At 64.4% G+C, this 55,771-nt stretch carries 55 protein-coding genes and 1 pseudogene (1 of these 56 cut by a window edge); 24 read left to right on the forward strand and 32 right to left on the reverse strand.

The window, feature by feature from the left end; genetic code table 11:
* Positions 1-125: 125 nt before the first annotated feature.
* The 10 genes and pseudogenes from HK439_RS16880 to HK439_RS16925 form a co-directional block, all read right to left on the reverse strand.
* Positions 126-1,205: pseudogene (locus tag HK439_RS16880) on the reverse strand (recombinase family protein); the annotation flags it as partial.
* 326 nt (positions 1,206-1,531) lie between these two features.
* Positions 1,532-2,233, reverse strand: coding sequence for a VIT1/CCC1 transporter family protein (locus HK439_RS16885; protein WP_038148821.1), 702 nt, complete (start codon positions 2,231-2,233; stop codon positions 1,532-1,534).
* A complete protein-coding gene (locus HK439_RS16890; RefSeq protein WP_190292712.1) occupies positions 2,230-4,110 on the reverse strand; it encodes a heavy metal translocating P-type ATPase in 1,881 nt (626 codons plus the stop codon). Before HK439_RS16890 ends, HK439_RS16885 begins: the two co-directional genes overlap by 4 nt.
* A 5-nt stretch (positions 4,111-4,115) precedes the next feature.
* The gene (locus tag HK439_RS16895) at positions 4,116-5,096 is read right to left on the reverse strand and encodes an FAD:protein FMN transferase (protein ID WP_190292713.1); all 981 of its coding nucleotides are present in this window, start codon (positions 5,094-5,096) and stop codon (positions 4,116-4,118) included.
* Positions 5,077-7,278: a PepSY domain-containing protein gene (locus HK439_RS16900; RefSeq protein ID WP_190292714.1), complete on the reverse strand. Its 2,202-nt coding sequence runs from the start codon at positions 7,276-7,278 to the stop codon at positions 5,077-5,079. The genes HK439_RS16895 and HK439_RS16900 overlap by 20 nt, the downstream gene beginning before the upstream one ends.
* Before the next feature lie 12 nt (positions 7,279-7,290).
* Positions 7,291-7,758, reverse strand: coding sequence for a DUF2271 domain-containing protein (locus tag HK439_RS16905; RefSeq protein WP_035714375.1), 468 nt, complete (start codon positions 7,756-7,758; stop codon positions 7,291-7,293).
* 59 nt (positions 7,759-7,817) lie between these two features.
* The gene (locus tag HK439_RS16910; protein WP_190292715.1) at positions 7,818-8,192 is read right to left on the reverse strand and encodes a hypothetical protein; all 375 of its coding nucleotides are present in this window, start codon (positions 8,190-8,192) and stop codon (positions 7,818-7,820) included.
* Positions 8,193-8,413: 221 nt separating this feature from the next.
* On the reverse strand, positions 8,414-8,623 hold the full coding sequence (locus HK439_RS16915; protein WP_038148811.1) for a hypothetical protein: 210 nt from the start codon (positions 8,621-8,623) through the stop codon (positions 8,414-8,416).
* Positions 8,624-8,790: 167 nt separating this feature from the next.
* On the reverse strand, positions 8,791-10,203 hold the full coding sequence (locus HK439_RS16920) for a ferric reductase-like transmembrane domain-containing protein (protein ID WP_081875072.1): 1,413 nt from the start codon (positions 10,201-10,203) through the stop codon (positions 8,791-8,793).
* Positions 10,196-10,504 (reverse strand): PepSY domain-containing protein, encoded by a 309-nt coding sequence (locus HK439_RS16925; protein WP_038148808.1) that lies wholly within the window; start codon positions 10,502-10,504, stop codon positions 10,196-10,198. The genes HK439_RS16920 and HK439_RS16925 overlap by 8 nt, the downstream gene beginning before the upstream one ends.
* Before the next feature lie 152 nt (positions 10,505-10,656).
* Between HK439_RS16925 and HK439_RS16930 the strand changes: the two genes are divergently transcribed.
* Positions 10,657-11,316, forward strand: coding sequence for a response regulator transcription factor (locus tag HK439_RS16930; RefSeq protein WP_106754621.1), 660 nt, complete (start codon positions 10,657-10,659; stop codon positions 11,314-11,316).
* Positions 11,313-12,656 (forward strand): ATP-binding protein, encoded by a 1,344-nt coding sequence (locus HK439_RS16935; protein WP_190292716.1) that lies wholly within the window; start codon positions 11,313-11,315, stop codon positions 12,654-12,656. The genes HK439_RS16930 and HK439_RS16935 overlap by 4 nt, the downstream gene beginning before the upstream one ends.
* A 101-nt stretch (positions 12,657-12,757) precedes the next feature.
* On the opposite strand, the gene HK439_RS16940 is transcribed toward HK439_RS16935, so the two are convergent.
* Entirely contained in the window at positions 12,758-13,078 is a 321-nt protein-coding gene (locus HK439_RS16940; RefSeq protein WP_038148804.1) for an H-NS family nucleoid-associated regulatory protein, read from the reverse strand.
* 443 nt (positions 13,079-13,521) lie between these two features.
* Between HK439_RS16940 and HK439_RS16945 the strand changes: the two genes are divergently transcribed.
* From HK439_RS16945 to HK439_RS26950, 4 genes are all read left to right on the forward strand, one after another.
* Positions 13,522-13,926, forward strand: a complete 405-nt coding sequence (locus HK439_RS16945) for a single-stranded DNA-binding protein (protein WP_038148802.1) — start codon at positions 13,522-13,524, stop codon at positions 13,924-13,926.
* A gap of 145 nt (positions 13,927-14,071) precedes the next feature.
* On the forward strand, positions 14,072-14,326 hold the full coding sequence (locus tag HK439_RS16950; RefSeq protein ID WP_038148800.1) for a type II toxin-antitoxin system ParD family antitoxin: 255 nt from the start codon (positions 14,072-14,074) through the stop codon (positions 14,324-14,326).
* Positions 14,304-14,615 (forward strand): type II toxin-antitoxin system RelE/ParE family toxin, encoded by a 312-nt coding sequence (locus tag HK439_RS16955; RefSeq protein ID WP_038148799.1) that lies wholly within the window; start codon positions 14,304-14,306, stop codon positions 14,613-14,615. The genes HK439_RS16950 and HK439_RS16955 overlap by 23 nt, the downstream gene beginning before the upstream one ends.
* A gap of 56 nt (positions 14,616-14,671) precedes the next feature.
* The gene (locus HK439_RS26950) at positions 14,672-15,643 is read left to right on the forward strand and encodes a hypothetical protein (protein ID WP_235987980.1); all 972 of its coding nucleotides are present in this window, start codon (positions 14,672-14,674) and stop codon (positions 15,641-15,643) included.
* A 33-nt stretch (positions 15,644-15,676) separates the two neighbouring features.
* Here HK439_RS26950 and HK439_RS16965 read toward each other — a convergent pair whose 3' ends face one another.
* Positions 15,677-16,618 (reverse strand): LysR family transcriptional regulator, encoded by a 942-nt coding sequence (locus HK439_RS16965; RefSeq protein ID WP_328804188.1) that lies wholly within the window; start codon positions 16,616-16,618, stop codon positions 15,677-15,679.
* An 81-nt stretch (positions 16,619-16,699) separates the two neighbouring features.
* Between HK439_RS16965 and HK439_RS16970 the strand changes: the two genes are divergently transcribed.
* From HK439_RS16970 to HK439_RS16980, 3 genes are all read left to right on the forward strand, one after another.
* Positions 16,700-16,918 carry a heavy-metal-associated domain-containing protein gene (locus tag HK439_RS16970; RefSeq protein WP_028714023.1) on the forward strand — a complete coding sequence of 73 codons (219 nt, stop codon included), beginning with the start codon at positions 16,700-16,702 and terminating at the stop codon, positions 16,916-16,918.
* A gap of 64 nt (positions 16,919-16,982) precedes the next feature.
* Positions 16,983-18,902 (forward strand): heavy metal translocating P-type ATPase, encoded by a 1,920-nt coding sequence (locus tag HK439_RS16975; RefSeq protein ID WP_038145501.1) that lies wholly within the window; start codon positions 16,983-16,985, stop codon positions 18,900-18,902.
* 68 nt (positions 18,903-18,970) lie between these two features.
* Entirely contained in the window at positions 18,971-19,621 is a 651-nt protein-coding gene (locus HK439_RS16980; RefSeq protein ID WP_038145502.1) for a DUF924 family protein, read from the forward strand.
* 11 nt (positions 19,622-19,632) lie between these two features.
* Here HK439_RS16980 and HK439_RS16985 read toward each other — a convergent pair whose 3' ends face one another.
* The 7 genes from HK439_RS16985 to HK439_RS17015 all read right to left on the reverse strand — a co-directional run bounded on the left by HK439_RS16985 (position 19,633) and on the right by HK439_RS17015 (position 26,248).
* A complete protein-coding gene (locus tag HK439_RS16985) occupies positions 19,633-21,573 on the reverse strand; it encodes a heavy metal translocating P-type ATPase (protein ID WP_038145504.1) in 1,941 nt (646 codons plus the stop codon).
* Between the two features lie 70 nt (positions 21,574-21,643).
* On the reverse strand, positions 21,644-22,021 hold the full coding sequence (locus HK439_RS16990) for a hypothetical protein (RefSeq protein WP_038145505.1): 378 nt from the start codon (positions 22,019-22,021) through the stop codon (positions 21,644-21,646).
* An 89-nt stretch (positions 22,022-22,110) separates the two neighbouring features.
* Positions 22,111-22,593, reverse strand: a complete 483-nt coding sequence (locus HK439_RS16995) for a cytochrome b (protein WP_038145508.1) — start codon at positions 22,591-22,593, stop codon at positions 22,111-22,113.
* Between the two features lie 85 nt (positions 22,594-22,678).
* The gene (locus HK439_RS17000; protein ID WP_038145510.1) at positions 22,679-23,371 is read right to left on the reverse strand and encodes an ABC transporter ATP-binding protein; all 693 of its coding nucleotides are present in this window, start codon (positions 23,369-23,371) and stop codon (positions 22,679-22,681) included.
* 1 nt (position 23,372) lies between these two features.
* Entirely contained in the window at positions 23,373-24,506 is a 1,134-nt protein-coding gene (locus tag HK439_RS17005) for an ABC transporter permease (protein WP_038145513.1), read from the reverse strand.
* A complete protein-coding gene (locus HK439_RS17010) occupies positions 24,503-25,648 on the reverse strand; it encodes an efflux RND transporter periplasmic adaptor subunit (RefSeq protein WP_038145515.1) in 1,146 nt (381 codons plus the stop codon). Before HK439_RS17010 ends, HK439_RS17005 begins: the two co-directional genes overlap by 4 nt.
* A gap of 3 nt (positions 25,649-25,651) precedes the next feature.
* On the reverse strand, positions 25,652-26,248 hold the full coding sequence (locus tag HK439_RS17015; protein ID WP_051855734.1) for a TetR/AcrR family transcriptional regulator: 597 nt from the start codon (positions 26,246-26,248) through the stop codon (positions 25,652-25,654).
* Between the two features lie 374 nt (positions 26,249-26,622).
* On the opposite strand from HK439_RS17015, the gene HK439_RS17020 reads away from it, so the two are divergent.
* From HK439_RS17020 to HK439_RS17030, 3 genes are all read left to right on the forward strand, one after another.
* Positions 26,623-26,853, forward strand: a complete 231-nt coding sequence (locus tag HK439_RS17020) for a helix-turn-helix transcriptional regulator (RefSeq protein WP_038145517.1) — start codon at positions 26,623-26,625, stop codon at positions 26,851-26,853.
* Positions 26,854-26,929: 76 nt separating this feature from the next.
* A complete protein-coding gene (locus tag HK439_RS17025) occupies positions 26,930-27,121 on the forward strand; it encodes a JAB domain-containing protein (protein WP_419247596.1) in 192 nt (63 codons plus the stop codon).
* Positions 27,122-27,296: 175 nt separating this feature from the next.
* The gene (locus tag HK439_RS17030; RefSeq protein ID WP_190292717.1) at positions 27,297-29,576 is read left to right on the forward strand and encodes a putative bifunctional diguanylate cyclase/phosphodiesterase; all 2,280 of its coding nucleotides are present in this window, start codon (positions 27,297-27,299) and stop codon (positions 29,574-29,576) included.
* On the opposite strand, the gene meaB is transcribed toward HK439_RS17030, so the two are convergent.
* A complete protein-coding gene (gene meaB, locus HK439_RS17035; protein ID WP_190292718.1) occupies positions 29,573-30,538 on the reverse strand; it encodes a methylmalonyl Co-A mutase-associated GTPase MeaB in 966 nt (321 codons plus the stop codon). The two genes, HK439_RS17030 and meaB, sit on opposite strands and share 4 nt — an antisense overlap.
* A gap of 11 nt (positions 30,539-30,549) precedes the next feature.
* Positions 30,550-33,216, reverse strand: a complete 2,667-nt coding sequence (gene ppdK / locus HK439_RS17040) for a pyruvate, phosphate dikinase (RefSeq protein WP_190292719.1) — start codon at positions 33,214-33,216, stop codon at positions 30,550-30,552.
* A gap of 276 nt (positions 33,217-33,492) precedes the next feature.
* Here ppdK and HK439_RS17045 point away from each other — a divergent pair, with 276 nt between their 5' ends.
* The 3 genes from HK439_RS17045 (at position 33,493) to pcp (ending at position 36,933) form a co-directional block, all read left to right on the forward strand.
* A complete protein-coding gene (locus tag HK439_RS17045) occupies positions 33,493-35,295 on the forward strand; it encodes a tetratricopeptide repeat protein (protein WP_190292720.1) in 1,803 nt (600 codons plus the stop codon).
* A gap of 23 nt (positions 35,296-35,318) precedes the next feature.
* The gene (locus HK439_RS17050) at positions 35,319-36,194 is read left to right on the forward strand and encodes a 4-(cytidine 5'-diphospho)-2-C-methyl-D-erythritol kinase (RefSeq protein WP_190292721.1); all 876 of its coding nucleotides are present in this window, start codon (positions 35,319-35,321) and stop codon (positions 36,192-36,194) included.
* Positions 36,195-36,264: 70 nt separating this feature from the next.
* Positions 36,265-36,933, forward strand: a complete 669-nt coding sequence (gene pcp, locus HK439_RS17055; RefSeq protein ID WP_190292722.1) for a pyroglutamyl-peptidase I — start codon at positions 36,265-36,267, stop codon at positions 36,931-36,933.
* Between the two features lie 39 nt (positions 36,934-36,972).
* Here the strand turns inward: pcp and HK439_RS17060 are convergent, their stop codons facing one another.
* A complete protein-coding gene (locus HK439_RS17060; RefSeq protein WP_190292723.1) occupies positions 36,973-37,989 on the reverse strand; it encodes a polyprenyl synthetase family protein in 1,017 nt (338 codons plus the stop codon).
* 163 nt (positions 37,990-38,152) lie between these two features.
* On the opposite strand from HK439_RS17060, the gene HK439_RS17065 reads away from it, so the two are divergent.
* Positions 38,153-38,392 carry a DUF2007 domain-containing protein gene (locus HK439_RS17065; RefSeq protein ID WP_190292724.1) on the forward strand — a complete coding sequence of 80 codons (240 nt, stop codon included), beginning with the start codon at positions 38,153-38,155 and terminating at the stop codon, positions 38,390-38,392.
* On the forward strand, positions 38,392-39,210 hold the full coding sequence (locus HK439_RS17070) for a tRNA1(Val) (adenine(37)-N6)-methyltransferase (RefSeq protein WP_190292725.1): 819 nt from the start codon (positions 38,392-38,394) through the stop codon (positions 39,208-39,210). Before HK439_RS17065 ends, HK439_RS17070 begins: the two co-directional genes overlap by 1 nt.
* Positions 39,211-39,218: 8 nt before the next feature.
* Here the strand turns inward: HK439_RS17070 and HK439_RS17075 are convergent, their stop codons facing one another.
* The 3 genes from HK439_RS17075 to HK439_RS17085 form a co-directional block, all read right to left on the reverse strand.
* On the reverse strand, positions 39,219-39,491 hold the full coding sequence (locus HK439_RS17075; RefSeq protein WP_190292726.1) for an usg protein: 273 nt from the start codon (positions 39,489-39,491) through the stop codon (positions 39,219-39,221).
* 128 nt (positions 39,492-39,619) lie between these two features.
* Entirely contained in the window at positions 39,620-39,964 is a 345-nt protein-coding gene (locus HK439_RS17080; RefSeq protein WP_190292727.1) for a c-type cytochrome, read from the reverse strand.
* An 89-nt stretch (positions 39,965-40,053) separates the two neighbouring features.
* Entirely contained in the window at positions 40,054-40,473 is a 420-nt protein-coding gene (locus tag HK439_RS17085; RefSeq protein WP_190292728.1) for a rhodanese-like domain-containing protein, read from the reverse strand.
* A gap of 80 nt (positions 40,474-40,553) precedes the next feature.
* On the opposite strand from HK439_RS17085, the gene ftrA reads away from it, so the two are divergent.
* The 4 genes from ftrA (at position 40,554) to HK439_RS17105 (ending at position 45,170) form a co-directional block, all read left to right on the forward strand.
* Positions 40,554-41,567: a transcriptional regulator FtrA gene (gene ftrA / locus HK439_RS17090; protein WP_209011895.1), complete on the forward strand. Its 1,014-nt coding sequence runs from the start codon at positions 40,554-40,556 to the stop codon at positions 41,565-41,567.
* A 122-nt stretch (positions 41,568-41,689) separates the two neighbouring features.
* Complete coding sequence (locus tag HK439_RS17095) at positions 41,690-42,628, forward strand: AAA family ATPase (RefSeq protein WP_190292730.1); 939 nt, start codon at positions 41,690-41,692, stop codon at positions 42,626-42,628.
* Between the two features lie 335 nt (positions 42,629-42,963).
* A complete protein-coding gene (locus HK439_RS17100; protein ID WP_190292731.1) occupies positions 42,964-44,184 on the forward strand; it encodes a vWA domain-containing protein in 1,221 nt (406 codons plus the stop codon).
* A gap of 203 nt (positions 44,185-44,387) precedes the next feature.
* Entirely contained in the window at positions 44,388-45,170 is a 783-nt protein-coding gene (locus HK439_RS17105) for a hypothetical protein (RefSeq protein ID WP_190292732.1), read from the forward strand.
* 6 nt (positions 45,171-45,176) lie between these two features.
* On the opposite strand, the gene HK439_RS17110 is transcribed toward HK439_RS17105, so the two are convergent.
* From HK439_RS17110 to HK439_RS17130, 5 genes are all read right to left on the reverse strand, one after another.
* Positions 45,177-45,896, reverse strand: coding sequence for an LrgB family protein (locus HK439_RS17110; RefSeq protein ID WP_190292733.1), 720 nt, complete (start codon positions 45,894-45,896; stop codon positions 45,177-45,179).
* Positions 45,889-46,254, reverse strand: a complete 366-nt coding sequence (locus tag HK439_RS17115; protein ID WP_190292734.1) for a CidA/LrgA family protein — start codon at positions 46,252-46,254, stop codon at positions 45,889-45,891. The genes HK439_RS17110 and HK439_RS17115 overlap by 8 nt, the downstream gene beginning before the upstream one ends.
* Positions 46,255-46,710: 456 nt before the next feature.
* On the reverse strand, positions 46,711-46,998 hold the full coding sequence (locus HK439_RS17120) for a GIY-YIG nuclease family protein (RefSeq protein WP_190292735.1): 288 nt from the start codon (positions 46,996-46,998) through the stop codon (positions 46,711-46,713).
* Positions 46,999-47,041: 43 nt separating this feature from the next.
* The gene (locus HK439_RS17125; RefSeq protein ID WP_190292736.1) at positions 47,042-47,551 is read right to left on the reverse strand and encodes a L,D-transpeptidase; all 510 of its coding nucleotides are present in this window, start codon (positions 47,549-47,551) and stop codon (positions 47,042-47,044) included.
* A 150-nt stretch (positions 47,552-47,701) separates the two neighbouring features.
* A complete protein-coding gene (locus tag HK439_RS17130; protein WP_328804189.1) occupies positions 47,702-48,805 on the reverse strand; it encodes a branched-chain amino acid ABC transporter substrate-binding protein in 1,104 nt (367 codons plus the stop codon).
* A 290-nt stretch (positions 48,806-49,095) separates the two neighbouring features.
* Here HK439_RS17130 and HK439_RS17135 point away from each other — a divergent pair, with 290 nt between their 5' ends.
* Together HK439_RS17135 and HK439_RS17140 are read left to right on the forward strand one after the other, a co-directional pair.
* Positions 49,096-49,674 (forward strand): flavin reductase, encoded by a 579-nt coding sequence (locus HK439_RS17135; protein ID WP_235987982.1) that lies wholly within the window; start codon positions 49,096-49,098, stop codon positions 49,672-49,674.
* A gap of 67 nt (positions 49,675-49,741) precedes the next feature.
* A complete protein-coding gene (locus HK439_RS17140) occupies positions 49,742-50,746 on the forward strand; it encodes a P1 family peptidase (protein ID WP_190292737.1) in 1,005 nt (334 codons plus the stop codon).
* Positions 50,747-50,812: 66 nt separating this feature from the next.
* Here HK439_RS17140 and HK439_RS17145 read toward each other — a convergent pair whose 3' ends face one another.
* The gene (locus HK439_RS17145; protein ID WP_190292738.1) at positions 50,813-54,325 is read right to left on the reverse strand and encodes an indolepyruvate ferredoxin oxidoreductase family protein; all 3,513 of its coding nucleotides are present in this window, start codon (positions 54,323-54,325) and stop codon (positions 50,813-50,815) included.
* 149 nt (positions 54,326-54,474) lie between these two features.
* Between HK439_RS17145 and HK439_RS17150 the strand changes: the two genes are divergently transcribed.
* Positions 54,475-54,954: an Lrp/AsnC family transcriptional regulator gene (locus tag HK439_RS17150; RefSeq protein WP_190292739.1), complete on the forward strand. Its 480-nt coding sequence runs from the start codon at positions 54,475-54,477 to the stop codon at positions 54,952-54,954.
* A 24-nt stretch (positions 54,955-54,978) separates the two neighbouring features.
* Here the strand turns inward: HK439_RS17150 and HK439_RS17155 are convergent, their stop codons facing one another.
* Positions 54,979-55,771, reverse strand: the 3' portion of a protein-coding gene (locus HK439_RS17155; RefSeq protein ID WP_190292740.1) for an AEC family transporter. 125 nt of this gene lie beyond the right edge of the window; 793 of the gene's 918 nt are visible here — the last part of the coding sequence; its start codon lies beyond the right edge, outside the window; its stop codon occupies positions 54,979-54,981.

Below are 55,771 nucleotides of genomic sequence, written 5' to 3' on the forward strand. Positions count from 1 at the left end.
CCGGATGTTTGCGAGCACATTGGCAAAGAGCGTGAGCACGACGCCCGCTCCATTGTCAGATAATTCGAGCAGAAAATGCCGATGTTTGCGAGCAGAGGCGCTTATGTTGGCAAGCCGCTACAGCTATAGGCGCTGCTCGATGGGAGGCCGTCGCATTCGTCGATCACGATGCCCGATAGCAGGCCCTTCTGCTGGTAGAGCTTGTGCAGGGATCGCAGCATCTCCTCGTCGCTCAAACGAAACGAGCGCGCGTTGATGATGGTTCTCGCCGCCTCGAACAGCTCGCGCTCGACGACGGCCTGAAACACATCCTGCGCCCTGATCCACATCTCGGGCTCATTGGCGACGCGCTTCTTCTTGAGCTTGAAGGAGCGACGATTCCAGACGTTGTCGCCGACATATTTCTCGTTGATCAGAATCTGATGGACCGTGCCCCGGGTCCAAGGACGCCCAAGATCGGTCGGAACGCCGCGTTGATTGAGATCGTCCGCAATTTCCCGCTCGCTGTATCCTCGATGGACGAAAGCCCGGTAGATGCTGCGAACCAGATCGACCTCTTCGGCAGGGCCAAGCGTCAGGATCACCCGATCTGTCTGAATGCTCTTGTGCTCGCCCCGTTCGAGAAGCCCCTTGATGACGCCATGCTCGTCAATCAACGTCCGGCGCAGGCCGAAGCCGGCGGGCCCGCCCTGGCGGTAGCCCTTCTCGATCAGCCGGCCCTGGCCGGCGAACACCTTGGTTGAAAGCTCGCGGCTGTATTCGCCAGCCATCGCTCGTTTGACGCCCTTGACGATAGTCGAAATCGGGCTGCCGTCATTGTCGAATTGCTCGGCGCAATATTCGACGGCGATGCCGGCGCGCCGACAAATATACTCGTAGTAGGCGCTTTCGTCGGCGTCCTGGAAGCGCCCCCAGCGGCTGACATCATAAACGAGCACCAAAGTGAAATCGGTGCTGCCCGATTGCACGTCCTCGATGAGTTGCCTGAGCGCGTCGCGCCCCTCGATCTTTAGCCCGCTTTTTCCAGCGTCTTCATAGGTTCGCACGATCTCGATTCCACGCGCCTCAGCATATTGCTTGATCGCGTCGGATTGGTTTTCGGTCGAATACTTCTGATGATCCGTCGACATGCGGACGTATTCGGCAGCCCGAAGTGGACGTTCAGGGTGCCCTGACCGGTCATCATCGTAAACTCTCCGGCTCATCACATGACGCCCTCCTGAAATCGGCTGCGGCGGTCCGGGCGACCTACCGCCGCAGCGCATGACGGGCCTGTGCCGCGACTCCGCAATGAAACCAGTCTAACTGCGGAGAAAACGGAAGATGTTGCCGAAAACGGGCAGGAAATTACCCCAATGGAGAGAGCACAATCCCTTTGGGTGAGGCTTCGGCCTCACTTCCCGGCGGCTCGGGCGCGGCGCAGTCGCGCCGCCAGGTCTACCTTTGGCCGCGTAATCGGCGATGCCGATCCGAGGAACGCAGCGCTGCGAGCTGCCTTTGCCTGTAGTGTCATCACTCCAGGCGGTTCTTCTTATCCGACTGTGACCCCAAAGATTGATCCGACCAGCGCGGTCGCGGCCATGGCAAGGGCACCCCAGAACGTCACTCGGACAGCGCCTCGCAGGATGCCGGCGCCGCCAGCGGTCGCGCCAAGACCGCCCAGGATGGCGAGCGACAGGAGTGTCGCGATGGCTACGAACGGCACAATTTGCGCTGGCGGAGCAAGCATGGCCACCAGAAGCGGGACCACAGCACCCACGGCAAAGGTCATGGCGGAGACAAGGGCCGCTTGGATCGGATGAGCGGTCACCGTCTCGGATATGCCCAGCTCGTCGCGGGCGTGGCTGCCAAGGGCATCGCGGTCGGTGAGCTGGACGGCCACCTGTTCGGCCAAATCGCGGGTCAGCCCGCGCGCCTCGTAGATTCGGGTCAGTTCCTCGAGTTCGGCATCAGGCGTCTCTGCAAGCTCCTTCTTCTCGCGGGCAAGGTCGGCCTGCTCGGCATCGGTCTGCGAACTGACCGAGACGTATTCGCCCGCCGCCATCGACATCGCTCCAGCGACCAGCCCGGCGAGGCCCGCGATCAGCACCTCCGTCCGCCCTGTGCCGGCTGCGGCGACGCCCACGACGAGGCTGGAGGTTGAGACAAGGCCATCATTCGCGCCGAGCACCGCCGCGCGCAACCAGCCGATGCGGTGCACCATGTGGATTTCGGAATGGGACAGGCGGCTCATGCGGGAATTCCTTCAAAACGGGTTTGCGGTGCTGTGAGGCCCGCGGGTGAAATGCGCAGGGCGCGCAGCGCGTTCAGGATAACGGCGACGTCGATGGCTTCCTGCAGCAGCGCGCCCTGAACGGGGGTCAGGTAGCCGAAGGCCGCAGCGATCATGCCCAGAACCGACAGGCCGATGCCTGCGACCACGCTTTCAAGCGCGATCCGGCGCGACCGGCGGGCGATCTCGATCCCCGGCGCGATGCGGTCCACCCGGTCCACCAGCAAGACCACATCGGCCGCCTCGGCACTTGCCGCCGCCCCGCGTGCGCCCATGGCGACGCCCACATCGGCGGCAGCCAGTGCGGGCGCGTCGTTGACGCCGTCGCCCACCATCATCACCGGACCGTTCTTGTGCTCGGTCAGGACCAAGAGCACCTTTTCATCTGGCGTCAGCCCCGCGCGGATGCCGTCAAGGCCAAGCCCTTCCGTTACCCGCGCCGCAACCTCGGCCCGGTCTCCGGTGGCCAAGAGGATGCGCGCAACCCCTTGCCGCCTCAGGCTGGCCAGCATCTCGGCTGCCCCTTCGCGGAGGGGGTCGGACATGACCAGATGCCCCGCCAAACGACCATCGAAGGCCACGGCCACCATGACCGACCCTGCCGCCAGTTCCGGGTGATCACCCGACAAACGGCCCACACGCTCCGCGACGAAACCATCGCCCCCGACGATGACCTGCCGTCCGTCGATGAAACCGATGACGCCTTCGCCCGGGATTTCAGCCACATCTTCGGGGATGGGTAGGGTGAGCCCCCGGTCCCTTGCTGCAGCCACGATGGCCTGCGCGACGGGGTGTTTTGATGCCTGATCCAGCGCCGCAGCATAGCGCAGGATGTCGTCAGCCCCCATCCCGTCATGGCTGTCGATACTGACGATCTGCGGGCGCCCGTCGGTCAGCGTGCCGGTCTTGTCGAGGATCAGGGTGCGGATGCGGGCCATCGCCTCGAGGGGTTTGGCCCCCTTCACCAGCACCCCGAAATGCGCCGCCCGGCTCAGCCCGGCCACCAGCGCCACCGGCACGGCCAGGATCAGGGGGCAGGGCGTCGCCACGACCAGCACCGCCACCGCGCGGATCGGATCGCCGGTAAACCACCATGCGGCAAAGGCGATGGCAACGGTGACGGCCAAAAACCCCAGCGACCAGCGATCAGCCAGCCGCGCCATGGGTGCTTTCGACGCCTGCGCCGCCTCGACCAGCCGGACGATCCCGGCATAGGTGCTGTCCTTCGCCTCGCGCGTCGCCTCCAGATCAAAAGCATCACCGGCATTGGTCGATCCGCTCATCGCCTCAGACCCGCGGTCGAGCCGCACCGGCAAGGATTCACCCGTCAGCGCCGATGTGTCGACGAAAGCCGCGGCGGATGCGATGCGCCCGTCCACCGGCACGACATCGCCTTGCCGGATCAGCAGCCGGTCGCCAGGCGCGATGTCTTCCAGTGCCACCTCCTCCAGCCCGCCATTGCGGTGGCGCGTGGCGGTGCGGGGCACGCGCGACAGAAGATCGCGCATCTCGCGCCGCGCGCGACCCTCGGCAAAGCTTTCGAGGAAGGTGCCGCCCGAATACATCACGGCCACGACCGCCGCCGCCAGCGTCTCGCCAAAGGTCAGGGCGGCCGACATCGACAGGGCGGCGACGATATCGAGGCCTACTTCTCCGCGCGCGAGGCTGCGGAGGATCTCAATGACCAGCGCGGCCAACACCGGCACGACGCCCGCGAACCAGACGGTCTGCGCCAGGTCGGAGCGCCCGCTGAAATGCAGCCCGAGCCCTGTCACCAGACCGGCCAAGGCGATGACGAGGAGCAGGGTCTTGAGCCTGTCTGTCTGAGCACGATCCAAAGGTTTCAAACTCCGATGGCCGTGGCCGTCGCCGCGGTCTTGTTCAAAAATAGTTTTCCGACGCCAATGCCCTGCACGCCACCCGCATCATCGCGCTTGAGGAACAGCGCGTCGAGCCCTGCCTGCCGTGCCAGGTTTGCGCCTGCCTCGACCCCCGTCACCATCAGGGCCGTCGCCCAGGCGTCGGCCTCGGCGCAGGTCGGCGCGATCACGGTGACGGATGCGGGCGGGGCAAGAAGCGGTGCGCCGCGCCTTGGGTCCATTGTATGGGACAGATCACGCCCTTGCACCGTGACCCAATGGCGGTAGTCGCCCGAAGTGGCCACCGCGGCATCCTGAAGCGTCAGGATGGACTGGGGCGCGCGGCGGGCGCGCTCGGGCGCCTCGACCGCGATGGTCCAGGCCCTCCCGTCCGGGCGCAGGCCTAGGGCACGCATCTCGCCGTCGATGCCGACCAGTGCATCGCGGATGCTGTGGGCCGACAGGACCTGCGTCAGACGATCCACCCCGTAGCCCTTGGCGATGCCGTTCAGGTCCAGCGAGATGGGGGCACTCTTGCGCACCCGGTTGCCGTCCAGTTCCAGCGCCTCATGGGCCGGGCGGCGGGGGGCCTGCATTGCGTCGTGAATGGCTTGCGGATCGGCTGCTGCCGGGCCATAGCCCCAGGCGCGCACGGCATCGCCCATGCCGATGTCGAAGGCCCCGCCCGACACGCGACCGATGGCAAGCCCAAGCTCCAGCACGCGCGCCAGATCGGCGGGGATGTCCTGCCATTCCCCCACCGGCGCGGCGTTCAGGCGCATCAGGTCGCTGTCGGGCTTCCATGTGGACATTTGGCCATCGACCGCATCCACCGCCGCCTGCAGGTCTGCCTGCACCATGCCGGGGTCGAACTCCGGCGGGGCAAAGAACAGCGCGCTCCACCGTGTGCCCATGGTCGGGCCGTTCAGGGCGTGGCGGATCAGGTTAGTAGACATCTTCGACATAACGCCCCTCGGCCTTGAGCATCGCGGGCGTCAGGCCCATCGGTGCAAGGATATCTTCCAGCGCGCGACCCACGCCTTGCGCCATGCCACGCCCGCCGCAGACCATGACCCTTGCGCCGTTGCGGATCGCCTCGGCCACCTGCGCGGCCTCGGCCCACAGGGCATCCTGCACATAGTGTGGCCGCGCCCCGCGCGAGACGGCGGTGGAGAGCCGCGTCAGCCGCCCCTCTGTCTGCCATTCCGTCAGATCGTCGCCATAAAGGAAGTCGCTGTCCGGGTGTCGCATCCCGAAGAACAGATGCACCGGACGACGACGGGCGTTGGCGCGAATGATCCCGGCCAAGGGTCCGATCCCGGTGCCCGCACCGATCAGGATCAGGGGCACCCGACCCCGCCCGGCATGGAAACCTGGGTTGCGACGCAGGAAGGCCTGCACGGCGTCACCCGGTTCCAGCGTCAGCAGCTGGCCAGAACAAAGGCCGCCCGGATGCTTCTTCACTACGATCTCGACAAACCCGTCCCCGCTGCCCGATGCCAGGGAGTAGAAGCGCGGGAGGGACGAGCCTTCGGGCAGGATGCCCAGAAGGTCGCCCGCCTGAAACCGTGCGAAACCCCGGCTCGTCAGCCGCGCCCAGTGGGTCGCTTTTGGCAAGGCAAAGCGCATGATCGCGGTCGGGGCCTGCACGGCCTCGCCATAGTCACGGCGGGAGATGAGGGTCAGGCCTTGCGCCTCGGGGCGGGCGGGCTGGTGATCAAGGTCGAGCGTCAGCCCGATGGCCTGCCCCAGCGCCCGGCCCCAGCGGGCGAAGTCCTGCGGCGACTGGCGGTCCACTGTGTCCATGGGCAGGAGGGTGGCCCAGCCGTTGGCGCGTGCGGTGGCCTCAACCTCTGCCGCATAGGCACAGAAGGCCGGGAAACTGCGGTCACCGAAGCCTAGCACGGCGAGGGCCGCGGTCGGGGGCATGCGCGCCAGCCGGTCGAGGAAGCCTTGCGCGGACGCGGGCGCGTTGCCTTCGCCATAGGTGGCGGCCAGGATCAGGAACCGCTCCGCCCGTGGGTGGCGCGCGGGGTCAAAGGCCGACATCGGCGCGATGTGGACCGCCTGACCTGCATCCCGCAGGGCACGCGCCAGCGTCGCGGCGAAGCCCCAGGTGCTGCCGCCTTCGGAGCCGACAAGGATCACCGTCTGCGCCCGGCCCGCGGGCGCATTGTCGCGCAGCCGGGGCCGACCCCGCCGTCCAGCGGCCCAGATCAATGTGCCGGTTGCCCCCATCACCGGGACGCTGAGCGCGATCAGGCCGAGGACCAGCCCGAAGGTCGCCGCACCCTGACCGGTGTGCAGCATGTAGACGGTTTCCGAGACCTGCTGCCATGGCGTCAGGTCCGCCCAGGACAGAAGTTCGCCGGTCCCCTGATCGATCAGGCCGGTGCCTGCATCGGTGGAGAGGGTGAACATATCCTGCGCATCGCCTGCATAGGGAAAACTCAGCTTGCGCAAGGCGTCGACAGGCACATCCTGCAGCGCGGCCATCTGGTCCAGCGGGAAGGCCATCTGTCCGCTGACCACCGCAGGGTCGGCGGGGCGTGCCGCCCCATCGGGCAAGAGGTCAAAGGTTGATGCTGTCATCCAGAGCGCGGTGGCCGCCGACAGGGCAAGGCCCAGGACGGCGACGCGCGCCAGTTCCACATGCAGACGCCCGGCCAGAGGCCCGCGCAGCCGCGCGAACCAGCGCCGCCAACCGCCTGTGCGCCGCGCGACCAGCGCCGCCCCCGACAGGGTCAGCACCAGCATCGCGGCAGCGCCCGCCGCCATCACCAACCGCCCGGCATCGTCCAGAAACAGCGACCGGTGGAGGTTGGTCAGCCAGCGTTCCACCCCGTTCGGATCGGCCGAGCCGACGTCGGCGCCGGTTGCCGGGTCGATCACCGCCGATCCGGGCCTGCCGCCGTCGAACCACCAAGCGGTGATGGTGCCCGAGGGGGACCGGCGGATTTCTTCCAGCCCCGGGTGGGTGGCGGCCACGCGGGCGGCCAGATCCGCCACGCTTTGCTCTGCGACGGCCTGCGGGGCGGCCAGCCGTTCGGCCATGGGAAAGACCGACAGCGCCGCACCGCTAAGTGCGAGAACGGTCACAAGAACAAGGGCCAGAAGCCCCGGCCAGCGATGCAGCGCGCGGATCATCGGTTCGTCCCCTTACTGATAGACGAAGCTGGCGATGTAGCGGCGGCCCTGCACGGCCACGCCCGCACCCGCTGTCGTCAGCGGCACCGCGATCTCGTTGGGGCTGTCGCGCATGTCCTCGACCGCCGCATCGATGTGGAGCGTGTAGCCCGCATCGAACAGCGCATCAGCGAGATCCAGCGTGATCTCGAGCGTCCGGCCCGCGCCCACGCTGGCCCCGGTGATCCCGTTGATCTGGGCAGGGTCGCCCCCGGTGGCGGCATACCAGTCGCTCAGGTGCTCGTAGTATTTCGACTTGCCGCCCGCCATCCACAGGCTGCCGACATAAGCGCCCGCGGCATCGGTGACATACAGCGCCAGATAGGCGCCATCGCCGCCATAGCTGTTCATCGTGGTGGTCAGTGTCACGGGCCGGGCCATTGCCAGCCCGGGCAGGGTCAGCGCGGTGGTCAGGGCAAGCGTCGCGAGAAGGGATTTCATCGGATGTCCTTTCGGTGATGATCTGCGCCCCGCATGGGCAGGGCGCGCGAGAACCGGGATCAGTTGGTCACGGCCACGGGCGGCGCGCCGTTGCCGAAGAGCCCATTTGCCGGGGGTGCGACGGTGCCTGCGGGCGCAGGGTTGCCGAGGGTGCCGGCGCAGTCATCATCATCATCATCATCATCGTCGCAGTCCTCGTCGTCATCATCGTCCTCGTGCCCGCGACGGAACCATCCGCCGTCATCATCGTCGTCATCGTCTCCGCTTACACGGATGAGGGGCACGGGCTGGCCGTCCGCGTTGAACACGGCTTCGCAAACGCCGCTGCACGCATTTTGGGCGCTGCCTTGGGTCTGCATCGCGGCGAGGGCCGGCAGGCCGAGAGCCGCTGCGAGCGCCGTCGATGCGAAAAGAAGGGAAAGTCGGGATGTCATGCATGGTCTCCTTGGATCTGATGCTGGCAATCTGGGCGCCGGACCTGAGCCGTTCCTGACGCCATCCCGCTTTCTGCTTCAGCTTGGCGTCAGGAAGAAAAAGGCCCCGCCGAGACAGGGCGGGGCCAGTCGGACCACGAGGGACAGGCGTGGTCGGAGAACGGGGTCAGGCGATGTTGCCGGGCATGGAGGGATGGGTTGATGCGGACTTGCGGGGCATCTCAATCGTCATCGTCGTCGCCCTGATCCGATGTCTGTTGCGTCGCCAGATCGGCACCCGCAGGCGTGGCCGCAGTGTCGCCGGGCTGCGCCGGTGCCGTGACGGTGGCTGGCGCAGTGCCGGGTCCGCGACCAAGGGCTGTCAATGTGGGCGCGGCAAGGACCGCGATAACGGCGGCAGTTGCGAGCAAAACGAGAATTGTGGATTTCATGGCGGTAGCTCCTTGATTGGATGAACCGATTCTGTCGTGTGCCGCTGAAGCCTTGCTGATGGGACGCCGGTTTCTGCTTCAGCCTGGTGTCAGAAAACACGCGCCCTAACCTCATGCCGGGCACAGGCCGGAACCGATTGTACACCCGGTTCCGGCACGGCTGCGTGTCAGCGCAGTTCGAACGCTTCGGAGTAAACGCGGCGCGGCGCATGGCCCATCGCCTTGAGCCCGTTCTGGATGCCGTCGCGCAACCCGCAGGGCCCGCAGAAGAACAGCTCCGACCCGGCGATCTCGAAGGGCACCATCGCGACCAGGCGTTCGGCCGTCAGTCGCCCCTCGGTGCGGCTGGCCACGACCTGCACGCTCAAGCCCGGATGACCTGCGGCGATGGCTTGCAGACGGTCGGCGGCAAAGGCTTCGTCCTGGGTGTTCACGGCCCAGATCAGCGCGATCTGCTGGCGGTCTGCCTCGGTCAGCGCCTCGGCCCATGCCAGGAAGGGTGTGATGCCGATGCCTCCCGCCAGCCAGACCTGACGCGGCACCCGGCGTCGGAACAGGAACCGGCCATAGGGCCCCTCAACGCGCAGCCGCTGGCCCGGCACCAGCTTGTCCGGCAGGCTGCGCGTCCAATCCCCCAGCGCCTTGATCCCGAAATGCAGACTGCCATCGGCGCGCGGGGCCGAAGCGATGGTAAAAGGATGCGCCTCGTCAAGGCCAGCGCCGGGGCCCGAGCCGGGAACCGAGACAAAGGCGAACTGGCCAGGACGCCAGCGCATTCCGCGCCCTGTGGGCCGCAAGGCAATCTCGGTCGCAGCACCGTGTCGCGTGACGGAGTCGAGCGCATAGTCGCGCGGGCGCAGAAAAGGGTTGATGAACTGCGTGAACACCCAGGCCACCAGCCCCGCAAGGCTGAACGTGTTGAGGTAGAGCGCCAGCATCGGGTCCACCCCTTCGGGCTTGTCGATGGCCAGTTGGTGAAACGCGGCAATCGCGAACAACAGCCCCATGAACCGGTGCGTGAAACGCCACAAGGGCCAGGGCAATTCCAGATTGGTGAAGGGAACCCGCTTGATCCAGCTGATCGCGATCAGCGCGATGAACCCGTAGAAGGCAATTTCTCCGACCTCGGCGGCGAATTCGCCAAGGTTGGTTTCTGCCACAAAATCCTCGATCTCCGGTTCAAGCTGGTCATGCAGGACCATCAGCCCCAAGGCCGCGATCCCCAGCCACTTGTGGACGGCATACATGCGATCCAGCCCGCCGAAGAACGGTTCGATCACAGCCGGGCGCGCCGACAGTACCAGGGCTATGCCCATGGCCACAATCGCGGCGGACCCGACCGCGATGCTCATGGCGGACTCGATGCCGAACGGGGCATAGGTTTGCGCGCCAAGGGCGGCGCCTAACAGAACGGCGATGGCGGCAAATGCCGGACCGGAATACAACATGTCAGAAAACCTTCCGTTCGGGCCGACTTGAGGAATGGTACCCGGCGTCACAGGGGACTGGTCGTGGGCCCGGCGCTGTGGATCTCGCCCTGTCACCGTGGCCTTTTCATGCACGGAAACATGGTCAGTCATCTTCCTGTCCTTCGCGGTCGCGACCGTGGTCGTCATCCTCGAATTCGAATTCGACGATCTGCAGCGTGCCGGGATGCAGCTTGACCTCGATCGCGCGGCCCGTCGCGTCGCGGCCGTCGATCTCGTAGCAGCCGTCGTCGATCTTGATGCGGCGCACCTCCCAGCCTTGCCGGGTGGCGAACTCAGCCACCGCCTCGCGCGGTTGCCAGTCGGCCATCGGAACGAAGCAATCATCATCAGCCAGTGCGGCACCGGCAGGCAGGGCTGCCAGAAAAGCAAGAATTGTCAGCGTCTTTCGCATGGGCCACACTCCGGGTTACGGCCAGTCTGGATGATGTGATGCGCGCCGAAGCTGACGGCAGCCTGAAGACGGCTGATCCAGGGCTTCAGCCTGCTGTCAGGAGAGAGGGTCAGAAGCAAACCAACCCGGGGCCAAAGGGACGGCAGAAGACCATGCGCATCTTGCTGATCGAGGATGATACAGTTCTGGGAGCTGCCGTGCGGGACCAGATAGCCGCCGATGGCCATTCGGTCGACTGGGTCCAGCGGCTGGATGCGGCCGGGGACGCGATGGCCGGGGCGAGCTTCGATCTTGTGCTGCTGGACCTGATGCTGCCCGATGGCCGGGGCATTCCGTTTCTGCGCCGTCTGCGGGCCAAGGGCGATGTGACGCCCGTCATCATCCTGACCGCGCTTGACCAGATCAGCGACCGGATCGAGGGGTTGAACGCAGGGGCCGACGACTACCTGGTCAAGCCCTTCGATCTGGCGGAACTGTCCGCCCGGATCGGCTCGGTGGCGCGCCGCTATGCGGGGAACCCCAACCCAATTGTCACCCACGGGCCGCTGGAGATCGACCTTGCTGCGCGCAGCATCCACCGCGACGGCCGCCCAGTCGCCCTGACGGCACGCGAATGGGCGCTGTTCGAGGCCTTTCTGTCCCGGCCTGGGCAGCTTCTGTCCAAGGCGCAGCTTGAGGACAAGCTTTACGCCTTTGGGGCCGAGATCGAGAGCAACACGATCGAGGTCCATCTCAGCCGACTGCGGAAGAAGTTGGGGGCGGAGGTGATCGAGACGGAACGCGGCCTCGGCTACCGTCTGGGCCGGGCATGAGGGCGCCGCGCAGTCTTCAGGGTCGCCTTGGGCTCTGGCTGGGCGTGGCGCTGACGGTTCTTTGGGTGCTCGCGGCCAGCGTGACGGCGCTGATCGCGCGGAGCGAGATCGAAGAGGTGTTCGATTCCGCCCTGCAGGAAACCGCACAGCGCATCCTGCCACTCGCCGTCGTTGATATCCTGAACCGCGAGGAAGCAGGGATCAGCCAGCGTCTTGCCGCCATCCGCGAACATGACGAGTTCTTCACTTACATCGTGCGGGATGATCAGGGGCGCATCCTGCTGCAATCCCATGCCGCCGACCCGGGCGTGTTCCCCGCCTGGGAAGGGATCGGGTTCCACCAGATTGCAACGCATCGGCTCTATAGCGACGAGGCTGTGCAGGGCACGATCCGCATCACTGTGGCCGAGCCGCTGGACCATCGCGCAAGCGTCGCGCGCGAGATTCAGATGGGGCTTGGCCTGCCACTTCTGATCTTGCTGCCCGTGGCGCTTCTGGCCATCGTGCTGGCCGTCCGCGCCAGCCTTGCGCCCCTGCGCCAGTTCCGCGACCGCCTGTCGGCGCGGGGCGCGCGCGACCTGAGCCCCGTCGCCAGCGCCGATCTGCCCACCGAAATCGCGCCCCTCGCCGATACGATGAACGGACTTCTGGGGCGGCTGGAGGCGGCCTTCGAGGCGGAGCGAAGCTTTGCAGCGAACGCCGCGCATGAACTCCGCACCCCGCTGGCAGGTGCCATCGCACAGGCACAACGGCTGCAGACAGAGACGCGCGACGCTGACGCCAAGGCCCGTGCGGCCGAAATCGAGGCCACGCTGAAACGCCTGACCCGCCTCTCCGAACGCCTGTTGCAACTGGCGCGCGCTGAAGGTGGTCGCCTTCGCCGTGACGTCGCTGCCGATCTTCGCCCCGTGGCCCGACTGATCGTCGACGACCTTGCGCGCGGTGGCGAGCCCGGGCGCATCCACCTCGCGCTTCCGGACAGCGCTATCATGTCGGATCTGGACCCCGACGCCTTCGCGATCGTCTTGCGCAATCTGATCGAGAATGCCTTGCGCCATGGCCAAGCCGAAGCTCCTGTGGAGGTCTCGCTTGCAACTGACGGAACGCTGATCGTCGCCAACGACGGCCCGGTCGTGCCCGCCGAGGATCTCGCACGCCTGACGCACCGGTTCGAGCGCGCCCGGTCCGATCGCGAGGGCAGCGGTCTTGGGCTGGCAATTGTCGCGACGATTGCCGAGAGGTCTGGCAGTCAATTCGAACTCAGATCGCCTCGCGAAGGCCGGGCTTCAGGGTTCGAGGCACGACTATCACCGACCGGAACACGCGTTCTGAATTCCTAGCGAGAATGGATCAGGCTTTACGCCTTGATTCGAAGGCATTTCTCGCGCGCAGTACTCGGCTGGTTGCGTATCGACCGAGTGGCGAACGCATTTGGGCTGGATCAGTTGATAGCCAAATCGGTCGCCGTTTTCCCAGCAGCCAACGCCTCCACGAACCACTGCGGTTTGCGCCCGCGACCGGACCAGGTGAGTGCCGGGTTCTCAGGGTGCCGGTATTTCGCCGCGACAGGCGCACGGGAGGCTTTCGTCTCGGTTCCGTCAAGTTCGGCCAGAGAGTAGCCCAGATCCCGGGCGAGAGCTTCCACCTTGGCGCGGGCTTCCGCCTTCTGCCGATCCTCGAATGTGGAGATCGCCTTGGCGACGTCCTTCTGCATTTTCTTCAGCTCGCCAAGCGACAGTGCCTCGAGTTCGTAATCAGCCATTGATGCGGTCCGTGTCCTGAATATCCCGGTATCGATAGCCCGTCGATGCAGGGCACCGCAACTCCCGGAAGGCAAGGGCAGGGGTGGCAAAGGCTGGTGATCGCAGTTTTCGCCGCCGGGGAGGTGCTGGACTGGGGGTAAGGCAGTCCCGATGGGCAAGGTGACAGGTCCTGGCATGGGCTCCCCGCGCATCTCTGTCTCCTCGGCCATCCCTTCGACTGACAATCCCCTAATCCCGTTCGGTTGCCTGCGCGCAACCCCGCGTCAGTCCGGGCCGTGTTGGCTAGCGTTTCTTTGGAAACGCGTCACCTGCCCGCTCCACCCCGGTCCTCTGGGGGTTTCCGGCGTCCGTTCCGTCCACCGTGCACGCGTCACCCGACGGGCTTTTTCCGGGTCTTGTCGAAGGGACGGTCCCGAAGACAGGACACAGAAGGAAGCTTACCATGCAGAACATCGTTATCCTCGCCGGCAACATCGGTCAGACCCCCGAAGTCCGCACCACCCAGGGCGGCACCAAGATCACCAACTTCAGCCTCGCCACCTCCCGCCCCCGCATCTCGGAAGGTCGCGTCCTGCGCGACGAGAACGGCTACCGGGTCATGGACACGGAATGGCACCGCATCACCTGCTTCAACGGTCTCGGCAAGACGGTCGCAGAGCACTGCGAAAAGGGCATGAAGGTCCTCGTCCACGGCCGCATCCACTACACCAAGTGGATCGACAGCATGGGCAACGACCGCTACGGCTGCGAGATCATCGCCGAAAAGGTCGACTTCCTGAGCCGCCCGAAGTCGGCCGAGACCGAAAACCCCGAGCTGGTCGACCGCGACGACGAGATCCCGTTCTGAAAAGAACGGGGCCTCCCCCTCAGGCCCGGCGGGGAAACCCGCCGGGTTCGTGGCATGCGTACGGCAAGCCGTGTAGCAGGACATCGGCACAGTTTGACAATCTTTGCCAATTTATGTCATCGTCCTTGCAAAGGAGATCGCGACCATGGCCACGATGAATGTTTCTTTGCCGGACCCGATGAAGGCCTGGGTCGAGGCCCAGACACAAGATGGGCGCTACAGCAACGCCAGCGATTATGTGCGCGATCTGATCCGCCGGGACCAGGATCGCCAGCAGGCCATCGTCGAGTTGCAGCAGCTTGTCGATGAGGGTCTCGCAAGCGGTCCGGCAGGACGTCTGGATGTTGAGGCATTTCTTGCCCGCAAGCGGGATCAGAATGCCAGAACCGACGGTCGTTGAATATCGCCTATCACCTGCTGCGCTGAATGATCTGGACGCGATCTGGGATTATACCGCGCGTACCTGGTCAGTTGGTCAGGCAGAAACCTATATCCGCGGGCTCGCCGTGGACATGGACCTGCTGGTCCAGCACCCGGGGATCGCGCGCGAACGCACTGAAATCCGCCCGCCCGTGCGCCTTTACCGCTCGGGATCGCATCTGATCATCTACCGCATCGAGGAGGAGTGGCTGCAGGTGTTGCGCATCGTGCATGCGCGACAGAATTGGGTCGCCTATCTCAACGAGTGATCTGACGCTCTCGCAGCCCTTCGCGGCGAAGCGAGGTGCTGCGAGAGGATTTGAGCATGAAGGTCGAAGACGAAGAACGCATTGCCGCCGATCTCGCGAAGATCATGGCCATGATCTGCATCCGCAACACGCGGCTGGAGGATTTGCACGCCGGGGTGCAGCCGGTGACGCTGACCGGCGATTATTCGGACGTGAACGTGATCGACGCCACAGGTCAGACCATCCCGTGGCGCACGGTGTCGCATATCGATGATGCGCAGATGGCGGACTTGATGCGGGACATCGTCAATCGCCTGTTCACGTTTCACATGAGGCGGGATGATCTGAGATTCAGGGATCATCTCGACCGCTGGATGACTGCATCGAACAAATGGTATCGTCGGCAGGCCGCGAGGGTCTGGTTCGTGCCTGAGGTCTGTCCATTCGTGCAATGGGTCTTTGCAGGTTTCGTCAATTCTCGTGCGAAAACGGACAGCCTATGTCTATCCCAAGCCCGGCGGCGTCTGTCGATGCCCGCCGCGGCCAGAACCACTTGGCAGATACAGGAGATCACTATGCGGACTGTAAAATCTTTCACCACCGTTGCTGTCGCTCTCGCCCTCGCGCTGGGGTCAGCTGGCATTGTCGCCGCGCAATCCCATGATCATGACAGCCATGGCTCGGGGGCTATCGAGATCACGCTGAACGATGGCGCCAAATGGCAGGGCGATCAGAACATGATCACCGGCATGACCGCGATTCACGGAACCATGGCCGCGAACCTGGACGCGATCCACAACGGCACCCTGCCTGCCGATGCCGCGAATGGGGTCGCTGCCGATGTCCAGAAGCAGGTCGATTTCATGGTCGAGAACTGTGTGCTGGAACCCGAGGTAGACGAGCAGTTCCATATCGTCCTTGGTGAGGTGATGACCGGCATCTCGGCATTGGAGGCCGGCGAGGTCGAGACTGGCGCGGTGACGATTGTTCAGGCGTTGAACGCCTATGGCGAGCATTTCGAGCATCCCGGCTGGCAGATGATCGACTGACGCCACGGGCGCAGGCATGGGCCGGCGCGGGCGTCACGCCTGCGCCGGCCTTGTCTTGCACGGGCAGCGCCCCTCCAGCAGGTCGGCATCGGCCGCCAGGGCCGTCGCCATGAAGTCCAGAAACAGGCGGATGCGCGCGGTTTGGCGCAGATCCTCGTGAATCAGCAACCACAGGTCCAGCATGAAGTCCTCGGGCAGCGCGGCGGCGCGGATCAGGCTGGGGTCGCAATCGGCGATCACGCAAGGCAAGGCGGCAAGTCCGATCCCCGCCTTCGCACCGGCATGGGCGGCGATGATCGAGTTTGTCCGGTAAACCTGTCGCGCATCCGGCCACCAGCGGGCCAGGCGGCGGCTGAGCGGACCATGGGCCGAGCCGTAGCCGATCCAGTCGCCATCGGCCGGATCGTCCGCCCCCCGCGCATGAAGGCCCGCCGCACCATAGACAGCGAAGGCAAGCCGCCCGACACGCCGCCCGACCAGCGTTTCCTGCCCCGGATTGCCCAGCCGCAACGCGACATCGGCCTCACGCCGGGTCAGGTCCAGCACCGTATCCGCCACCACCACCTCGATCTCGATCTCGGGCCATTCGGCGCGGAAGGCGGCGACGTGGCGGGGCAGCACACCCACCGCCAGCAGGTCGGTCGTGGTGATGCGGATCGTCCCAGTGGGCCGCTGGTCCTGTCCGGTAACCTTCAGCCCCAGCGCGGTGATTTCTTCCTCGATGCGGATGACGGAATCGCGCATCTCCTTGCCCGCCTGGGTCAGAGCATAGCCGCCGGGCAGCCGGTCGAACAGCCGCACCCGCAACCGCGCCTCGAACGCGCCGATGCGGCGAAAGACGGTGGAATGGGTAACGCCAAGGCTGCGCGCCGCCCCTGAAAGCGACCCCGCCCGCGCCACGGCCAGAAACAACCGCAGATCGTCCCAATCCTGCGCCTGTGCATTCATGCAATGATCCCTTGTCGAAATTGCCACTCCTGATCCTGAAAGGACAGCATATCTTGAGTTCACAAGCAATGACCGCCCCACCGGGCGGCGACATGAAAGGAACCAGCCATGACCAAGACCATCCTGCGCAGCGACGAATTTTCCTGCCCCTCCTGCGTCACCAAGATCGAGAAGGCGCTGGCGGCAACTCCCGGCGTGACCGCCGCCAAGGTGCATTTCAACACCGGCCGCATCGAGGTCGAGCATGACCCCGCATCCGCCCCGGTCGAGGCCCTTGTCTCGGTGGTGAAATCCACCGGCTACGAGGCCCGCCCCGCCGCATTCTGACCCATCCCTTCCAGCCCGGCCGTGCCTGCCCGCGCGGCCGGGCCTTCACATCACGAGGCCCCGCATGTTGACCCCTATCCTGACAATTCTTCACCAGTCGGCCAGCCGCAGGAAGTGGCTGACCATCATCAGCGGCAGCCTGATCGTGCTGGGCCTGATCGCCCTTTACGGGTTCGGCCTGCGCGGGCTCTGGGCGGCATCTATGCTGGCGGCGGCCTTTATCGCCGGCTCTGACATCGCCTGGCGGGCGTTCCACGCGCTGCGAATTCGCCATTTCTCGATCGAGTTGCTGGTGACCGTTGCGGCTATTGGCGCGCTGTTCATCGGCGAATATTGGGAATCGGCCGCCGTTACTTTCCTGTTCAGCTTCGGCGCCTGGCTTGAAGCCCGCACCCTGCGCCAGACCCGTGGCGCGCTGGCCGATCTGCTGAAGGCCGCGCCCGAGGTCGCCACCGTGATCCGCGACGGCCAGCCGGTCGAGATTGCCGCCAGTGCCGTCCAGCCGAATGAGGTCGTGCTCGTGCGCGCCGGAAACCGCATCCCCGTCGATGGCGAGGTGATCGACGGTAACGCCGCCGTGTCCGAGGCCGCCATCACCGGCGAGCCGATCCCGGCCGAGAAAGCCCCCGGCTCCCACGTCCATGCCGGCACCATCGCGGAAAATGGCGTGCTGCGCATCCGCGCCACCGGCATCGGCGCCGATACCACGCTGGCCCGGATCATCCGCCGCGTCGAAGAGGCGCAGGAGGAACGCGCCCCCAGCCAGCGCATGATCGAGCGTTTCGCCCAATGGTATACGCCCGGCATCATGGTGCTGGCGCTGGGTGCCTGGGCGGTGACGCAGGATATTCGCCTCGCGCTGACCCTTCTGGTGGTGGCCTGTCCGGGCGCCCTGGTGATCTCGACGCCGGTCTCCATCGTCGCCGGCATCGGGCGGGCGGCGCGCTCGGGCATCCTCATCAAGGGCGGGCAGCATCTGGAAAGCGCCGGCCGCATCGACATGCTGGCGCTGGACAAGACCGGCACCCTGACCGAGGGCCGCCCCAGCCTGGTCGAGATCGTGCCTCTTGGCGGCATCGATCGTGCCGAATTGCTGCACTGGACGGCGATCGCCGAATCCGGCTCGGACCACCCGCTGGGCCGCCCGATTATCGAGGCCGGCCGTGCCGAGGGCGAGATTCCCGCGCCCGAGACGGTCGAGGAAGTGGCTGGCATGGGTCTGGTGGTCCACCACGACGGGCGGCAGGTCGCGGCCGGCAACCGGCGGCTGTTCGACCGGCTGGGCATCGGTTTCGACGCCGAGGCCGAGGCCGCGCTGGCCGGGGTTCTGGGCCGCGGGCGCACGCCGATCATCGTGGCGCTGGACGGGCGCATCGCGGGCATCTTCGGGCTGTCCGACCAGCCCCGGCTTTCGGCCCAAAGCGCCATCGCCCGGCTGCGCGATATCGGGGTGGGGCGCATCGCCATGCTGACCGGCGACCAGCCGCAGGCCGCCCACGCCATCGCCGCCGAAATCGGCATCGACGAGGTTCATGCCGGGCTGCTGCCCGAGGACAAGCTGGAGTTGATCCGCCACTTTCAGGCCGAGGGCCGCCATGTCGCCATGATCGGCGACGGCATCAACGACGCCCCGGCGCTGGCTGCCGCCGACACCAGCATCGCCATGGGGGCCGTGGGCTCGGACGTGGCGATCGAGACCGCCGACATTGCGCTGATGGCCGACGATCTGGAGAAACTGCCCGAGGCCATGGCGATTTCCCGCGCGACGCTGCGCAATATGCGCCAGAACTTGGCCATCGCGCTGCTGACTGTGGCCGGGCTGCTGGCGGGCGTGTTCAACGGCGATGTGCATATGGCCGAGGGCATGCTGATCCATCAGCTTTCGGTACTGGTGGTGATCGCCAACGCCATGCGCCTGCTGCGCGTCCCGCGCGGTCCCGGCGGACGCCGGCCTGCGCAGGCAGCGGTGCCCGCGACCGCCTAGGCGCTTGTGCCTCATCGACAATTCCGCTCCCGTGTCCATGGCGCGGGGGCGTTTTCATGGGGGATGACATGACCGATAGCAATGATGTTCGGGACATCCGCGAGGTTCTGGATTTCTGGTTCCCCGAGGGCCGCGCGCTGGACATCGACCCCGACCGCCATGCCAAGCTGTGGCGCTGGCGGATGCATGGCGGCGCGGACGGTGAGATTGCGGCGCGGTTCGGCCCGCTGACCGAACGCGGCGCGGCGGGGGCGCTGGATCATTGGGCGGCAACGCCCGGGGGCAGGCTGGCGCTGATCGTGGTGCTGGACCAGTTCCCGCGCTCGCTGTGGCGGGGCAGCGCGCTTGCATATGCGCAAGACCCGGCAGCACTGGCGCAGGCGCTGGCGGGGCTGGAAAACGGAGACTGGGCGGCACTTGGCCTGCCGTGGTTCCAGATCGCCTTCACCCAGCCTCTGGGCCATGCCGAGGGGCCGGACCATCTGGCCCGGATCGACCGGCTGATTGCCCTGCGGCGCGACATTGCCGCCCGCGGGCCGTCGGCCTTGCGCCCGCTCTATGCCTCGCTGGTCGATCAGGCCGGCAAGGTGCGCCGCGTCATCGCCAGCTTTGGCCGCCACCCGCATCGCAACGCCACCCTTGGCCGCAACTCGACGCCCGAGGAGGAGGCGTATCTGCAAAGGGGCGATTTCCCCCATCTGCGCGCCTTTCGGGACTAATGCCCCGCCGGTCAGGCCGGCAGCGCCGCGCCCGGCAATGCCTGTCCGCCCGCCGGTGCCTTGGGCCGGCGGATCGGGTCCGACAGCAGCCGCAGCCCGTTCAGCACCACCAGCACCGTGCCGCCTTCATGGCCGATCACCACCAGCGGCAAGGGCAGGTCGAAGAACAGCCCGCCGATGACCAGAACCACCATGGCGCCGATGGCAAAGGTCAGGTTCTGCCGGATCACCCTTGAGGTTCGGCGCGACAGGCGCTGCGCATCGGCCAGCCGCTCCATATCCTCGGAGAGCAGCGCCACATCGGCGGCCTGAAGCGCCACCTCGGACCCCGCCGCGCCCATGGCGATGCCGATATCGGCGCGGGCCAGCGCCGCGGCGTCGTTCACCCCGTCGCCGACAAAGGCGACCTTGCCGCTGTCGGTCAGCGCACCGACCGCGCGAACCTTGTCCTCGGGCAGCATTTCGGCGTGGATCTCGTCGGGGGCAAGGCCAAGCTGCGTGCCGATGCGCAGTGCGACCGGGCGGCGGTCGCCGGTCATCATCACGATGCGGCGCACGCCCCCCTTGCGTAAAGCCGCCAGCGCCGGGGCCGAACTGCCGCGCGGCGCATCGGCGACGGTGACCGCGCCCAGCACCTGCGCGCCACGGCCCAGATATACCACGGTGTCCGCGCCTTCGGCCAAGGATTGCAGGGCGGGGTGATCCAGCGGGGCGCCCATCGCCTGCGCAAGATAGGGGTTGCCGGCCCAGACCGGGCCAGAGGCATCGCGGCCTTCGATGCCGATGCCGGGCCTTGCGTTCACATCCGTCACCGCGACCGGCTGCAAGTCGCGGGCCAGGGCCTCGCGGTGGATGGCGGCGGCGATGTGGTGTTCGGAATGCGCCTCCAGCCCGGAAAGCAGCGACAGGAAGCCGGCCTGATCGCCGTCCAGCGCGACCAGCCGCGTCACCGCAGCGCGGCCGGTGGTCAGGGTGCCGGTCTTGTCGAAGGCGAAGATATCGACCTCGGCCAGCGTCTCCAGCGCGCCGCCGCCCTTGAACAGAACACCGCCCCGCGCCGCCGCCGACAGCGCCGACAGGATGGCGGCGGGAACCGAGATGACGATGGCGCAGGGGCTGGCCGCGACCAGCAATGTCGCAGCCCGGTAAAGCGCCTGTTCCCAGTCGTGTCCCAGGAAATAGAAGGCGGCGAAGGCGAGCATCGCGCCCGCCATGACGGCGACCGTGTAGCGTTGCCCGAACCATTCGCTGAACCGCTCGGACGGGGCGCGGGCGGCCTGCGCCTCGGTCACCAGCCGGATCATGCGGGCGATGGTGCTGTCGCTGACGCTACGCGTGACCTCGACATCCAGCACGCCATCCAGATTGATCGTGGCCTCGAACACTTGCGCGCCGGCCTCTTTCGACACGGGCATGGATTCGCCGGTGATATTGGCCTCGTCGATGCCACCGCGCCCGGTGACGACCACGCCATCGCTGGGCACCCGCGCACCGGGGCGCAGCACCACCACATCGCCGACGGCCAGCACCTCGGCGGGCACCTCCTCGACGGTGCCGTTGGCGGTCTTGCGCAAGGCGGTCTCGGGGCGCAGCGCCATCAGCGCCTCGATGGCGCGGCGCGCCCGGCCAAGCGCGCGCTCCTCCAGCGTGGTCGAGATGCTGAACAGCGTCAGCAGCACCGCGCCCTCGAACGGGGCACCGACGATTGCGGCGGCAATGGCGGCGGCGATCATCAGCAGGTCGATGTCCAGCACCCGCTCGCGCCACAGGGTCGAAAGCGCGCGCCAGCCGGTCGGCAGGCCACCAGCCAGATAGGCAAGCACCAGACCCGGAAGCTCGATGGGTGCCCATGCCTCGCCCGGCAGCCACCGCCCGGCAGCCGCCATTGCGAGGCCCAGCACGGTGGCCAGCGAAAGGGCCATGGACAGGTCGATGGAAGAGGATTTGGTCATGTCAGGGTCCTGGCTGGCACGACTGCGGCATGGGGCCGCAGTCGCTGGCTGGCTTGGGTTTATGCCTTGATCAGTGGGTGCGGCGGCCGCGAAAGGCAAGTGCGGCAATCGTGATCCAGATGCTGCTGCGCAGGATCATCGCGCCCATGGTGCGCGCCTCCCATGCGCCCCCCGAGACCACATGCCACAGAAAGGCGGTAAAGACCGCCACTGTCGCCAGCGCGATGCCCAGCGACAGCATCGGTGCCCAGCCCGCGCCGCGCCACAGGCCGATTCCAGCCAGAACATAGGCGAACCCGGCAAGGAAGTTGAACCACAGAACGAAGGGCACCGCTGCACCCATATCGACGCCGCCGAACAGCGCCCTGCCGCCCGAAACGATGGTCAGGAGGCCAAAGACCGTCGCCACGGCGGCGGTAATGGTCAGGGTGCGCGATCTTGTCGTCATGTCTTCCTCCGGGGTTTGGGGATCGGCCGGGTGGGTGTGACCCGGCCCGCCATGGGTCATGGGGTGCGATACGCGGAACGGACCGCGCCTCAGGGCCGGCCAAGCATGCGCCGCAGCACATCGGTCTTGAGCCAGAAATGATGGTAAAGCGCCGCGAGGATATGCAGGATGACCAGCGGAACCAGGACCAACCGCGCGATGGAATGGGCATCGCCGATTGCCTCGATGCCGGTCATCCAGGCGGCCGCGCCGGAAAGCACCATCAGGATCAGCAGGAGGTTGAGGGCCGCATGCGTGCCCGTTGCCAGAGCCTTCAGGGCCGGGTGCTCGCCTTCCGGCAGGCCCGGAACGCCGCGCCGACGGCGCAGCACCAGCCGCCACAGGACGAGAACCAGGATCAGCGCGCCGGCAACGGCATGGGGATTGATCGTCGGCTGGTTCGGCAGCGTGCCGTCCATCCGCCCGTCCCATGCCCCGACGATGCCGTCATGCATGAAGATCTGGAAAAAGACGAGGGTTGCAATGACCCAATGCAGGATGATCTGGGGTCTGGAATAGGATGTCGGTTGCATCTTGGTTGTGCCTTTTCAAGGACGGGTGAAGTTGCAGGATCGGGGTGCAGGGTCTTGTGGTCATGTCTGCCTCCCCGCAAGCCCGTCACGCGCTGACCAGATGGCCGTCGCGCAGGTGGATCAGGCGGTCGAAGCGGTCGAAGATCTTTTCGTCATGGGTGACGGTGACGATGCAGGCCTCCTGCTCGACGGCCAGTCGGCGCATGAGGTCCATCACCAGCCCGGCGCGCGCGCCGTCCAGCGCGGCAGTGGGCTCGTCGGCAAGGATGATGCGGGGGCGGTTGGCCAGCGCGCGGGCAATCGCCACGCGCTGCGCCTCGCCCCCCGACAGCAGCGCGGGCTTGACCATCGCGCGATGGCCGACCTCCAGATAATCCAGCAATTCACGCGCCCGTGCCCGGCCTTCGTCAGGGGGCCAGCCGGCAAGGTCCAGCACCACCGAGACGTTTTCCTGCGCGGTCAGGAAGGGCAGCAGGTTATGCGACTGGAAGATGAAGCCGATCTTGTCCAGCCGCAGCCGGCGCAGATCACGCCGCAGCCATTTGCCGTCGAACACCGGCTCGCCATCCAGCACCACGCGGCCCGCCGAGGGGGCAAGGATGCAGCCGATGACGTTGAGCAGCGTCGTCTTGCCCGACCCCGATGGCCCCAGCAGGGCGATCACCTCGCCGGCGCGCACCGTCAGATCGACCGCGCGCAGGGCATCGACGCGGGTTTCGCCCTCGCCGAAATGCTTGGCCACGCCTGTGACTTCGATCAGGGTGTCGCCAAGCGCCATCTCAGCCCCCCAGCGCGGTGGCCGGATCGACCTTCATCGCCGCCCGCACGCCAAGCGCCGAGGACAAGAGGCAGACGGCGGCGATGATCCCGGCTAGGACCATGGCGTTGAACGGCTCCAGCACGACGCGGCGGGGGAAATAGTCCTTGACCGTCAGGATCAGCAGCAGCCCGATCCCCCAGCCCGAAGCGCCAAGGATCATCGCCTGCTGCACGATCAGCCCGATGATGGTGCGGTCGGGCGCGCCGATCAGCTTCAGCGTGGCGATCTGCTTCAGCTTTTCCATGGTCATGGTGTAGATGATGAGGGCGATCACCACGGCGCTGACGGACAGCAGAATGCCGAGGAACAGCCCGATCTGGCGGCGCGCCTTGTCGACGACCGAGGCCAGCAGCAGTTCCTCCTGTTCGGCCTGGGTCATGGCGGCGAGGTGCTTCCATTGGCGCACGGTCGCGGTCAGCAGATCGACATCGGCGCCCGGTGCCATGCGGGCAATTATGGCGGCGACCGATGCGGACTTGACGGAGACAGCCCCGCGCGCGGCCTGCACCCGCTGGGCGGCGGGGTCGAGTTCAGTCTGAAGCGCCATCGCGTCGGCCAGCGTCACATAGACCGCCGGATCCCCGCCCGAGTTCATCGCCCCTTCGACCAGCCCGACCACGGTAAAGCGGTTGCGCCCGAGCCGGATCGTCTCGCCGGGCAGCAGGCCGGTCTTGCGGTCGGCCACCAGTTCGAAATGACCGGCGCCGATGCCGCGCCCCTCGGCGATCGCCTGCGGCCCGCCGGGGCGGCCCGGCTCGTAGCCGACGACATAGAGTCGCAGCGTGCGCCCGGCATGAGGCGCTTCGAGGTTCTGATAGTTGACCGCGCCGGCCTCGGCCACGCCGGGCATCCGCGCCACCGCGTCGCGCGTGTCGGCGGGGATGCTGGAGGCTTCCGCGAACGGTCCCTTGGTGCCGGCCTCCACCACCCAGACATCTGCGGCAGGTGCCTTTACCACCGCCAGCGCGTCCGAGACGAGGCCGTTATAGATACCGATCATCGCCAGCACGACCGTCATCAGCAGCCCCAGCCCGAAACAGGTCAGCACGAACCGGAACAGGCCATGGCGGATGTCCTTGAGCGCGAGGTTCATGGCGCCTCGCTGGTACGGGCGCGCCGGCCCTCGGCCGCGCCTTTGGGCGGGCCGGCGACGATGGTGGCACCTTCGGGCAGGCCGCCGGTGACCTCGACCCGGCCGCGGTCATCGCGGGCGCCGAAGGTCAGCCCCACCCGCGCAAGGCGGCCGTCCTGCACCGTCCAGACCATGCCGCGATGGCCGTCGAAGCCGGTGATGGCGACTTCGGGAACCATCAGCGCGCTGTCCCTGTTGCCGGTGGTGATGCGCACCTCGGCCTGTTCGCCGAGGAACATCTCGGCGGGGCAGTCGGAGCAGGTCAGCCAGACGCGGCGCTCCTCGTTCACCCGGTCGCTTTCGATGCCGATGCGGGCGATGGAACCGTGGAACTCGGCCGAAGGCTGGGACCGTAGCCGGATCGTGCCCGGCTGGCCTATGGCAAGCTGGCCGGCGCGCTCCTCGTCGACATAAGCCTGGATCCAGATGGTGGCCGGGTCGATCAGGGTGAAGATCGGATCGCCGGCCTTCACCACCGTGCCCGCCTCGGCATGGCGGGTCACGACCTGTGCATCAAAGGGCGCGACCAGCCGGTGGTGGGCGAGCAAGGCTTCCTCCTGCCGCAGGGCCGCCGCCGCATCCGCGCCTTGCGCCTGGATCACTGCGACATCCGCCTCGGCCACCGCCAGATCGGCGCGGGCCACGTCCTCGTCGCGCTGCGTTTCCTCCGCGCGCTGCGCCGAGGCGACATCCCGCTGCACCAACCCTTGCTGGCGCCGGTTCGCCGCCTCGCGCTCGGCCAGCACGGCGCGGGCGCGCACCACCGCCGCGCCGGCCTTGGCAAGATTGGCCTCGTTCGCCGCCACCGCCGCGCGGGCGCGCGCCACGCGCGCTTCCTGCTCTGTGGAATGAAGTACGGCAAGCTCCTGCCCTTTAGTCACGCTGTCCCCAGCATCGGCGGAAAGCCGGGTCAGCGCGGCGCCCACCTCGAAGCCGACACGGCTGAGGATGCGCGCCTCGACGGTGCCGAGCCCGTAGATGCGAAGGGTCACATCGTGTACGGGCTGAACGACCGTCACCGTCAGCGGGCGCTCCGTGAAGAACAGGAAGCCGACCCCAACGGCGGCCGCCAGCACCACGCCCAACAACGAGATGCGCCGCATCGTCTATTCTCCTCGCACAGCCAGAAGCCGGCATTGCACGTCGAACAGCCGCAATCCCTCCTCGCGAAGGTTGAAATCGCGCGCGCCGAGCGCCCAGCGGATTGCCACCCCCTGCACGAGTGCGGTCAGCAGCACCGCCACATCGTTTGCGGCGACGTCGTCCCAAAGCACGCCCGCCTGCTGCCCGGCGCCGACCTCCCGCGCAAGCAGGCCACGAAAGGCCGTGAGCCTGCCGTGAAACGTGGCGCGCAGTTCCGCATTGGTGACGTTCAGTTCACGTGAGAACAGCAGCATCGGCAGGGCGGGGGTCGCAGCGATCTGCGCGAATTGCGCGGCAATCAGTGCGCGCAACCGGATAACCGGCGCGTTGCCGAGGTTGAGAGCTTCGTCCCAGGCCGTTGTCATCCGCTCGGCGACATGCTCGGCCACGGCCTGCCACAGCGCCGCCTTGGTCGGAAAATGCCGAAACAGCGCCGCCTGCGTGACGCCGATCTGCGACGCGACGGCGCCTGTCGTCACCCGGTCCGGCCCGATCCGGTCGGTCAGATCGAGCACGGTGGCCACGATCTCGGCCTTGCGGAGTTTTGCTGACTTGCGCACGGGGCGCCTCTTTGGTTAGTAAGCGATCACAAACAAATTTAAGCGGACTCACGCGATGCGTCAATTATCGGGCGTCACTTTCTGCATGTATTGATTGTCACGACACTGGGGGCCAGATGGGAAGCTCGTTTCAGAGCATCCTCCTCTGACAAATCATAGATCGACGCCGATCAGCAAACCCACCGATGTTTAGCCGGGACTAACCGCCAACCCTACGATAGTAGTTTTCTGCTTTCTCCGCTTTTTAAGAGGGCGCATGTTCATCCGTGACCGCAAATGAACGAACAGCCTAGACGCTCGCTGACCGTGACTGAAGAACGCTGCCGCATCTAGTCACCCAGTCACCGCGTGGTACCCAACGCGAGGAGACCATCATGGCAGACAACAGATTTCTTACACCCGAGGAGGTTTCTCAGCGCTATCGCGGAACAGTTTCGCCCGGAACCCTGCGGAACTGGAGATCCATGAAGATTGGTCCATCGTTCGTCAAGATTGGCAAAGCGGTACTCTATCCTGAGAGCGAGCTCGATGCCTGGGACGAAAAGAACAAAGTGAACTGCCGTGTTTTGGCTCGAACCGACGTGCAGGTAGAGGATCAAGCGTGATGATCATACTAGAGCACGACCTACATACCCCGAACGACGTCCCCACCTACTCTCAAAAAGTATTAATATATAGCATATTCAATATAATAGTAGATTAAAATGGGTGATCCACAATCATCCTTCAGGCGACCCGACGCCCTCGCGGGCGGATATTCAGATGACGAAGCAAATCATCGACATCGCCAAACCGCTGGGTGTGGAGATCCACGACCATATCATTGTCGGAAAATTCGGTGAGACGAGCTTTCGCGGACTGCAACTCATCTGATGTAAGGCAAGTTCCCCTTCGTAAATTCAACGTATATTTCAATCCATACCTAATGTAATTTTAGACATTGAGAAAACGAACAATACAATTTCGGAAAGTATTTTATTAACTAACCTCCTTCTGCATTCATTAGCAGCTTCAGGCGATAATTATACGCATATTCCCTGGAGTTCCGATGAAACCTGCAAAAGAAAGGCATGGCACCCGGATCGCGAATGCGATCATCATTCCGATGTTCGCGGTCGTGCTGATCGCCGTGGCGATCACCTTCGGGCTTCTGATCTGGTCCGCCCATATTTCCGACCAGGCAGCAGAAAAAAGCCAGCGCCAGCTCCTCACCGGAACCCTGCAGCTGACCCGGGACCAGTTTGCCCGGCAACAGGCGAGCGTCCTGGTCAAGGATCCGATTTATTACATCACGACCGGGCCGATCTACGACACCTCCTGGCTCTATCACAACGTCGCGCTCTGGCTTAAGGAAAACTACGGCTTCTCCCGGACCCTCCTGCTCGACCAGGAGGGCAAGTACCGCTTCGTCGACGGCCCGAACGTCTATGAGAAGTGGGTGACGCGAAATCTGCTCAACAGCCTGCAGCCCGCGGTCAGGGCTGTGCAGAAACGCTATCTCGCGTCCTTGAAGGAATTGCCCAGCGGGCTGTTCTACTTCGACCCCGATTACCGGATCAACGAACATACCCTGTCCGAAACCGGTCTCGTTTCGATCAAGGGCAATATCTACCTGTTTTCCGTGGCCGCCATTACGCCCGAGCTCATGAAGCTCGTTTCCCGGCGGACGACACCGGCCATTCTGGTCAACTTCAAGCAGTTGAACGGCGAATTGCTTGCGGAAATCGGCAGGGTGTCCGCGCTGGAAGGCATGGTCCTGGATTCGATCCCGGCCTTGGAACCCGGCGGACCGTCCATCGACCTGAAGGCGCCGGACGGAACGACCATAGGACACATCCATTGGCAGGCCGAACAGCCCGGCCAGGAAATGCAGAGCAGAATCACGCCGGTTCTGGCCGTTCTGGCGCTGGCGCTGGTGGGGCTTTCCGTCGTCGTGATGGCGTTCATCCGGCAGTCGACCAGGCATCTCGCCTCAAGCCGCGCCGATGCTGTGCGCGCCTCGCTGCACGATCCCCTGTCGGGTCTGCCGAATCGCAGACAGTTCAAGCAGCTGCTCGTCCGCACGCTGGACGATCCCCAGGTGGTGAAACGGGGAGCCGCGGTCCTCTATTTCGATCTCGACCGCTTCAAGGACATCAACGACACCCTCGGACACGCCGCAGGGGACTGGGTGATCTGCGCCATTGCCGAGCGCCTGCGCCGGGTTCTGCCTGAAAACGGTATCGTTGCCCGGATCAGCGGCGATGAATTCGCCCTCCTCCTGCCCGATTGCCCGAACGAGGCGCAGGCAGAACAGATCATGAGCCGGCTGCAGGACATGATGGTCCAGCCGGTGTCCTTCGGGCCCGATGAAATCCATGTCAGCGTCTCCATGGGCGCAGCCCTTGCCCCGCGCGACGGGCTGGAGGCGGAGGAGCTTCTGCGCAAGGCGGATATCGCCCTTTATGATGCCAAGTCGAACGGGCGGAACCGCTGGTCCTTCTTCGAACCGTCCATGCAGGAGCATGTCCGCACCAAGGACGAGATTGCGCGCGAATTGCGCAAGGCCGTCGACGAAGACCTCCTCGACGTCGCCTATCAGCCGCAATGCGACAGCCGGTCGGACAAGGTTGTGGCAATCGAAGCGCTTGCCCGCTGGAACCGTCCGAACACCGGCGCCGTTCCGCCGGCAAGCTTCATTCCCGTTGCCGAAGAAACCGGCCTGATCAACGACCTCGGCCTGTGGATATTGCGCCGGGCCTGCCGGGATGCTCATCGCTGGCCCGGCATCATCGTTTCGGTGAACGTCTCGCCGACCCAGTTCAAGCATCCGCGTTTCGTCGACAAGGTCATCGCCACATTGGAGGAATTCGACCTTGACCCGGAGCGGCTGGAAATCGAGGTGACGGAAACCGTTTTCGCCGGACGGGACAAGAAGACCCTGCAGTCCCTGAAACGCCTGAAGGATCTCGGCATCAAGATCGCGCTGGATGATTTCGGCTCCGGCTATTCCAGCCTGAGCTATCTGCGCCATTTCCCCTTCGATACCCTGAAGATCGATCAGGATTTCATCTCCGCCATGAACGACAGTCCGGAAGCGCGCGCCATCGTGCGCACGATCATCCGTCTGGGCCAGGCGCTCGGCATGACCATCGTGGCCGAAGGCATCGAGGAAAAGCAGCAGGCAGAGTATCTTGCCGCCAACGGCTGTCACAGGCTGCAGGGCTATTTCATTTCCCATCCGCTTCCCGCGAAGGATCTGGATGAATTCCTGGCAGATCATGAGATACAGGTTGAAATGAAACACCAGAGCCTGGAAGTCGAGCGGCTCAGAAGCGCGGAATATTAAGCTTCGGAAGGTCCTGACAGGCCGAGCCGCAGGGCAAGCGTGTCCGCTGCCGCGCGAAAGGCTGAAAACGGCGCTGCGGACGGATCCGCCGCTCCCCCCAGACCTGCCGCAGCCTCGAGTCCGGCCGTGCCGAACCGGGTGCGGATCATGTCCTCATACCACTGCCGGTGCTGGACGGCGCGCTTTGCCTGAAGCCTGCCGCTTGCCGCCAGATAGTCCCGGTGCGCGGCGACACCGTCGATCAGGTCCGCAATGCCGTTTCCGGACCGTGCGGACACTTCGAAAACCGGCACCTTCCAGCCGTCCTTGTCCGGCCGCGTCAGCGACAGGGCGCCGGTCACGTCGGAGGCGGCCCGGCGTGCGGCAGGCCCCATGTCCGCCTTGGTCACGGCGACCAGGTCCGGCAGTTCCATCACACCCGCCTTCATGAATTGAAGGCTGTCACCCGATCCCGGCTGGATGCACAGCACCATGGTATCTGCCGCCTGAACCAGATCGCTTTCCGACTGACCGATGCCGACCGATTCCACGATCACCCGGTCACTGACCGCCCGCAACAGGGCAATGGCGGCAATGGCATGGTCCGACAGGCCGCCGAGCCGGTCGCGGGCCGCCATGGACCGGACGAAGACACGGGTGTCTTCCGGATCCGTATGCAGCCGCGTCCGGTCGCCCAGAAGCGCGCCGCCGGTAAAACGGGAGGAAGGATCGATCGCCAGGACGGAAACGCTTTCGCCCTGGCTCCGGAAGGCCTTGATCAGGGCGTCCGTCAGCGTCGATTTGCCGACGCCGGGAGGACCGGTGAGGCCGAGCACGTGCCCGCCCGGTTCCTTGCTGGCCTGATCGAGAAATCGCGCGGTTTCCGCCGAACCGGCCTCGGTCTCAAGCCGGGTAAGCATCCGCGCCAGGGCAAGCTTGCCCCCCTGGCGCAGCTCGTCGAGGTCCGGAAAGGGCCGGCTCACCGCCCCCTCCCTCAGGTCCTTGCCTTAAGGGCCGCCTGGGCTGCCGCCAGACGTGCGATCGGCACGCGGAACGGCGAACAGGACACATAGTCGAGGCCGACGGTCTCGCAGAAACCGATCGACGCCGGATCGCCGCCGTGCTCGCCGCAGATGCCGAGCTTCATGTCGGGCCGGGTAGAGCGGCCGCGTTCCGCACCGATCTTCACCAGTTCGCCGACGCCGGTCTGGTCGAGGGAAACGAACGGATCCTGTTCGAGCAGGCCCTTGGTCTGGTAGGTGCCCAGGAAGGACGCCGCATCGTCGCGGGAAATCCCGAACGTGGTCTGCGTCAGGTCGTTGGTGCCGAAGGAGAAGAACTCCGCCGACTTGGCGATCTCGGCAGCCTGCAGGGCGGCGCGCGGCAATTCGACCATGGTGCCGATCTGATAGGTCAGGCTTTCGCCCGTTTCCGCCTGCACCGCTGCGGCCATGGCCTCGATGCTGGCGCGGACCATATCCAGTTCGCCCTTCAGGCCGACCAGCGGCACCATGATTTCCGGCACCACCGGCGCCCCCGTCGCCTTGCCCGCCTGGATCGCGGCCTCGAAGATGGCCCGTGCCTGCATTTCCGCGATTTCCGGATAGGAAACCAGCAGGCGGCAGCCGCGGTGGCCGAGCATCGGGTTGAATTCCTCAAGCGAATGCGCCCGTTCCTGCAGCTTTTCGGCGGAAACACCCATGGAACCGGCGACTTCTGCGACCTCCTCATCCGATTTCGGCAGAAACTCGTGAAGCGGCGGGTCGAGCAGGCGGATGGTGACCGGCAGCCCCTTCATGATCTCGAAGATCTCGGCGAAATCCTGGCGCTGCATCGGCAAGAGCTTGGCCAGCGCCGCGCGGCGGCCTTCCTCGGTCTCCGACAGGATCATCTCGCGCACCGCAATGATGCGCTCGCCTTCGAAGAACATGTGCTCTGTGCGGCACAGGCCGATGCCTTCCGCGCCGAAGTCGCGCGCCACCTTGGCGTCGGCGGGGGTTTCGGCATTGGTACGCACCTTCATCCGGCGCACGCCGTCCGCCCAGCCCATGAGCGTCCCGAAATCGCCCGACAGGGCCGGCTGCAGCATGTCGACCTCGCCGACCAGGATCTGGCCGGACGCGCCGTCGATGGTGATCACGTCACCCTTGTTGAGCGTGCGCCCGCCGGCGCTGATCGTGCCGTTGCGGTAGTCTATCCGCACCATGCCGGCACCGGCGACACAGGGCTTGCCCATGCCGCGGGCGACCACGGCCGCGTGGCTGGTCATACCGCCGCGGCTGGTGAGAATGCCTTCAGAGGCATGCATGCCGTGAATGTCTTCCGGGCTGGTTTCGACCCGGACGAGGATCACCTTGCGTCCATCCCCCTTCGCCTGCTCCGCCTCGTCGGAGGTAAAGACGATCTCCCCGGAAGCAGCCCCCGGAGAGGCCGGCAGACCGCTTGCGATGATGTCCCGCTTCGCCTTCGGATCGATGGTCGGGTGCAGAAGCTGGTCGAGCGCGCCCGGCTCGACCCGGGTCACCGCTTCCTCCTCGCTCAACAGACCTTCGGCGGCCATGTCGACCGCAATCTTGAGCGCCGCCTTGGCGGTCCGCTTGCCCGAGCGCGTCTGGAGCATCCAGAGCTTGCCCTTTTCGATGGTGAACTCCAGGTCCTGCATGTCCCGGTAATGGGCCTCGAGCCGGTCGCAGATCGACTGGAACTCGGCAAAGGCCTCCGGCATCAGGTTCTCCAGGGACGGTCTGGTCGAACCGGCCTCGATGCGGGCCTTTTCGGTAATGTCCTGCGGGGTCCGGATACCGGCCACCACATCCTCGCCCTGGGCGTTGACCAGGAACTCGCCGTAAAGCGCCTTTTCGCCGGTCGACGGGTTGCGCGTAAAGGCCACGCCGGTCGCGGACGTCTCGCCCATGTTGCCGAACACCATGGCCTGAACGTTGACGGCGGTGCCCCAGTCGCTCGGAATGTCGTGGAGGCGTCGGTAGGTCTGTGCCCGGTGGGTCATCCAGGACCCGAACACGGCCCCGATCGCGCCCCAGAGCTGCTCGTGCGGATCCTGCGGGAACGGTTTGCCGAGATCATTTTCGACCAGTCCCTTGAACTTGTCGATGATGCCGACCCAGTCTTCGGCGGTGATTTCCGTATCCAGGCCGAGATCGTTCCGCGACTTGTGCTCTTCCAGGATCTCCTCGAACTCATGGTGGTCGACGCCCAGAACCACGTCGGAATACATCTGGATGAACCGGCGGTAGCTGTCATAGGCAAAGCGCATGTCGCCGGCTTCCTCGCCGATCGCCTTCACCGTTTCGTCGTTCAGGCCCAGGTTCAGGACCGTGTCCATCATGCCGGGCATGGAAACCCGGGCACCGGAGCGGACGGACACCAGAAGCGGGTTCTTCAGGTCGCCGAATTTGCGGCCCGTGACCGCGCCGACCTTAGCCAGCGCTTCTTCAACCTGGGCTTTCAAGTCGTCCGGATAGGATTTGTCGTGATCGTAATACCAGGTGCAGACTTCCGTGGTGATCGTAAAGCCGGGTGGTACCGGCAAACCCAGATTGCTCATCTCGGCCAGGTTAGCGCCTTTGCCGCCGAGCAGATTTCTCATATCTGCGGCGCCATCTGCGGTTCCATTGCCGAAATTGTAGACCCATCTGGTCATAAGTCGTTCTCCGTCTCGAGTCGTGCCGCGGGGGCTTGTGCACCGGGCTTTTTGCGCCGCACATTCCTGCTATGCCGCGGTTGCTGACTCAAGTTTTTTTTTGAATAAGACGGCAAACATCCAAAGGCTGCGGCAACAAGACCCAATCCGTTTCGTACAATTCAGGCCATACAACCGACTTTCCGGGGACTTTCGGGCCTTTCCCTTGCCCGGGCCATTGTCGGCCCTATACTACGTGCGGACATGACTATGACGTCCGCAAGCATGCGAGGTTCCATGACTCAAATCACCGGCGCGAAGCTGACAGTTCGGAAAAAGCCGATCCGCATTCTTTTCCTTGCGCTGATGGGCACTGCCGCTTTGGGCGCCATGGCGCCGATGGCCTCCGCGGCCCGTGCCGAAACCGGCGGAGATCCGAAGGTCCATTACGGCACGCCGAAGGATCTGCCGGTCACCCTGTCCGGCAGCTATCTCGCAGGCCGGCTCGCGGGCGTCGAAAAGGATTTCTCCCAGGCCGCCGCCTTCTACGAGGAAGCGCTTGCAGAAGACCCCACCAATTCCGTTCTGCTTGAGCGCACTTTCCTCCTGAAGCTTGCGAACGGCGATGTCGACGAAGCCGCCCATTATGCCGGCGAGTTGGAAAAGGCCGGATCGAAGAATTTCCTCGGACAGCTCACGCTCGCCGCGGAGGCCATGCGCAATGGCGCCTATGACGATGCTGCCGCGCTGCTGGACGCCAATGCGGGCGGACCGCTGGCCGATCTGTCGATCGGGATCGCCCGGGGCTGGGCCCTTTACGGTGCCGGCCATGTCGACAAGGCGCTTGCCACAATTGCGGAGTTGCAGGGTCCGGACTGGTTCGAAGTCTTCAAGGCCGACCACAGCGCCCTGATCCTGTTTGCCGCGGGCCGGAAAGACGAAGCGCTCGAGCAGATCGAGATCGCCTACAAGGCCGACCAGGGCGCCATCCGCGTGGTCGACACCTATGCCCGGATACTGGCCGCCAACGGCAAGAAGGACGAAGCCCTCAAGGCGCTTGCAGACTACGACCGGTTGCTCAAGGGCCATCCGCTTCTGGCACAGACGCAGGACCTGATTGAATCCGGACAGCCGCTTCAGCCGGTTGTGACCGATCCTGCCGCTGGCATGTCGGAAATTCTCTACGGACTCGGGGCCGCCATCGGCCGCGACAGCGCAGAAGAACTGGCCACCGCCTTCCTGCAGCTGTCCCTCTATCTCGATCCGAAGGCCCAGTTCGCGGCCGTGACCCTCGGTGGGCTCATGGAACGCATGGGCCAGCCGGAACGGGCCATTGAGGTTCTGAAAATGGTTCCCGAAGGCGCCGCCCTCAAGCGCGATGCGGAAATCCAGATCGGCCTGGACTACAATTCGATGGATCGCGTTGACGAGGCAAGAAAGCATCTGTCCGCCCTGATCGAGCAGGACCCGACCGAACTGGAAGCGATTGTCTCCCTCGGCAACGTCCTGCGCGGTCACAAGATTTTCGACGAGGCGGAGGCGGTCTACACCAAGGGCATCGATTCCCTTGACGGCAACCTGCAGAAGGAACACTGGCTGCTGCTCTATTTCCGCGGCATCTGCCGCGAACGCCAGGACAAGTGGGATCTGGCGGAAGCCGACTTCCGCAAGGCGCTCGAGCTGTTCAACGATCAGCCGCTGGTTCTCAACTATCTCGGCTATTCCCTGGTCGATCAGGGGCTGAAGCTGGACGAGGCCCTCGGCATGATCAAGAAGGCCGTCGAGCTTCGCCCGACGGACGGCTATATCGTCGACAGCCTGGGCTGGGTCTACTACCGGCTCGGACATTATGAAGACGCCGTGAAGGAACTGGAACGCGCGATCGAACTACGGCCGTCCGACCCGGTCATCAACGACCACCTGGGCGACGCCTACTGGAAGGTCGGACGCAAGAACGAAGCCCGGTTCCAGTGGAACCATGCACGCGATCTGGGTCCGGAACCCGAAGAACTGCCGAAGATCCTGAAAAAGATCGCAAACGGTCTTGATGACGCGCAGGCCGACGAAGCCAAGGCCGACGGCAGCAAGAACGGCGGCTGACCGGCTTTAAGGGGCCCGGCTTCATGAGGCAAGGCGATACCGGCGGTCCGCTTGTCGAAACCGCCCGGGCAAAGATCAATCTTGCGCTTCACGTGACCGGCCGGCGCGAGGACGGCTACCATCTGCTCGATTCGCTGGTGGTCTTTCCCGACATCGCCGACCGGCTCACGCTCGAGCCGGCAAACGGGCTGGAGTTGCGCCTGGAAGGCCGCTTTGCCTCCGCCCTTGACGGACCCTGCCAGGACAACCTGATCCTGAAGGCCGTCCGCCGCTTTGCCGACATGACCGGTGCCGCGACCGATGTCCGCCTGACTTTGGAAAAGAACCTTCCGGTGGCTTCCGGCATCGGCGGCGGATCCGCCGATGCGGCTGCCGCCATCCGGCTGATGGAATGCTTCACCGGACATACGCTGGCCCGGCGGCAACGCCTCGACCTTTCCCTGGCGCTCGGAGCCGATGTGCCTGTCTGCCTGGACCGGAAACCGGCTCGCATGGGCGGCATTGGCGACCGGCTCGCGCCGGCGCCCGCCATGCCGGCAGCAGGGATCGTTCTGGTCAATCCACTGGAAGCCGTATCCACGCCTGCCGTATTCCGGGCCATGACGACACGGGATAATCCGCCCCTGCCCGACCTGCCGGAGCGCTTCGCCGATCTGGATGCGCTTTGCGCCTACTTGAGGGACACGCGCAACGACATGCAGGCCGCAGCAGAAACCCTCTGCCCCGCGATCACCGCCGTGATCGCGGCCCTGACGGCCCTGCCGGAGGTCATGTTCGCCCGCATGTCCGGATCCGGCGCCACCTGCTTTGCCCTCTGCGCCACGGACAAGGAAACCCGGATCGCCGATACTGTCGCCGAGGCGCATCCGGACTGGTGGATTGCGGCCGGAAGGCTATAAAGGGTGTCCACCCGAAAGCGGATCATTCGATCGCTGACGCAAACCGACATGAGGAAAAGGAGACCCGCTGATGGAGACGATCCTGCTGACGGGGTTTGAAGCCTATGGCAACACGGCGGTCAATCCGGCCGAGCATGTCGCCCGGCTGCTGGACGGCGAGACGGTCGGCAATGCGTCCATCATCTCCCGAATCATTCCGAACGCGTTTTTCGTCTGCATCGACGCGGTGCGCGAGGCCATGGCCGAAACCGGGGCCTCAACGGTGGTGATGATGGGCGAATTTGGCGGCCGCGCGATGGTCACGGTCGAAAGGATTGCCCAGAACTTCAACGATTCCAGCCGCTACGGTCTGAAAGACAACGCAGGCGTGGCACTGCAGGACGCGCCGACCGCGCCGGACGGCCCGGTCGCCTATCACAGCAATCTGCCGATCCGGGCCATGGTTCATGCTATGCGGGAAGGCGGAATTCCGGCCGACATTTCCGATGCGCCCGGCACGTTCTGCTGCAATCACCTCTTTTATGGCATCATGCACCACATCGCCTCGGCCGGGCTTCCGGTGCGGGCCGGCTGGATTCACCTGCCGCACCTGCCCCAGATCGCAGCCCTGCCGGAAAATCTCGGCGCCCCCAGCATGTCGGCGGAAACTGCCGCCCAGGGTGTCCGGCTGGCGCTTGAAGCAATCGTCACGCACCCTCAGGACATCGATATCCCGCTGGCCTCGCGGCTGCAGGTCTAGGCGAGGTGTAAACGTGCGACTGGTTCCGTGTAGATCGGCTTAACTGACCCGGGCAATGCAGAAGGCGACAGCTTCGGCCAGAGCGGTCTGGTGGGCGCCGGCGGGGAGCCGGTCCAATGCCTTCAAGGCGCTGTCGCCGTAGCTGCGTGCGCGTTCGACCGTATCGGCAATGGCGTCGTATCTGGACATCAGCTCGATGGCATGGTCCAGATCGCCATCCTCGATGCCGTCGGTTTCCAGGCAACGCTTCCAGAACGCCTTGTCCTTGTCGTCGCCGCGCTGAATGGCGAAGACGACGGGCAAGGTGATCTTGCCTTCGCGGAAATCGTCGCCGACATCCTTGCCCAGATCCGCGCTGGAGCCGCCATAGTCGAGAGCGTCGTCGACCAGCTGGAAGGCCAGGCCCAGTTCCATGCCGTAGCTTCGGGCCGCCTTTTTCATCTCGGCACTTTCGCCGGCCACCACCGGACCGACTTCGGCGGCCGCCGCAAACAGGGCAGCCGTCTTGGCCTCGATCACCTTCAGGTACTGGGCTTCCGTCGTGGCAATGTCCTTGGCTGCGCCAAGTTGCATCACCTCGCCTTCCGCGATGATCGCCGAGGCTTCGGAGAGGATGCGCAGGGCTTCGAGCGAGCCCACGTCGACCATCATCTTGAATGCCTGGCCGAGCAGATAGTCGCCCACCAGCACGCTTGCCTGGTTGCCCCACAACTTGCGCGCCGCGAGCTTGCCGCGGCGCATGTCGCTTTCGTCAACCACATCGTCATGGAGCAGCGTCGCGGTGTGCATGAACTCCACGCTGGCCGCCAGGGTCACGTGGCCGTCGCCCTGGTAGCCGAACATGTCGGCGCAGGCGAGCGTCAGCATGGGGCGCAGCCGCTTTCCGCCGGAGGAAATCAGGTGCTTGGCGATTTCCGGAATCAGCTCCACATTGGATCCGGCCTTCGACAGGATGATCTGATTTACCTGTTCCATGCCGCCCGAAACCAGGTCGACGAGCGACTGGATACCGGGTTGAACGGATTTACGGTCGGTCAAAGATGCGACAACGGCCACCAAAGGCACTCCTGTTTTCTTGTTGTGCGGACAATATGGCGGCGATAAGCCTTGGGCAAGGGAGCAATCGGTCGCCAGGGGTTGAAATCGGCCCGGCGGCGGGTTTTGCTGACTTTTAACAGCGTTGCGGCCTGCCGCAACTTCACAAACTGACAAGGTCAGAATGGAAGAACTCCTGCGAACCAACGATCCCGTGCTCATTTCCTTTCTGGAATCGCTCCTCGGGGAAGCCGGTATCCGGTATTTCGTTGCGGACGACAATATGAGCATCCTGGAAGGCTCGATCAGCATGATCCCGCGCCGGGTGCTCGTCGATGGCGACCAGATCGCACGTGCGCGGCAACTGATCATCGACGCAGGCCTCGCCCACGAATTGCGTTCGGACAACCCGTCCACCTTCTGATGACCGACATCCCGGACAACAGGGACGAGACCGGTCCCGCGCAGGAAACCACCCGCGACGCCTTCCTCGGCGGCTTCGTCCACGTGCACCAGCCGAAAAAGGGCCGGCACCGGGCGGGACTGGATGCCGTCTATCTGGCCGCCGCCCTGCCCGAGGGCACCAAAGGCCATGTCGTGGACCTGGGCGCAGGTGTGGGGACTGCAGGCCTATGTGCCGCCGCCCGGCTGGCCGATATCACCGTCACCCTGGTCGAGATCGACCCGCTGGTGCTTGGCCTTGCCCGCGACGCTTTGAACGACCCTGCCAATTCCGCCTTTGCAGGCCGGGTGAGGATGCTTGAGGCGGACATCACCGCCAAGGGCAGCGAACGCCACGCATCGGGTCTGACGCCGGGCATGGCCGATCATGTCATCATGAACCCGCCCTATTATCCGCCGGGATCTTTCCGCGCATCTCCGGCCTCCGCCCGGGCAAGCGCGCACATGCTGGACGACCGCGGCCTGGAACCCTGGGCAAAGACGGCGACCGACATCCTGCGCGAAGGCGGCAGCCTGACGGTGATCTTCCGGGCCGACGGCCTGCGGGAACTGCTCGACGTTCTCACCGGCCGGTTCGGTGCCATCGACGTGATCCCGTTACGCCCGCGTCCCGACGCTCCGGCAACCCGCATCCTGATCCGCGCCATCCGCGCCAGCAAGGCGCCGCTGCAGCTTCAGCCGGGGTTTGTCCTGCACAAGGGCGATGGCTCGGATTTCACCGACCAGTCCCGCGCCGTGATGCGCGACGGCAAAGGCCTCGGCCTCACCAATCGCAGCTAGTCTGCGTTTTAGTGAACCATGATTTCGCCGTTGGCGTAGCGGTAGTCGACCGGTTCGAGAAGATCCTGATGGGCAATCCTCACCGAGTGGATCCGGCCATCGATTTCCTTCTCCCAGAAGCCCAGAAACCTCTTCAGTTCCGGGAAATGGGGTGCAAGGTCTTCCGTTTGCCACAGGAAGCTTTGCAGGAACTTTGGATGATCGGGAAGCCGGTAGAGAATCTCGGCCGTGAGCAACCCGTAGCCGAGGATGCGCTTTTGAAAATCCGAACCAACCTTCATGATTGCCTCACTTTCATTCACGATGAAAAAGTGTCCACGCAATCAGGTTAGCGAGTTCTTAATTCGTGTCAATTTAATGAATTATATCATAGACTTAGCAGCATAATCCGGAGAGTGCTGCCAACCGGCTACTTGGTCTGGATCGACGTGAGATAGCCCAGGAAATCGTCGATATCATCGGCGCTGAAGGAAAATTCAGGCATGCCTTCGTGACCGGTGACGATCCCTTCGGCGAGGCTTTCTTCCAGATCCTCCAGTGGATAACGTTTCGACAGGTCCCGGAACGCCGGCGCCCCCTTGAGCTTGCTCTCGTCGTCCCGGCCGACCGCATGGCAGGCCGCACAATGGATTTCCGCCAGTTCCAGGCCCGTGGCAATGGAAATCGGATCGGTCGGATAGTCTGCCGCCGAGGCCGGCTGCAACGCCAGCATCGTCATTACACCGGTCGCTGCCATCAAAAGCCTGCGCTGCATGGTTCCCTCCCCGGATCGCGTCGAAACCCTTTATAGGGAAGGCGTTATAACAGAACCATACGGACCTTTACGAGTTTTCCGGTCTGCCCTCACCCGTTGATCGAGCCCGGTTCCTTTCCCGTAGCAAAGGGCAGGCCCTCGTCGTCCCAGCCGGTCAGGCCGCCGATCATGATTTTCACCGGCCGTCCGAGCTTGGCCAGCTTCAGCGCCGCCTTGTCGGCACCGTTGCAATGGGGACCGGCGCAATAAACGACGAACAGCGAGCCTTCTGCCCACTGCGCCATCCGCGCGGCATCGATCCCCGCATGAGGCAGATGCAGGGCACCTGGAACGTGACGCCGTCCATAGGCCTCCGGAGTTCCGACCACATGCAAGAGCACGAAGTCCTGTTCTCCCCTCCGCAGGGCTGTCGCCACATCATCGCAATCGGTTTCGACGGAAAGCCGGTGTTTGAAATGATCCATGGCCACTTGCGGCTCCGCCGCCGGTATCATGCTGACAACGCTCATGAAATGTCTCCTCAATCAGAACTGTTGTGTCTGGTTGCGGGAAACCTAGCCGGAGTACGGGCAATTGACCGCTGGCAGGATTGCCATCTATCGTAAAAATCATGCCAAACCCGCAAAGCCCCGTAACCGCACCCAATCCGCTCGTCGTCGCCCTCGCCTACGACGGACTGTGCCTGTTCGAATTCGGTGTCGCCTGCGAAGTCTTCGGGCTGCCCCGGCCGGAAATGGGCGACGGCTGGTACCGCTTCGCGGTCGCTTCGGTGGATAAGGGCGATATCCGTGCGCCCGGCGGTCTGCGGATTGGCGTCGATGGCGGCCTTGAGGTGTTGAGCCGGGCCGGCACCATCGTCGTGCCCGGCTGGCGCTCGGCGGACGCAGAGGTGCCCAGGGTTCTGGTCGACGCCCTGAGGGCCGCCCATGCGAACGGCGCCCGGCTGCTGTCGATCTGCTCCGGCGTCTTCGTGCTCGCCGCCACCGGCCTGCTGCACGGGAAAAAAGTGACGACCCACTGGCGCTACACCGAGGCCCTGCAGAAACGCCATCCGGAACTGGAGGTGGTGCCGGACGTGCTTTACGTCGACGAAGGCCGGATACTGACCTCTGCCGGAAGTGCGGCCGGCATCGACCTCTGCCTGCATCTGGTCCGCCGCGACCATGGCACGGCGGCCGCGAATTCCGTCGCCCGGCGTCTTGTCGTGCCGCCCCACCGCGACGGCGGACAGGCGCAATATTCCGAGCTGGGTGTTCCCCAGCCGCACGAAGGATCCCGCCTCAGTCCCCTTTTCGATGAGATGCGCGCGAACCTTCAAGCACCCTGGACCATCTACGACCTGGCCCGCCGCGCCGGCATGAGCGAGCGCACCTTCCTGCGCCGGTTTCAGGCGGTAACGGGCACCACGCCCGCCCGCTGGTTGCTTGCCGAACGGCTGCGCCGCGCCCGCCAGTTACTGGAAGAGACAACGGAGACCGTTGACCGCATCGCCGACCGGTGCGGGTTCGGCAGCGCCACCAACCTGCGCCACCATTTCGGACGGGAACTCGGCATCACGCCGACCAGCTACCGCAAACAGTTCCGCGGTCTGGCTCACTCCTGAGACATATCGGCTACCCCAAAGATGGAGAGTTGCCTTTCGGGCGTACCGCAGAAAGTGTACATAGGGTCAGGCCCCTAGCCTAAGCTGACAGAAAATCCGGAAAGCCAGACGAGCGATACCTGATGACCCAACATCCCCTGCCCGCTTCCATCGACGAGACCTTGACGCTTCTGGAAAGCGCCGGCTATGTGGCCGACCGGTCGCTGGCAACCGTGCTGCACCTGTCCCTGCGCATGAAGCGCCCGCTGTTTCTGGAAGGCGAGGCCGGCGTCGGCAAGACGGAAATCGCCAAGGTTCTGTCCGAAACCCTCGGCCGCGACCTGATCCGCCTGCAATGCTACGAGGGCCTCGACGTGGCGTCTGCCGTCTATGAATGGAACTACCCGGCCCAAATGGTGGAAATCCGCGTTTCCGAAGCCGCCGGCGACACCGACCATACGGAACTGTCCAAATCGATCTTCGACGAACGCTTCCTGATCAAGCGCCCCGTCCTGCAGGCGCTGGAACCCCATATCAACGGCGCACCGGTGTTCCTGATCGACGAACTCGACCGGGCGGACGAGGCCTTCGAGGCATTCCTGCTGGAAGTGCTTGCCGACAACCAGGTGACCATTCCCGAACTCGGCACGATCAAGGCCGCCGAACCGCCGATCGTCGTCATCACCACCAACCGGACCCGCGAGATCCACGACGCGCTGAAACGCCGCTGCCTCTACCATTGGGTCGACTATCCGGATGCGGAACGCGAGCTGGAGATCGTCCGCCGCAAGGTGCCGGGCGCCGCCGAACGCCTCAGCCAGGAAGTGGTCGCCTTCGTCCAGAAGCTGCGCGCCGACGAGGACCTGTTCAAACAGCCGGGCGTTGCCGAAACCCTCGACTGGGCCACGGCGCTCAGCGAACTCGACGCCATGGCGCTCGATCCGGACCTCGCCTCCGATACCCTCGGCGTTCTTCTGAAATACCAGGACGACATTGAGCGCGTGCGCGGCTCCAAGACCCGCCAGATCATTGAGGACATCCGCAAGGAAGAGCCGAAATCCCCGGCCATGCCGGCGGTCTGAGCGGGTAAGATAATGCTTGAACGCCCAAGCCACTTGCACCCCTCTCCCCCCTTGAGCCGAAATCCCCGGCCATACCGGCAGTCTGAGCGGGCAAGGCAAATGCGCGAACGAGCAAGCCACTTGCTCCCCTCTCCCCCCTTGAGGGGGAGATGTCCGCGCCAGCGGACAGAGGGGGGTGTGTGGTCTCTCGGCAAAGGGAAGCTTTGGCGTATGGGGCAGACTTCGTTACCCCCCTCTGTCACCTTCGGTGACATCTCCCCCTCAAGGGGGGAGAAGGGTGCGAAGGGAAAAGTTCTGCCACACCTTCAGGCTTTTGGTGAAAATGGGAGGCATCGATGACCACCCTCTCCCCCGAGGCCGAAGGCCGCATCGTCGACAACATCGTCCATTTCGCCCGCACGCTCCGCAAGGCCGGCATGCCGGCAGGGCCGGCGACGGTGGTCGATGCGGTGCGGGCCGTTGAGATTGCCGGGATTTCCAGCCGCGAGGATCTGTACTGGACGCTGCATGCGGTGTTCGTGCGCAAGCGCGAGCACCGGGTGCTGTTCGACGAGGCCTTCCGCATCTACTGGCAAAGCCGCGGGCTTGTCGAAAAGATGCTGGCGATCCTGTCGCCCGTCGCCCCGCCGCGCGGCGCACCGGAAAAGCCCAAGGCCGGCCAGACCCGCGTCTCCCAGGCTTTCCAGGCGTCCAAAGAGCGCATGAATGAAGAAACCCGGCCGCAGGTGGAGGTCGACGCCAAGTTCACCGTCTCCGGCAAAGAACTGCTGCAGACCAAGGACTTCGCCCAGATGACGGCGGACGAGATCGCGGCCGCCAAGCAGGCGCTGCGAGAACTCGCAATTCCCTTGGACAAGATCCGACAGCGGCGGCTCAAGCCGGCTGCGCGCGGGCGGATCGATCCGCGCCGGACGCTTCGAGCCTCCATGCGCGCCGGCGGCGACATCATCGACCTGAAGTTCCGCCGCGCCCATGAAAAGCGCCCGCCGCTGGTCGCGCTCTGCGATATCTCCGGCTCCATGAGCCAGTACACCCGCCTGCTCCTGCATTTCCTGCACGCCATGACCGAGGAACGGCGCGACGTGCACACCTTCCTGTTCGGCACAAGGCTGACCAACGTTACCCGCCAGCTTCGGATGAAGGATCCGGACGAGGCGCTGGAAGCCTGCAGCGAGGGCGTGGAGGACTGGTCCGGCGGCACCCGCATCGCCACCGCGCTCCATGAATTCAACCGGGTCTGGTCCCGCCGCGTGCTTTCCGGCAGCCCGACCGTGCTGCTCATCACCGACGGGCTGGAGCGGGATACGGACGAGGATCTGGAACGGGAAATGGATCGGCTGCACCGCTCCTGCCGCCGGCTGATCTGGCTCAATCCGCTGCTCCGTTTCGACGGCTTTCAGGCGAAAGCAAAAGGCATCCGCGCCATGCTGCCCCATGTGGACGAATTCCGCGCCGCCCATTCGCTCGACGCCGTCGCCGATCTGGTCAAGGCGCTCAGCGGCGATGGCGGCGCGACTTTTGAGACCGATCCGCGCCGGTGGTTGAAAGCAGGCTGAAGCAGATCCGATTGCGACGTGATTGACGTAAGTCATTCCGGCTTGCGACCAACGAGCTCATCTTGACGAAAGCAGTATTCAGTCAAGCGGACCATACCCTCATGTGGGCTTTTCGAACTCTTGCCTCATCAGGCGCCGGACTTGTTCTTATCCTTCTTGTTGCGTTGAACCTGTCCGGCACAGCCCGGGCACAGGAAGTCGGCATGACCTGCCCGCCGGGATGGTCGGTCGAAAGCCAGGGGCAGATGCTGCGCCGATGCATTTCGCCCGAGCGCGATGCGTTCATCGAAATCTATGGTTATGACGGAGCCAGTACGGATCTTGGCGCGGTTCTGAACAATTTCACCCAGTCCATGAGCCAGCGCGGCATGCCGTATCAGCAGTTCCGCAAGGAGTCGCCGGGCAACGTTTCCGGCATTCCGGCGCTGACGCGGGAATATACCGGTCAGGCTTATGGCGTCCTGTTCCACTCCTATGTCTCCGCCTCCAGCCAGGGCGGCAAGACCTATGTCCTGCAGGCCCTTTATTCGGCGAAACGAACTGACGTTCTCCAGCCGCAGATCCGTTCTGCGATGAACAGCTGGAGTTTCCCCAATCTCGGGGCGCCGGCACCAACGGCTACGCCGCCGGCACTCAGCGGCCCTCGCTCCTTTGAAAACCGGCAGCAATGCCGGAGCACACTCTGCGTACCCGCCATCCGCGACTGCAAGAATTACGACCTGTCTGACAAGCGCTACAATTGGCGGTACCGGCTGTGCGAATTCGTCGAAAGATCCTGCAACGGCTATTGCGATGCCTATTGGCATATCGCCCTGCAATGTTCCAAGGAGGCCATCGGAGCGGCCCTCGGCTATTGGAGCGCGGCCTGCATCCCGGTCACCCACGATGCAGGGGCCGTCGACAAGTGCTTCTTTCCGAAGGACGGCGAAACCCTGGCGCGGCTGCAGCAGATGGCCAAATCGCCGGAATGCAAGGTCGCAAGATAGGTCCGTTCAAAACAGCCAGTTCCACAACAGCGGCAGCAGGATTGCCGTTGCCAGCGCGTTCAGCCCCATGGCCAGGCCGGAAAAGGCGCCGGCGACCTCGCTGACCTGCAAGGCCCGCGCGGTGCCGATACCGTGGGAGGCGGTGCCGATCGCAAGCCCGCGGGCGGCCATGTCCTTCACCCTGAGGAGATTGAGCAAGAGCGGTCCGAGCGCCGCGCCGAGGATGCCGGTCAGGATGACCAGAACGGCGGTGAGCGACGGCAGGCCGCCGAGCTGTTCGCTGATCCCCATGGCAACCGGAGCCGTCACCGATTTCGGCGCCAGCGACACCAGGATTTCGTCTGTCGCCCCGAAGGCCCATGCGATGCCGACGGCACTGACGATTGCCGTGAGGGACCCGGCAAGCAGGCTGACCGTGATTGCCAGCGCCGATTTGCGCACCCGCTCGATCTGCCGGTAAAGCGGCAGGGCGAGCGCCACGGTTGCCGGGCCGAGCAGGAAATGAACGAATTGCGCGCCCTCGAAATAGGTCGCGTAGGCCGTGTCCGTCACCGTCAGGATGGCAACCAGCACGACAACGGCAATCAGCACCGGATTAAGGAGCGGATTGAGCCTGCCCTTCCGGTAGATCCAGAAGCCCATCTGATAGGCGGCAAGCGTCAGGGTCAACGCCAGCAGCGGGCTGGCGGCGAGATAGACCCAGATGTCGCGCAGGCCCTCACCCATCGGTCTTCTCCGTTTGGCCCGCATCGCCCCTGCCCAGAAAACTCATGACAAGGGCCGTCACTGCGATGGTCGCCAGAGTGCTGCCGACCAGGGCAAGCGTGATCGCGAGCGCCTGTTTGCCGATCAGGGCGATATGCAGCATCACGCCGACACCTGCGGGCACGAACAAGAGCGACAGATTGCCAAGGAAGGCGTCGCCGACCTTTGCCAGCCCGTCCGGAATGCCGCCCTTCGCCACAAGCCCGGCGAACAGGATCACCATGCCGATCACCGGTCCCGGCACTGGCAGGTTCAGCGCGGCCTTCAGCAATTCGCCCGCAAGCTGGCAGGCAAAGATCAAGGTGAGATAGAAAATCATGGCTGCTCCCCGGCCAACTGTTTTCACGAAGAGTGAAACGGCCGGAGGCCCAAGGCAAGCGCGGGGAAATGCTAAGCCGGCCGAAAAGACGAAAGCCCACCCTCACCGGACTTGGGGGCACCCGGCAAAGGCAGGCCTTCCAAACCGGGCAAGGCCCGGTTGTCTTCAAACGTCGGTCGATCCGGTCGCAGACGCAGAACCCGTGCCGAATCGAACACGCCAAACCATTACATTCAATTTAGTGAAACTAGAATGCGAAACTACACGCCGCCCCCGCGTCAAATTGTTTCGCCTGCGGGGAGAAGCGGCAGGAAAGCCGACTTGTTTCGCATTAGCGACAACGCGAGTGGATTGCCCGGACTTCGCCGGGCAATGACACCGTGGATATGGCAGCAGCTAGCTACACATGCTGCGTCATCACACGGCGAAGTCCGGGTGATCCAATCCACCTCGCCGCTAGCTATTCAGCGTCTCATAAAGGTCTTCCCAGTCCGGGTTCATGGTCTCGATCATCCGAATTTTCATCGCCCGGGACCATTTCTTGATGCGCTTTTCCCGGTGGATCGCCGCCGTGACGTCTTCATGGATTTCATAGTAGACGAGCAAAGACACGCCATAGCGACTTGTAAATCCGCTGGTGTGTTTCTCCCGATGCTCCCAAACCCGGCGGGCCAGATCATTGGTCACGCCGGTATAGAGGGTTCCATTTTTGCGGCTTGCGAGGATGTAGACGAAGTAAGCCATGTCGAAAGCTATGGCTTGTTTTCCGTTTAAACAAATAATCGCCTCAAGGCACCGCAATCACGGGCGTTCTGAGGCCGACGCGCTGGAACAGGTCGGTGATGTCGGAGTTGGCCATGCGGATGCAGCCGTAGGAAACGGCGCGGCCGATGGAGCCCGGCCGGTTGGTGCCGTGGATGGCGTATTTGCCGCCGTTGAGCGTCAGCGCCGCGACACCCATGGGATTGTTCGGCGCACCGCCCGCAATCACGTCCGGCAGGGAGGGATGGTCGCGGTGCACTTCCGCCGAGGGCGACCAGGCCGGCTTGACGTATTTGCCGTCGATGTAGGTCTGGCCGGTCCAGACCTTGCCCCGCTTGCCGACCGCCACCTTGTAGCGGATCGCCCGGCCGCCGCCGAGAACCAGATAGAGCCGCTTTTCGGAATTCTTGATGACAATGGTGCCGGGCCGGAAGCCGCGATTCTGGAACCCGACCAGTTCCGCTGCATCGGAAACACTCGGAACGAGACTGACAAACAGAACCAGAACGGCTGAAAACACCAGAGCAATACGCATGACAGATCCACACTCGGGTCATCTGCAACAATGCTATTGCGTGCGCGGACAAAGAAAAGAGCCCCGCGGCAAATTCTTTCCAAAAGGTTAAGATCGCGATCCGTGACGATTGCAGTCTGGCACCTGCCGCTCAACGCCTCCGAAGAGCGGTCATTTGTAATCGTATTTGCCGTCTTTCCACTCGTACCAGACATAGCCGGGCAAGGACGAATCGCCCTTGTCGTCGAAGGAGACCGGTCCGAGAATCGTGGAAAATTTACCGCTATCAAGCGCGCCGACCAGCGCCTTGAAATCTGTCGTTCCGGCTGCCTCGGCGGCCTGGGCGAAGATCTGGATCGCGGCATAGGTGGCAAGCGCGTAGCGCTCGGACGGTTTGCCGGCTTTCTCGAGTTCCGCGATCACCGGCCGGGCCGCCTCGATCTTGCGCGGATCTGGGTAATAGGTGACCAGCGTGCCCTCTCCCGCCGGACCGGCAATCGCCCAGTATTCGTCGGACAGAAGCGCCTCGCCGGAGACCAGCACCGTTTTCATGCCGCGCTCCACCATCTGGCGCTTGATCAGGCCGGCTTCCGCCGGAAAGCCGCCGATAAACAGCACGTCGACGGATTCCGCCTTCAGCTTGGAAACCAGCTGGGAATAGTCCTTTTCGCCGGGCGTGTAGGCTTCATAGAGCGTCTCGAAGACGCCGGCGTCGTTCATGACCGCCTTGGCCGCATCCGCCAGTCCTTTGCCGTAGACGGAACTGTCATGGAGGATCGCGATGTTCTTGCCCTTGTAATTCTGCGCCAGAAAATCGCCGATTGTCCGCCCCTGCTGATCGTCCCGCGCACTCAGGCGGTAAATACCGGGGCCGGGCCGCTCGTCGGTGTATTTCGGATTGCCCGCGCCGGGCGACATCTCGATGATGCCTTCCTTGGCGTAGACGGCACTTGCCGCAATCGAGGGCTCCGAACAGAAATGGCCCGCCATGAAGACGGCGCCCTTGCCGACCATCTGATTGGCAATTGCAACGGCCTTTTCCGCGTCGCACTCATCGTCGGCGATTTCCAGAACCAGCTTCTCACCGTTGACGCCGCCGGCCTTGTTGATGTCGGCAACGGCCTGTTCGGCCCCGGCCTTCATCAGCTCGCCGAAGAGGGCGTACTGGCCGGACATCGGACCGGCGGTCGCAATCACCATATCGGCCCGGGCCGCTCCGGTTGCGGCCACGCCGGCGATTGCCGCCACACCTGCCAAAATCCACGTCTTCATCATCTGGCGCTTCAGCTTTCCCTGTCAGTCACAACCAATTGGTACACGATGCAAACGACGGTTTTGAATATATTTTCTGTCATATTCGGGAATAGAGCGCACGCGCCTGACCTAAAGCGCCCCTACCTGACACCTAAGAAGACGCGCGTCCTGTCGTTTTCCCGATATTTTGCCTTCGCAAAAACGTGTCCTTCACCAATTCAAACCTATATTCTTTCATGAGCTTCCCCTCATACGGCGGTTGACCGGGAGAATTCGACCGCCCTGGGGAACGACGGAAAGGAAAGTTCTTTTTGGCCTCAAAGACCGCAGTTACGATTAAGGCAGCCGGCAGCGGCGCTGGAAACGCCCCCTCGAAGGCAGGCGCACCGGGGGACAGCTATGCGCCGCTCGACAGCGCCCATTTCCGCGAGGCCATGAGCCGGATCGTCACCGCGGTCCACATCCTGACCACCGATGGCCCGGCGGGCCGGCTCGGGGCCACCGTCTCTGCGGTCTGTTCGGTATCCGACGATCCGCCCAGCATTCTGGTCTGCGTCAACCGGGCAAGCCGGGTGCATGCCGCGATCCTGAAAAACCGGGTCTATTGCGTCAACACGCTGCAGCCGAACCACCAGGCGCTCTCCGACGCCTTCGCCGGGCGCGGCAATCTGGACATGGACGCCCGGTTCGCCATGGCCGATTGGACCTCGCTCGCCACCGGATGCCCCGGCCTCAAGGACGCGAGCCTCAGCATCGATTGCGAGGTCTTCAGCATCACCGAGATGGGCACTCATTCGGTCATCATCGGCACAGTCGCCGATGTGCGCATGAGCGATGAGGACCGGTCGCTGGTCTACATTCGCCGCGGCTATCACAGCGTCTCGAAATAATTCCCAACATTCGCCGCAGTCTGGGCTAGAGTGATTTGAAACAATCCGTTTCGAGCACAAACCCATCATGCCCGGCCCCAGAAACCTGATCACCGATGTCCCCGGCCTGAAGGTCGGCAATGCCGAAGACCCGGCTCTGAAATCCGGCGCGACGGTGCTGCTGCCCGACGAATCCGCGGTCGTTTCCGTCGCCATCCACGGCGGCGCGCCGGGCACGCGGGAAATCGCCCTTTTGGAACCGGAACAAACCGTCGACAAGGTGGATGCGATCGTCCTTGCCGGAGGATCCGCCTTCGGCCTCGATGCCGGAGCCGGCGTCCAGGGGCGGCTTGCGGAACTCGGACGCGGCTTTGCCGTCGGCCCGGTGCGCGTGCCCATCGTTCCGACCGCCATCCTGTTCGATCTGCTCAACGGCGGCGACAAGGGCTGGGGCGAGGCCGCGCCCTACCGGGATCTCGGCCGCGCCGCCCTCGACAACGTCGGCGAGGACTTCGCCTTGGGCTCCGTCGGGGCCGGAGCCGGTGCGACCACGGCCAACCTGAAAGGCGGTCTCGGTTCGGCCTCCAAGGTCCTCGACAACGGCGTCACCGTCGGCGCGCTGGTTGCCGTCAACGCGCTCGGCCGCGGCACCGTGGGCGATACGGCCCATTTCTGGGCCTCCCCCTTCGAGATCGGCAATGAGTTCGGCGGCCTGGGCCTGCCCCAGCCGCTGCCCCCGGAAGCCGTTTCGGTGAGAACCAAGCTCGACGGGCTCAAGGCTGGCGCCAATACCACCATCGCGGCGGTGGCAACCGATGCGGTGCTGACAAAATCCGAAGCCAAACGGCTGGCGGTCATGGCCCATGACGGCCTGGCCCGCGCCCTGTGGCCGGCCCACACGCCGCTCGACGGCGACCTGGTCTTTGCCATGTCGACCGGCCGGAGAAAGTTGGAACGCGGCCTGGAGGACATGGTCCAGATCGGTGCGGCGGCAGCCTCCTGCCTTGCCCGCGCCATTGCCCGCGGCATCTATCACGCCCAGGCAGCCCCGGACGATCCGGTCCCGACCTGGCAATCGCGGTTCAAGCGGTAATTCACCTCGTCAAACAAACGGGCCGGCGCTTTGCAGCACCGGCCCGTTTTCAAATTTACCGGGTTCTTACTCGGCGGCTTCCAGATAGTCCTTCTGGTCGCTGTCGCCATCGTTGCCGCCGCCGGAGCCGCTCTTCAGCCGGTCGAGCAGGGTCGCCCGCTTTTCCGCAGCCTTGGCCATATTGGCGTCCTTCACCGGACCGAAGCCGCGGACCATGTCCGGCACGCGGGCAAGTTCGACCAGAAGGCCGTAGTTTGCCGTCTCCAGCCGGTTGGCGATCGTGGCCAGATCCTCGGTGTACTGCTGCACGAGCTTGCGTTCGGCCTTGCGTTCCGCGGTTCGTGCGAACGGATCGTACCACTTGCCGCGAATGCCCTTGAACGCGGACAGGAGCTTGAAGGCGGTAAAGATCCACGGACCGAAGGCGATCTTTTCCGGCCGTCCGGTGCGCGCATCCTTGTGATGGGCGATCAGCGGCGGGGCCAGATGGACCTTCAGTTTGCGCGGGTTCTCGAACCGCTCCGCCACCTTCCGCTTGAAGGCCGGATCGGAGTAGAGCCGCGCGACCTCGTATTCGTCCTTGTAGGCCATGACCTTGTAGAGCATGTCGGCTGCCGTTGCCGTCAGCCGCAAGGTGCCCGGCCCCTTGGCCTCGTCAGCTTCGCGAACCTTCGCGATCGCGGTCTTGAAGCGTTGTGCGTAGCCGGCGTTCTGATAGGCGGTCAGTTCTTTCGCATAGGCCTCGATCTGTTCGTCCAGGCTCAGCTTGGGTGCCGCCACGTCCTTCGGCAGGTGCTCGAGGATGAGTTCCGGCGAAGCGGCCAGGATACGGCCGGCCCGGAAGGCCTGGATATTTGCGTCCACGGCGGCCTTGTTCAGGCGCAGCGCGCCCTCGATGGCCTCGGCCGAAATCGGCAGCGCGCCGGACTGGAAGGCCATGCCCACCAGGATCATGTTGGCATAGATGGCATCGCCCAGAAGCTTTTCGGCAATGCCGGCCGCATCCATCCCGAGATAGGCGCTCGAGGCTTCCTTGAGCGACGCATCCATGCGGATCTCGTCGAAGGACAGCGTCTGCCGCATGACGAATTCCGCCGTGGGCGCGACCCGCGTATTGGCAAAGGCCCTGGTCGTCTCACGGTTGGCCATGCCGAGCTGTTCCGCGTTGGTCGCCACGACCATATCGCTTGCCAGCAGCACATCGAGGCTGGCCGTCGGCACGCGCGGTCCCTCGATGGTCTTGTCACCGGCCGCAAACCGGACGTGGGAGGTCACGGGACCTCCCTTCTGCGCAAGGCCGGTCATGTCCAGCGTGGAGGCATGCTTGCCGTCCAGATGCGCGGCCATCGCGAGAATGGCGCTGACCGTGGTCACCCCCATGCCGCCGATGCCGGCAACCAGCAGGTTGACCGTGCGCTCCAGGCCGGCCAGTTCCGGCATGGGCAGGGTTTCCAGGATCCGGTCGATATCGACGTCCGCCTTTTCCGCCTTGCGCAGGGCCGCCCCTTCGATTTCGACGAAGGACGGGCAGAACCCCTTCACGCAGGAGAAATCCTTGTTGCAGCTCGACTGGTTGATCTGGCGCTTTTCGCCGTAAGGCGTCGCCAGCGGTTCGACCGACAGGCAGTTCGACTGAACGGAACAGTCGCCGCAGCCCTCGCACACCCGGTCGTTGATAAAGAGCCGCTTGTCCGGATCCTCCATCAGGCCGCGCTTGCGCCGGCGGCGCTTTTCCGCCGCACAGGTCTGGTCGTAGATGATGACGGACACGCCCGGATAAGTCTGCAGATCCTTCTGGATTTCCATCAGGTGATCGCGGTGATGCACGTTTGCGCCGGGAGCAAGGTTGCTCCAGGAGCCGTAGTGATCCGGATTTTCGCTGACCACCTCGATGCGCTGAACCCCTTCCGCCGCCATCTGCTGGGTGATCTGCGGCACGGTCAGCTGTCCGTCGACCGGCTGGCCGCCGGTCATGGCGACCGCATCGTTGAACAGGATCTTGTAGGTGATCGGGGTGTTGGCGGCGACCGCCTGACGGATTGCCATATAGCCGGAATGGAAATAGGTGCCGTCGCCGAGATTGGCGAAGACATGCTTGTCGTTGGAAAAGTCCTTCTGCCCTATCCAGAGGATGCCTTCGGCTCCCATGGCGATCTGGCCTTCCTGCGTCCGGCCGGCGATTTCCACCATGGCGTGACAGCCGATCCCCGGCATGACCCGGGCGCCTTCCGGCGCGACGGTGGATGTCGAATGCGGGCATCCGGAACAGAAATAAGGGGAACGGACGGCCCGTTCGGCATGACCCTGCGCCCACATGACCTGCTTGTTCATGCGGTCGGCCACCTGGTGCATCTGATCCGTGACCACCTCTTTCGGCAGCCAGGAAATCAGGGCCTGGATGATCTCGGCAATGGAGAGTTCCAGAACGTCGGACAGGAACGGCGCGCCGTTCGGACGGCGCTTGCCCCAGATCTCCGGACGGTCCGATGCGGGCCAGTGATAGAGCGCTTCCTTGACCTGGGGTTCCAGGAAGGCGCGCTTGTGCTCCACGACCAGCAGGCGCTCCGCGCCCCGGGCAAATTCGCCCAGGCCTTCCGGCTCCAGCGGCCAGGGCATGGCGACCTTGTAGACGGCCAGACCGATTTCCCGCGCACGTTCCTCGGTCAGCCCGATCAGGTCCAGGGCCTGACGCAGGTCCCGGTAGGCCTTGCCGGTGGCGACCAGACCAAGCCGCACGCGGGACGTGGCGCCGAAGGTTGCCCGGTCGAGCCGGTTGGCACGCACATAGGCCTGTGCCGCCGGCAGGCGCAATTCGCGCTGCAGGCGCTCGGTTTCCAGGCGGTTGGCCAGAAGAAGATCGCGGTTCTGGTGATAGTCCTTGCGCGGATCGCTCTCTTCCGGGAGCACGAAGCTCAACCGGTCGTCGGAAACGTTGATCGTCGCCGAGGCGTCCATCGTATCGGCGACACAGATCAGCGCCGACCACAGTGCGGAAAACCGCGACATTGAAAGACCGTGGAGACCGAAATCGAGAACGTCCTGAATGTCGGACGGATTGAGCACCGGCATTTCCATGTGCTCGAACATGAACTCGCTCTGCCCCGGGAGGACGGAGGATTTGGCCAGATGGTCGTCGCCGGCCAGCGCCAGGACACCGCCGTGACGGTGGGTGCCGGCGGCATTCGCCTGTTTCAGCGCATCTCCCGCCCGGTCGACGCCGGGCGCCTTGCCGTACCAGATCCCGAACACGCCGTCATAGTCGGAGTGCCGGCCCGGACCATGGAGCTTCTGGCTGCCGAAAACGGCGGTCGCCCCGAGTTCCTCGTTCACGCCGGGCTGGAAGACGATGTTGTTGGGCTCAAGAAGGCGGTGCGCGCGCTCCAGTTCGGTGTCATAGCCGCCGAGCGGCGATCCGCGATAACCGGAGATAAAACCGCCGGTTTTCAGCCCGGCCTTTCGGTCGAACCGCGCCTGGTCCAGGGTCAGACGGACCAGTGCCTGTATGCCTGTCAGATAAACCTGGCCACTCGTGGCGACATATTTGTCGTCAAGCGTGACTGTCGGCACATAAACATTCATCCGTTTTTCCTCCTAACCGGTAGCCTCGTCCGCAGCCCCGTCCGGACTTCGGCGTCGCTGAGGATAATATCATCCTTTTCGATGACAATTTCTGTGCTATCGTGACCCTTAATCCACGAAGAAACGCGTATTTATTCCCAAAAGCGCCGATGACCGAACATTATCTTCTCGATCCGTCCGACATCCGAGTCCTCAAGGCCCTTCAGCGCGACGCCTCCCTCTCCATCGCCGAGATCGCGAAGGAAGCGGGTATGAGTCAGACACCATGCTGGCGTCGAATCAAGAAGTTAAAGGAACAAGGTATTATTCGGCAAATCACGGCAATCATCGACCGGGAATCGGTCGGTCTGGGATTTGTCGCCTATTCCTTCGTGAAACTGGCGGTTCCCAGCCGGGAAAACATGGAAACGTTCGACCGCCTGGTTCACAACTGGCCGGAAGTGGTTACCTGCGAACGCATCACCGGCGCCGTCGACTACCTGATCAAGGTCATCACCGACGATATCAAAACCTACGACAATTTCCTGCGGCTCAAGCTGCTCGACAACACGCTCGTCTCCGACGTGCAGTCGCGAATCGTGGTCAGCACGGTGAAAGAGACCGTCGCCCTCCCCCTGCGCGAAAGCTGATCGCACGGCGGCCCTGCGGCCGTTTCACAGCAAGAAGGCAAGTGTGAAAACGGACGTGACCGTCGACAGCAGGATGGCCTTCATGATCACCGTCGGATCGATGCCATAGCGCAATGCCAGGACAAACGGCATGGCGCCGCAGGGACCGGCGGCGACCAGAAGCACCGAGTTCTGCCAGACCGGATCGCTGCCGCCGGCAAGAAGAACGATCGCGGAATAGACAAGTGGATGTACAAGGATCTTGAAGAGGGCTGCCATTGCCACGGCGCCTTCGATCCGCTTCAGGGAAACCGCGGACAGCATCACGCCCAGCGCAAACAGGGCTGACGGCGCCGTCGCGGCGCCGACGAAATCCACGTAACGGATCAGTCCCTCATGCAGCTGCAGTCCGGAAAAATTTACCAGGACGCCGGCCGCCAGGGAAAGAATCAGTGGATTGCTGCCGATCTGTTTCGCGATCCTGACCAGAGACCCGCTGCCGGCGCTGACCACGTCCAGAAGCAGGATTGTCGTCCCGTAAAGCACCACCGCATCGACGGCCATGACCGCGGCAACGGGCAGGGCCGCGTTCGGACCGATCGCCACCTGGGCAATGGGAAAGACGAAGAAGACATGGTTGGCGAAACAGCACGCCATGCCGATCAGCAGGGCTTCCAGGACGGGGCGTTTGAAGAAACGCCAGGCGACAACAAACCCGAGCCCGTACATCAGGACTTCGCTCAGGAGATAGATCAGGACGATCTTGAGATCGAATTGGGCAAGCGGGGCCCTGGCGACCAGGCCGAACAGAAGTGCCGGCAGTGCCGCCAGGATGACG

The sequence above is a fragment of the Roseibium aggregatum genome (assembly GCF_014692675.1).
Taxonomy (GTDB): Bacteria; Pseudomonadota; Alphaproteobacteria; order Rhizobiales; family Stappiaceae; genus Roseibium; species Roseibium aggregatum_C.

Bases quoted from the DNA above. Each gene is read 5' to 3' on its own strand.
- HK439_RS16940 (WP_038148804.1), bottom strand. From the start codon at position 13,078: ATGGCTGATTACGAACTCGAGGCACTGTCGCTTGGCGAGCTGAAGAAA.
- HK439_RS17010 (WP_038145515.1), bottom strand. From the start codon at position 25,648: ATGCGGCGCATCTCGTTGTTGGGCGTGGTGCTGGCGGCCGCCGTTGGG.
- HK439_RS17045 (WP_190292720.1), top strand. From the start codon at position 33,493: ATGACTCAAATCACCGGCGCGAAGCTGACAGTTCGGAAAAAGCCGATC.
- HK439_RS17065 (WP_190292724.1), top strand. From the start codon at position 38,153: ATGGAAGAACTCCTGCGAACCAACGATCCCGTGCTCATTTCCTTTCTG.
- HK439_RS16950 (WP_038148800.1), top strand. From the start codon at position 14,072: ATGGCCACGATGAATGTTTCTTTGCCGGACCCGATGAAGGCCTGGGTC.
- HK439_RS16910 (WP_190292715.1), bottom strand. From the start codon at position 8,192: ATGACATCCCGACTTTCCCTTCTTTTCGCATCGACGGCGCTCGCAGCG.
- HK439_RS17115 (WP_190292734.1), bottom strand. From the start codon at position 46,254: ATGATTTTCTATCTCACCTTGATCTTTGCCTGCCAGCTTGCGGGCGAA.
- HK439_RS16905 (WP_035714375.1), bottom strand. From the start codon at position 7,758: ATGAAATCCCTTCTCGCGACGCTTGCCCTGACCACCGCGCTGACCCTG.
- HK439_RS16975 (WP_038145501.1), top strand. From the start codon at position 16,983: ATGTTGACCCCTATCCTGACAATTCTTCACCAGTCGGCCAGCCGCAGG.
- HK439_RS17030 (WP_190292717.1), top strand. From the start codon at position 27,297: ATGAAACCTGCAAAAGAAAGGCATGGCACCCGGATCGCGAATGCGATC.
- HK439_RS16900 (WP_190292714.1), bottom strand. From the start codon at position 7,278: ATGATCCGCGCGCTGCATCGCTGGCCGGGGCTTCTGGCCCTTGTTCTT.
- HK439_RS16885 (WP_038148821.1), bottom strand. From the start codon at position 2,233: ATGAGCCGCCTGTCCCATTCCGAAATCCACATGGTGCACCGCATCGGC.
- HK439_RS17120 (WP_190292735.1), bottom strand. From the start codon at position 46,998: ATGGCTTACTTCGTCTACATCCTCGCAAGCCGCAAAAATGGAACCCTC.
- HK439_RS17085 (WP_190292728.1), bottom strand. From the start codon at position 40,473: ATGAGCGTTGTCAGCATGATACCGGCGGCGGAGCCGCAAGTGGCCATG.
- HK439_RS17140 (WP_190292737.1), top strand. From the start codon at position 49,742: ATGCCCGGCCCCAGAAACCTGATCACCGATGTCCCCGGCCTGAAGGTC.
- HK439_RS16955 (WP_038148799.1), top strand. From the start codon at position 14,304: ATGCCAGAACCGACGGTCGTTGAATATCGCCTATCACCTGCTGCGCTG.
- HK439_RS16935 (WP_190292716.1), top strand. From the start codon at position 11,313: ATGAGGGCGCCGCGCAGTCTTCAGGGTCGCCTTGGGCTCTGGCTGGGC.
- HK439_RS16970 (WP_028714023.1), top strand. From the start codon at position 16,700: ATGACCAAGACCATCCTGCGCAGCGACGAATTTTCCTGCCCCTCCTGC.
- HK439_RS16945 (WP_038148802.1), top strand. From the start codon at position 13,522: ATGCAGAACATCGTTATCCTCGCCGGCAACATCGGTCAGACCCCCGAA.
- HK439_RS17130 (WP_328804189.1), bottom strand. From the start codon at position 48,805: ATGATGAAGACGTGGATTTTGGCAGGTGTGGCGGCAATCGCCGGCGTG.
- HK439_RS17095 (WP_190292730.1), top strand. From the start codon at position 41,690: ATGACCCAACATCCCCTGCCCGCTTCCATCGACGAGACCTTGACGCTT.
- HK439_RS17005 (WP_038145513.1), bottom strand. From the start codon at position 24,506: ATGAACCTCGCGCTCAAGGACATCCGCCATGGCCTGTTCCGGTTCGTG.
- HK439_RS17150 (WP_190292739.1), top strand. From the start codon at position 54,475: ATGACCGAACATTATCTTCTCGATCCGTCCGACATCCGAGTCCTCAAG.
- HK439_RS16990 (WP_038145505.1), bottom strand. From the start codon at position 22,021: ATGACGACAAGATCGCGCACCCTGACCATTACCGCCGCCGTGGCGACG.
- HK439_RS16985 (WP_038145504.1), bottom strand. From the start codon at position 21,573: ATGACCAAATCCTCTTCCATCGACCTGTCCATGGCCCTTTCGCTGGCC.
- ppdK (WP_190292719.1), bottom strand. From the start codon at position 33,216: ATGACCAGATGGGTCTACAATTTCGGCAATGGAACCGCAGATGGCGCC.
- HK439_RS17070 (WP_190292725.1), top strand. From the start codon at position 38,392: ATGACCGACATCCCGGACAACAGGGACGAGACCGGTCCCGCGCAGGAA.
- HK439_RS17020 (WP_038145517.1), top strand. From the start codon at position 26,623: ATGGCAGACAACAGATTTCTTACACCCGAGGAGGTTTCTCAGCGCTAT.
- HK439_RS16915 (WP_038148811.1), bottom strand. From the start codon at position 8,623: ATGAAATCCACAATTCTCGTTTTGCTCGCAACTGCCGCCGTTATCGCG.
- HK439_RS17145 (WP_190292738.1), bottom strand. From the start codon at position 54,325: ATGAATGTTTATGTGCCGACAGTCACGCTTGACGACAAATATGTCGCC.
- HK439_RS17125 (WP_190292736.1), bottom strand. From the start codon at position 47,551: ATGCGTATTGCTCTGGTGTTTTCAGCCGTTCTGGTTCTGTTTGTCAGT.
- HK439_RS16995 (WP_038145508.1), bottom strand. From the start codon at position 22,593: ATGCAACCGACATCCTATTCCAGACCCCAGATCATCCTGCATTGGGTC.
- HK439_RS17000 (WP_038145510.1), bottom strand. From the start codon at position 23,371: ATGGCGCTTGGCGACACCCTGATCGAAGTCACAGGCGTGGCCAAGCAT.
- HK439_RS16895 (WP_190292713.1), bottom strand. From the start codon at position 5,096: ATGTCGAAGATGTCTACTAACCTGATCCGCCACGCCCTGAACGGCCCG.
- HK439_RS17075 (WP_190292726.1), bottom strand. From the start codon at position 39,491: ATGAAGGTTGGTTCGGATTTTCAAAAGCGCATCCTCGGCTACGGGTTG.
- HK439_RS16930 (WP_106754621.1), top strand. From the start codon at position 10,657: ATGCGCATCTTGCTGATCGAGGATGATACAGTTCTGGGAGCTGCCGTG.
- HK439_RS26950 (WP_235987980.1), top strand. From the start codon at position 14,672: ATGAAGGTCGAAGACGAAGAACGCATTGCCGCCGATCTCGCGAAGATC.
- HK439_RS17050 (WP_190292721.1), top strand. From the start codon at position 35,319: ATGAGGCAAGGCGATACCGGCGGTCCGCTTGTCGAAACCGCCCGGGCA.
- HK439_RS17080 (WP_190292727.1), bottom strand. From the start codon at position 39,964: ATGCAGCGCAGGCTTTTGATGGCAGCGACCGGTGTAATGACGATGCTG.
- HK439_RS17100 (WP_190292731.1), top strand. From the start codon at position 42,964: ATGACCACCCTCTCCCCCGAGGCCGAAGGCCGCATCGTCGACAACATC.
- HK439_RS17105 (WP_190292732.1), top strand. From the start codon at position 44,388: ATGACCTGCCCGCCGGGATGGTCGGTCGAAAGCCAGGGGCAGATGCTG.
- HK439_RS17110 (WP_190292733.1), bottom strand. From the start codon at position 45,896: ATGGGTGAGGGCCTGCGCGACATCTGGGTCTATCTCGCCGCCAGCCCG.
- HK439_RS16980 (WP_038145502.1), top strand. From the start codon at position 18,971: ATGACCGATAGCAATGATGTTCGGGACATCCGCGAGGTTCTGGATTTC.
- pcp (WP_190292722.1), top strand. From the start codon at position 36,265: ATGGAGACGATCCTGCTGACGGGGTTTGAAGCCTATGGCAACACGGCG.
- HK439_RS16920 (WP_081875072.1), bottom strand. From the start codon at position 10,203: ATGACTGACCATGTTTCCGTGCATGAAAAGGCCACGGTGACAGGGCGA.
- HK439_RS16925 (WP_038148808.1), bottom strand. From the start codon at position 10,504: ATGCGAAAGACGCTGACAATTCTTGCTTTTCTGGCAGCCCTGCCTGCC.